We start from the raw sequence: 57,671 nt of genomic DNA, 5'->3' as shown, positions 1-57,671 counted from the left end.
GAGTTGAGAGTGGGAACGACCATCCTGGAACTTTCGGATGCCCAAGGTCCCTTCCCGCCACGGACCAACACGCTGCATCTTTTCGTGGAGGACACCGACAGCTGCTACCGCAAAGCGCTTGAGGCGGGAGCCGTCTCCCTCTACGAGCCGGGAGATATGCCCTATGGAGAGAGAAGCGCGGGCATTGAGGATCCCTTCGGGAACCACTGGTACCTGGCCACCTTTCAGCGCGGGGAAGGCAAAGGCTACTACGAGGAATAGAAAAAGAGCGGGCCGGGGGCCCGCTCTTTCGTTTCCTTTGGTTATTTTCGCTCCAAGGTTATCTTCGCTCCAATAGCCTTACCGGTTCACCCTTCCAGCAGGAGTGTCTCCGGATCTTCCAGCATCTCCTTGACGGCAACCAGGAAGCGGACCGCCTCACTGCCGTCCACGATCCGGTGATCGTAGGACAGGGCGATATACATCATCGGGCGGTTCTCCGATCTTTCCTCGTCGATGGCGACGGGGCGCAGCTGGATTTTGTGCATCCCGAGAATGCCCACCTGCGGGGTGTTCAGAATGGGGGTCGACAGCAGGGAGCCGAACACTCCGCCGTTGGTGATCGTAAAGGTCCCCCCCTGCAGGTCGGACAAGGCCAGCGTATTCGAACGCGCTTTGCCGGCCAGTTCTCCAATCTGGCGCTCGATCTCTGCGAAGCTCAGCCGGTCGGCCTCGCGAACGACGGGAACGACCAGCCCTTCCTTAGCCGAAACGGCGATGCCGATGTCGTAAAACTTTTTGACGAGGATGTCCTCGCCCTGGATCTCAGCGTTAAGCAGCGGGAATTCCTTAAGGGCGCCGACGACGGCCTTGGTGAAGAAGGACATGAACCCTAGGCCAACGTCGTGCTTCTCCTGGAAGCTTTGCTTGCGCCGCTTGCGGATATCGAGAATTTTGGTCATGTCGACCTCATTGAAGGTCGTCAGCATGGCAGCGGTGTGCTGGGCTTCAACGAGCCGCTTCGCAATCGTGGCGCGGCGGCGGCTCATCCGGCGCCGTTCCACTCCCTTCTCCTCCCCCTGCAGGGCAGGTGGAGCGGGAACAGCGGATGGAGCCGGCCGGGAAGTCTTCTGCTCGGCATAGGACGAAACGGCGTTCGGGGAAATGCGGCGGATTCCTTCCTTGGCTGCGAGCTCTTGAAGGTCGACACCTTGCTCCCGTGCTCTCTTACGGGCAGAAGGGGGAGCCACATAGTCCACCTCTCCCGCTTCGCCGGCCTCCGCTTCCAGCCGGCTGCCTTCGTTACGAACGGCCGTCGCCGGGGGAAGCGGGGCGGGAGCCTGCGGGGCCGTTGCGGCTCCGGCCGTCGGCTGCTTCTCCACCTGCGCCAGCTCGCCGGAGATGCGTTCGCTTTGGATTTCCTGTCCCGGCGCTTTCTCCCCTGCCGGCGATTGGGAAGGGGCGGCATGCTCTCCAATCCGGGCGATGACTTCTCCGATTTGGACGGTTTCCCCTTCCTGCCGCAGAATCTCCTGCAGCACTCCGCCTTCTTCGGCACTGATTTCGAGGTTAACCTTGTCCGTTTCGATCTCCGCCAGGACATCACCGCTCTTTACCGCGTCGCCCTTCGCGACCACCCAGCGGGTAATGGTTCCTTCGGTTATCGATTCTCCCATTTCTGGTACTTTAACGTCCGCCAATGATTCCGCCTCCTTCTTTTATCGCTCCCAAAGTACTTTTGTTTAGAGCAACCGACAGAATTCTCTGCTGCTCGTAATTATGAATCTCTTGAAAACCGCTTGCCGGGCTGGACCGCTTCGGCCGTCCGATAAAGCGGACCACCGCGTCCTTCGGCGCCCGCGCCTTAATGCGGGGCTCCATGTAATTCCATGCGCCCATGTTCTGGGGCTCCTCTTGGACCCAGATCACTTCCCTCAAGTTCGGGAAGCGGGCGATGATCCGTTCGATCTCCCCTTTAGGGAAAGGATACAGCTGTTCGACGCGGGCGATATGAAGCCAGCTCTTATCCTCTTCCGATTCCTCCAGGGCCGTCTCCAGATCGACGGCTACCTTGCCGCTGCAGAGCAGCAGGCGCTCCACCTTTTCCGGAACGGAACCAAGTCCCCGCTGCTCCACGACCGGCCGGAAGCCTCCGTCGCTGAATTCCTCGGGGGCGGAAGAGGCCCGGGGATTGCGGATCAGGCTTTTGGGAGCCATGATCACGAGCGGCCTGGCTTCCTCACTGTCGAGGCCGGCCGCCTGCTTCCGGAGCAGGTGAAAGTACTGCGCCGCCGATGTGAGGTTGGCCACCGTAAAATTATCCTCCGCGGCCAGCTGAAGGAAACGCTCTAGCCGGGCGCTGGAATGCTCCGGTCCCTGCCCTTCGTAACCGTGAGGCAGGAGCAGAACCAGGCTGGACTTCTGGGACCACTTGACGCGGCCCGCCGCCAGAAACTGGTCGATGATGACCTGGGCGGCATTCGCAAAATCCCCGTACTGGGCTTCCCAGAGCACCAGGGTTTCAGGTGAGAAAACATTATACCCATATTCGAAGCCGAGGACGGATGCTTCCGACAGCGGGCTGTTGTATACCCCGAATGCAGCCTTCGCTTGAGGAAGACGGTGCAACGGGCAAAAGCGGTCCCCGGTTTCGGGATCGTGAAGCACAAGATTCCGGTGGGCAAACGTGCCCCGTTCGGAATCCTGCCCGCTCAGCCGAATCGGCCGTCCATCGGCCAGAATCGCAGCGAAGGCAAGCGTCTCCGCGTGGCCCCAGTCCACCCGGCCTCCCTCTTCAAGAGCACCCGACCGGCGCTTCAGGATGCGCTCGAGCTTGGGATAAACGGCAAAACCCTCGGGCCAGGTCAAGAGCTCCCGGTTGATTGCCCGAAGGTCCTCGAGCGGAACCGCCGTCGTGTCCTCCGCCATCGGCCGGAGGCTGACCTGTTCCGTCTTGCGGGCGGCCTTCTCATTCTGCTTGACCTCATCCCAGGCCGCCTGCAGCTTGCCGAGCACCTCTTCCCGGATTCGGGCGAATTGGTCGTCGCTGCTCAATCCCTTGCTCTTCAGCCTCTCCGCATACAGCTCGCTCGGAATCGGATGATTGCGCAGCTTGCGGTACATGGCCGGCTGGGTCGTTTCGGGATCGTCCGTTTCGTTATGGCCATACCGCCTGTAGCCGATCAGGTCGATCACGAAATCCTTGCGGAACCGCTGCCGGAACTCGCAAGCCAAGCGGACGGCGGCGATGCATGCTTCCGGATCGTCGGCACTGACATGCACGATCGGGATTTCGAAGCCTTTAGCCAAATCGCTCGCATAGAAGGTGGAGCGGGAATCGCGGCTGTCGGTCGTGAAGCCCACACGGTTGTTAACGATGATATGGATCGTTCCGCCGTTCTGGTAGCCGGTCAGCGAATTGAAATTTAACGTTTCCGCCACGATTCCTTCTCCGGCGAAGGCGGCGTCTCCATGCATAAGCACAGCGCCGGCCGAACCGAAGTCCGGCTTAGGATAGCCCGGCTGGGTGCGGTCGTCCTGCGCCGCCCGGGTGAATCCTTCCACAACCGGGTTGACATATTCCAGGTGGCTCGGATTGTTCGCCAGCGTCACCCGGGTTTCCACCGTTTCCCCGGTTTTCACGGAGCGGTGGGCCCCAAGGTGATACTTGACATCCCCGGTCCATCCATAGTTGATGCCCATGGAGCCTTCCGAAGGAACCAAGTCCTTATTCGGAGCGTGGGCGAATTCCGAAAAGATTTTGCCGTACGGCTTGCCGAGGACATGGGCGAGCACATTAAGCCGCCCGCGGTGGGCCATGCCCATCAGGATATCCTTCGCCCCGTCGTGCGCCATCTCGCGGACGATTTCGTCCAGCATGGGAACGAGCATGTCCGTTCCTTCTATAGAGAACCGTTTCTGCCCGACGAAGGTGCGGTGAAGGAAAGCCTCGAATTGCTCCACCTCGACCAAACGCCGCAGCAGGGCGAGCTTCTCCTTCGTGTCGAGCGGCTTGCCGGCCAGACCCGATTCGGCCTGCCGGTTCAGCCAGATTCGTTCATCCTCTTCATGCACATGGCCGAATTCAAAGGCGATGCTGCCCGTGTAAATTTCCTTCAGGCGGACAATCGCTTCCCACCCGTTCTTAACCGATTCCGGCGCGTCTTCCCATACAAGGGAAGCCGGAAGAGCGCTTAAATCCTCGCGGGTAAGACCGAATGTGTCGGCCTCCAGAAGGCGGGTGTCCGGCTTGTCGTTTAACCCGAGCGGATCGACCCGGGCCGCCAAATGGCCGTATACCCGGATGTTCCAGGCAAGCTTGCCGGCGTCGACAAGCTTCTTCAGGGAACGGGCGTCCGGCTTGGCGGCCGGTACCGCCTGGGCCGCTGCTCTCTCTGCAGCGGGAACCGTCAAAGCCTCGGCGCCGGGAGGCTCTCCCCACCGGTCAAAAAGCTCACGGAAACCGGCTTCCACCGTTTCGGGATCCGTTGCATAACGTTCATACATTTCCTGGATATAGCCCAGATTGGGTCCTTGATACCTGGCCCAGAAAAGGCGGGCCGCTATCTCGTCTGCTGCCATTCAAGCATACCTCCGTTCGAACTTTACTGCTTTACTACCTTCCCTTGCTATTCTCTACAGGAGAAGAGTCGGAATCTCATCGGCCCGGTGAACTCACCAAAGAACCTGCTATACACATACCTGATAATCCCTTACCCTTTCGGGGGACTATTCTAACTGGAAGATACCGAAGGTCTCCCCTGAATCTTAACCAATTAACAGTCTTTTCCTTTTGCCCGCCAATTATGCAGGCGGTTCCGACGCTTCTCTCTTAAGGGTACCTCGGCTGACCGGCAGCCGTCCAATAGGAGAAAACGCTCAATTCCATCTATTTATTAGATCAGTTCTTAATTCTTTCATCTTGATGAACGATTAATCCGCGTATGGTAACGCCGGTCTTCTTCCGCCCATACCAAAACAGACAGGCGCACATATCTTACCTTATCAAAACACGAGGGGGTAAAACCATGAGCTACGCACGTTACGGTGGATTCACCAGTGTGGGAGTTATCCTTGTCCTTTTTATCCTGCTCGTCATCGTGAGCAGCGCTTGGGTGCTGTAACCGGCTAATCTAACAACAAAGAGAACCGGCTTTTCCTTAGCCGGTTCTCTTTGTTTCCTATGAAAAGGAGACTATTCCATGAAGACGACAACCGAAAAAGTACGCTGCCGTTCCCTTGCCGCAGCCGGACGGTTCGTTCAGCACTTTTATCCGGACAGCCGCATTGTTATCCTAGGCGGCAGCACCGCCAGCGGCCGGGCCTCCGCTTCATCCGATCTGGATCTGGTCATTATCGACGATACCCAAGAGACCTCACATATCGTTTATAGGCAGTGGGAGGACTTCCCTGTCGATGCGCTCGTTCTAAAAGGAACCGACCTTCCGGCAGCGCTGAGAAGGGGAATTGAAACAGGCAATCCCATTCTGCAGAGAATATGCGCCGAAGGCTGGGTCCTTCGGGATGACGGGACTGCCGGAAGCCTTATCCGGGAATGCGCGGAGGACCTTGCCTGCGGGCCCATGCCTTATGCGGAGGAGGAAATCGCCCTGATCCGCTATGAAATTCATGACTTCCTTACCGACCTTCAGAGCGGCCGCTGCCGCGAGGAGGAGCTGTTCATCGTCCACCAGCTGACAGCCCTTGTCAGCGGTCTGCTCTTACGGGGGGGCGGGCATTGGTCGGGGGACGGCAAATGGCAGTACCGCAGCCTGGAGCATGGAAATCCGGAAGCCGCGGCCGCCCTGACTTCGGCTCTGTCCGCCTTCTACGAAAACCGCGACAAAGAGCCGCTATTGAACTTCGTTCGTTCCGTCATGGAGCCGTACGGCGGGCTGGAGCTCCGGGAGGTGACCATCCGCGGGCTGTTCAGGGAGGAGGGCGGGGAGGATTGAACCGCCGCGGCGGACTCTCGGAACGAGGTTTCCGCCATCCTTCCGCTCCTCCTGTCTTCCTTTGTCCCATCTGCTGCTTTTCCTTGCCTTGCCTAGCCCCCCTATTGCCGCCTTAGGGATGAAGGCTACCTTCCAGCTGAGCCCGCGGCCGGCTGAAACCGACCGGTACCTGGATCAGGCTCGTTTGGCCCCTTCCTGGCAAAGCGTACAACCGGTCGGCCTGGGCCGAATCGTACCCCAGCAGTGGATGTCCGTTCATTCCCGAGGCGGAGGCCGACAGGAGCAGCCGCTGCAGCAGAATGCCGGCCTCCATCTGCTGAATGCGGTATCCCCGGTAACCGTACCGGCTTAAGCTGTGCCGGAGGTCACCTGACGGATGGAAGACAAGCGGTACCTGGCACAGGTTAACGTTGTCAAGGGCCATCCCCCTCTGAAGCTCGGCACGCTGGTCTCCGGAACGTATCCGGACCAGAACGTGCAGCCGGGTATCATAGCGGTAGGCCCCGTCCGGAATGCCTTCCACCCCGTACATACAGCCGTACAGATCGACAGGGGGGCGCTCTGTTTGATGGGATCGTCCCTCCGTTCCCCGGTCACCCTCCCGCGTGAACCCCTGGCAGGCCTCCCTAAGCAGAAGCGCCAGCTCGGTTGCCTTAAGCCTTCGCCTCAAGGTGAAGCCCATGCCCGGAGAATGCCGGTGACGGCAGGCCTCCTCCCAATCAAAGGAAGCCCGCCGCGCCGTCGGAAGCTCAACAAGCTCCCCTTCGGGTAAATCCGAAGCCTCTCCCATTCGATCCAGAGGAACGAAGGTTTCCATCCGGGAGGCTTCATTCATTCGGGTCAGTTCCGGGTAGCCGAGTTCCTTGCGGCAGCGATTATAAGTGACATGATTCAGGGGGGGAAGCTCCCGGCACAGTCCGGTGGCCGTTTCCCCGCGGCTCTCCCCTTCCCTTTCCCTGGAAGGCGGGGCAGGATGAGCCGATAACGGCAAGACGGCATAGACGCTCTCTTCCTCCTCCTTTATCCCGATAAGATGGTGGACCGCCCGGTCGAGATAACGGTAACGAAGCTCTGCGGCGAATCCCAGGCGTTCCGCGCCTGTCAGCAGCTGACCGAGCAGCGCTCCCGCGTCCAGCCCCTGCAGCCGGTAGGCAAAGTCATAATATTTGAAATAATTTTTCCGAAAGACCACCGAAACGAACAGCGTCCCGAAAAACCCGGGCAGCGGACTCCGGTCCCCCAGCGCTCTGCCCACGTAATCGTCGAAATCCCCTTCTCTCAGAAGAACCAGGCGGTGATGGGCGGCGTCATAGTGATAGACCCCATGAGGTATCTCTTCCAGCTTTAAATAGGCATACAGCTCACAAGGATAGAGCCCGCCTCCGGAAGGGACAAACCGGCGGATGGACCACATTCCCTCGTCTCTCTCTCCGGGGGAAGCCCCTTCCCAAACAGACTGACCGAACCTTGAAACTCCATAGCCGTACCATAGAAGGGTCCCGAGACCCTCAAGCGAGGGCGAGGGCGCCCTTAGGACCTCCCCCGCCCGGGTTCGCCGAGAAGGATAGGGAAGCGGGAAGGCGGGAAGACCCGGATACAGCTTATACTTTAACGGGGCGTCTTCCCAGTCCACTTCTTTCCCGGGCGGCCGGCAGAGATCCGGTTCGAAGTGAAGATTGTGCACAAAGGTGTCCAGGTTCATCCCTTTCCTCCTTCCATCGGCTCATGGGAAAGGATGCGGATGCGGATTCAATTCTTCCGGCTTGAGGGGCGCCTCCGCATACCCCAGTAGGGCCGGAACCCGAAGCACCCGGTCGAGCCCCGTGAGCCGGGTCAGATGATAGCCGAAGGTCATCGGCAGCATGCCCGGGATGAGAACCTTTACACAGTGCAGACCGTTTCGCGCGATCTCCGGGGAAGTCTGGTTCACCACCACCACATCCATTCCGCATCGGCGGAAAGCTTCCAGCAGCTCCTTCAAGTCGTCCGTCAAGTCGGAATGCCGGCTGCCCTCGGGGAACGCCTCCTGGAAGCTAAGGGCAGGCCCGTTGTTTTTAAGCAGGAAATCAAGCCGGTTCTCCGCATCCGGATGGCTGTACAGCATCGAATGGTCTTCCATGGTCCTTACCTGCTCGGGATCCGCCAGCATCTCGAGGATCTTCTCCCGTCTGCTTTCCGCTTTCTCATCCAAGGTCAGCATCATGGCCGCCAGCTCGTGGAGCAGCCCCTTGGCGGCCCGTACCGGATCGGGATGGGCACCGGCCGCGCAGATCAGCCGCACCCCTTCTTCCTTCGTATTCCTCGCGATCGCCCATAGACTCGGAATGCCATGCTCGAGCGTCGCGTTAAACAGATGCAGCTCGTAGCCGGCCGCCGCTTTCATCTTCTCAATCATGACCGTCAGCTCAGGGTCATTTGACGAATAAGGGTCAATCCGGGGGAGCCGCAGCCGGGCATACCAGGCAAGCAGAAAGGCATCCCGTTCCACCACCTCCAGCATGCCGTAAAAAATGGCTTCCTCCAGGCTGCCTCCCAACGCACAGCCATTGGAGGTTTCATAGACATAGCCTTCTCCGCAACCAAGGCTGTAGTAGGCAAGCCGCTCGGGAACGAGAATCGGCTTCTCCTGAAGCAGAGAATACCCCCAGACCCATTCGAGCGGCCGGTCCGGATCATGCCGTTGAAAAGGAAAGCCCGGTTCCTCGTAGCGTTCTCGGGCATGGACCCCGACCGCTGCGGGATCAAGGGCGTGCGCACTAAGGCTTCGGTAGCTGCCCCGGACAGTCGTTCGTTTCCCCCGCGGGGCCACTCCGCAAAACCGTTCAAGCCCTTCCAATAGGGCGGTCGCTCCGCTGTCGGCATAGCTGTGGGTACGGCCGGCCGTCAACTCATCTCCTTCATAAAGCGGCAGGTTGACGGTCACATCGGCAAAGGGCGATGTAAAATCGCGCACCTGCAGATTAAACAGACCGGTCCGGTGGTCGAGGTAATCTTCCGTCAAGGGCTTCCGGAGATCATCTAGGGACCGATACCGGTAGCCTTTCCCTCCCGGCTTGGGGTTCGGGGCCAGCCGGATCACGGCCCGTTCCTCCGTGTCCGGAGGAAGGTCCCCGCATGCCGGACAGGCGGCATCCGGCAGCAGAACGTGCCGGGATAGTTTCCAAGTCCCCAGGTTCAGGATGGTTACCCTGGCGCGCAATTGGCCGGGAGCCGAGAAGAAGTCCTCGGCCTCCTGAGCGGCCAGCATGGACAGCTGGCTCAGTGCGGAGGCTGAGGCCCACGGATCGGGCCGGGGCTCCTCTTCCGCCATTTTGCTCCGCAGCTCCGCCATTTCCCGCCTGTCGCGCCCCGCCATGTAAAGCCGGTAATCGGCACAGCGGGAGCAGCCGGAGACCCCGGAGCGCACCAGCGGTCCCACAATGCCTTCCCCAAAGCTGACGTATAGCGGAAGCCAGGGGAATCCCGCCTTGCCCAATGCCTGTTCAGCAGCACGGATAACAGGTGGGTCCCAGGCATCGAGCGCGACGAGACCGAGGTCGTATTCAGGCGCCAGATCGGCGGGCAGCCCCTCGTTCATCCGAGTCACCTGGCAGAGGGACGAAAGCTTCCGGGAGACCTGTTCCGCCAGCCGTCCGGAGCCGATAACGAGAATCCGTCGGCTCATCGTGCCTTCACCTCCTTCAGCTGAATGCCGTAAAGCCCCAGCGCATCCCGCCAGAAAGACTCCACAGCCAAATCCCATAGAACGGCTTGGATACCGTTATTCTGCAGCTTTTGCAGGGCTTCCCGCAGGATATCCGGCGCGGAGAGCCGACCCGGCCCGGGCAGGACGCCGCGGTGCTGCGGCGGACGATCCGCCATCCTTACGGCGGCCGGCGTCAGCCCGCGCTCGCGAACGGCCTCCGCTTCCTCCCTAGTTCCGCTGTTCTGAAGCGCGCGCCTGAGGGCCCGGCGCAGGGCGGATACGGGCTCATAATCGAGCGCCCCGTACCACACTCCCTTAGCCTCTACCCAGGCAACCGGAAAGCCCCATAAGGGCTGGCCGACGGCCATGACGGGCCCTCTTTCGTAGGCCGACAGGGCCTTGAAGGCATAGAGACATTCTTCGTCCCGAACGTCGTCCTCCTCCAGGAGATGAACGTCCTGCCGCATTTTTTCCCGGCGGGCGAGCCATTCCTTCTCCAGGCATTTCCGCAGCCCCCGAAGCACCGCGTCGGCGGCCGTCTCTCCCGCCCCTACGCCGAGGAAGCTGGGGCCGGTGCGATCGGCGCCCAGCTTACCGGCAAGCCGGGCGGCGTAGTCCTCCACTCCGGTCAAGCCCGCTTCCATCCGGGCTTCCTCATGAGTGAAGGCGCAGCACAACCTTAAAGGAAGCAGAGCTTCCGCCCCCACTTCCAGCGGGTCCGCCGCTTGGACGAAGCACTGCGCGAGGGGCAGCTGCCTCGCGTCCCGCTCCTCCCACAAGGGGAGAATTCCCGTGTGAGGGGAGGCCAGGCTCCCGAGAAAACCGAGCGTCCGGCCCCGGTCCGCTTCAGCAGGCTCTTTCGCCAGAACATGCTCGACAGCCTCCGGTTGGATGTCCCCCAACTTGTCAGCCAGCGGATGGGGGAGAATGACTTGCCAGCCCCCTTCCAGGGTAAACGGATCGAGGAGATAGAGCGTGTTTTTCCGTTCTTCCTCCAGGATCCCCGCGGCGGTTTTGAGCCCTTCGAACACGATCAGATTGGCCAGCATGGCAGCGGCGGCAGCCGAAGGCTTCTGCTTCGCCACGGGGTGCGGCGGACGCAGCCGCCTCCAAGCGGATTCCCAGTCAGCGCTTCCCTTCCCTACAACCGGACCCGCTATCCCCGCTTCGGGGGTGCAGAGACCCGGAAGGAAGACCTTGTTCTCCTCCCGGCAGAGCCGGTTAACGCGGTGAAGCTCCTCCCGGTCTTCCGCCTCCGCCAGGTACAGAACCATATCCGCGGTTGATACGGCCTGTCTTAGCCCTTCTTCGTCCAGCACTTGCAAAGTACCGGTTTCGATTCGGATATCCGGATCCTTCCGCTGGGCTTCTGAAACGATTTCCCGGATACGGTCAAGCGTTGGGCCATCCTCTCCCCGGAGAAGCACCTCCACTCTCGCCGCACCCGACTCCAGCAGGGAGGTCACGACACTGACCAAACAGCCGCCTTTTCCACAGGCCAATACTTTGGTCGTGCGATACGCTTCGAAGCGTGCCGCTCCGGAACCTCCCAGCGAATCCAAATATTCAATTTGATCCGCGTAGGACTGAAGCGTTTCCTCTGTAAGACCGTGTGGCCGGTCCCCGCCGGCGTCCTTCAGAAAGCCGTTCCTCGCGAGGCGCTCGGCCAGCTCGATAACCCGATCCCGGTAAAGAGGAGGAAGCCCCTTCGTTAGCGTCTCCAGCGAATGCTCCCCGTTGAACATGGGCAGAAGCTTCTCAACCCAGCGGTCGATCATTTCTCCTTCCATTCGGAACGTTCCCTGGTTGTTGCGGAAATACACCCTGCCCGGTGTTTCCGCCGTATAATAAGTATCCCGGTTCACCTTCGGCCTTGCCGAAGGACCCCATTGTTCCATTGGCCACCCCTCCTTGCGGCCGGGATTCGCGCCCGGCACCCAGCTGTCTTTGCCAGTTTATGTCGAGACGTCTGTCCGTCATTCCATATCCTTCGACGCTTGCGTCCCCGCCCGCTTCCTTTCCCATCGGAAAAATGGCAAAAGCCCCCGCCATTAGCGAGGGCTTGCCGTATTCCGCCTGCGGCCTCAGGCCTTTTGCTCTTAATCAGGGCAAGACAGCCAGAGCGGCGGGATTAGTGGAAGCAGCGGGCGCAGCCAGCACAGCCGCCACAGCGGAACCCGCCGCAGCCGGCACATCCGGCACAGCGGAACCCGCCGCAACCAGCACAGCCTGCGCACCCGGCGCAGCCTGCGCACCCCGCACATCCGGCGCAACCCGCGCAGCCCGCACAGCGGAAGAACCCGCCGCAGAACAGACCACAGCGGAAGAATCCGAAGCCTAAGCCTCCTAAGCCTAAGCCTACACAAAGGCGGGCTGGATCGGCCGCTTGCTGAGCCTGGGCGTCCCAGGGCGTCACTTCCCCGGTCCGATAATCCGAAACCGGCAGGTTAAGAAGCTCATTTTGAAAATCTGTCATAAGAAATACCCTCCGTTTGACTTTGGAATGTGGCCGTCAGGCATTTGCCCATCCGGCGAGATACCACACACTATGTCAGGAGGGTCCCTCGGGTTCCTTGTCTTCGATTCTTTTCACAAAAAAAACAAGCCCGAACCCTCGTTCGAACCTGTTCACACGGTTCCGCCGTATAGAAACGGCAGCCCCTTTCTACGCACGAAACAAAATATTTCCCTGCAGGGAAGCATCATCCCGGACATCAACGGCCAATCCTTCATGACGGGCCTTTTCCATCGCTTCGATGAGCCATAACGTGAAGCCCGCGACGTTCATATCCGCTATCTCCTCCACGCTGTAGAAGCCGGCCGCATCCACCTCGATTCCGTCCGGCACCGGCTCCCCGCCCAAGTCCTCCATCTCGAAGGCGATATAGACGTTATGAACGGCTCTCGGCTGGTCGCGAAGGGCAATAATGGAACGAACCGCTGCCCTAACCCCCGTTTCCTCCAGCACCTCACGGACAATCGTTTCGTGAATGGGCTCGTGCTGCTCTATGTATCCCCCAGGGTTGGTCCAGCGGCCCTTTCCGGGCTCCTGGGCGCGGCGCACGAGCAGAATTTTCCCATCCCGCTTCAGAAGAGCTCCCACCCCGACGCTGTAATGGCCCCAATGAACAAATGAACAGGCCGGGCAGGCCATTCTTACCGTTCCGTCAAAATCCCTCTCGGCCAACCCGGTGCCGCAAGAGAGGCAGTACTTGATTTCCAACGCCATTCCACCTTTGTATGATTTCTTGTCCTCTATCTCTCTACCGCCGGCAAAGGTAGGTCCTCTCTAACGAGACGGACGCCATCCCGGCATACTCCGTATGGCTCCCATGGACAGCCTTCGCAAATGACGCCTACGTCATCCGGATGAATCCGCTCTTTCAGAAGGACGGTGATTTCCCCCCAGCTTCCCCGCCAACCCGGCGCAAGTCCAAGCCGCTGCAGGACCTCGCGGTCCCGGTTCCCTACCGTTCCCCTGCAGTGGTTCGTCTTATCCTCCGGATAAGCCCGGCAAATCTCGTCCGGTCCTTCCACCAGTTCGACGGACTGCTCCGGCTGCTGACGCAGCCTCTCATAGATCGAAGTCATGTTGGCGCAAAATTCCGCGGAATAGCCCATTCCCCGGTAGCCCAGGAGACACAGCAGATGATGTCCCCGCAGCTTGACGGTCATGCCTGCTCCCTCCTCCATCCGCTATTGCTCGTAAACCGGCATCTTCGACTATACCACGAAATGGAGACGGACAGCGACCCTTCTGGGCAGCCGGCTCAGGAAGGACGCCGTCTTCTATGCTGGAACTGGGACCATTGAAAGAGCAGGAAGCATCCGATGCAGAAGCCTAGAATGGCGATGAAGGCGGCCAAGGCTACCATAGCGGAGAAGACATAAGCAGCGGTCTGCCAGCCCATCAAATAGCTGACCAGTGCGCCGGCTAGAAACAGCACGGCGAGAAGCTGATTAAACTTCTGCTGGCTTTTGTCCTCCGGTATATAGTCGGCCATCGGCCGGCGGAGGAAGAGCTTGGCTGCCCGCATCACCGGATTGAAATCGGCCGCCACCCCGAGCAGACCGGAAACGAAAGGAAGGGCAAGAATCCAGTAGAAGCCCGTTGCCCAGGTCAGAAGAACGGATAGGACGATCACCCATTGATTGACGCGCACCAGCGGACGAGGAATGGAATTCGGCATAATAACCACCTTTTTTATCGGAATATTTGTAGTTTACTTCGTCTTGCCCGTTTTGGGAAGCTGACCTACGCCTGCTGTCGATTTCTGTACCTTTTTACCTATTTTTCATCGAAGGGGTTTACTTTCTCCGTTTTAGAAGCTAGAATCTAACTAACTGAATATCGCTGAGTTTTCTTTCATTTGAAAGAAAAGCGGGGGAACCACATTTTCATGGGGTGAATCGGCAGGTATGCCGAAGGACGATCTCACCGTCCTAATCCGACAGCTAACCTCGTAAGCGTGGTGGGAAGGATAGATGACAAGCAGCACAAGGTCTAGCCTTGTGTTTTTTTGATTTCTATTTCCATCGTTCCCACAAAAGGTAAAATACGCCGTTCATTTTAACTTTAGGAGGGATCCGCGATGCTATGCAAAGAGAAACTGTTCGGTCTGCTTAACAACTTGGACGAGATGGACCAGAAGTCGGCCTACGCTTTCATGCAATCGCTTGACAAGCAAAACGAAGAGCAAAAGTCGAACGAAGTCCAGGCGGAAAAAGCGGACATGGAAGAGCCTAAACCAAACAAAGCCCAAGTGGAAATTCTCGGCAGAGGATACTTTGTCGTCGGTGACTGAGGCTGTACGCAGGACGGCGGGGAATTCCCCGCCTTTCACTTCTCTTCGAGGCCAAGCTCGGCCCGGATGATTCTGATATTCTCCCGGTGGCACTCCTCCGTAAAAGCCGATGGATAAGCATGTTCCCCCTTCATCCGCTCCATCTCCCCCTCGTCTCCTTCCAGCACGGCCCGCTTAAGCCTAGCCAGGTAATCCTGGGCAAGGGTCAGCCTTCGCCTCATTTCCGTCCGGTCTGCCGTATGCCGGCCGTGTCCCGGCACCAAATGCCGAATGGCGTGACGATTCAATAGAGCCAGAGCCTTCTCCAGTGTTTCCTCATAGGCCGATGCACTGTGCGACACGAAGGGCCGTTCAAAATCGGACAAATAATCTCCCGCCAGCAGCAGCCCAAGAGGCTCCACTACCGTGAACAAGCCGTCTTCCGTATGGCCCGGCGCCAGATAGAACGTGAGCACCGTTTCCCCCAGTACCAGCTTCTGCCCGTCTTCTTCCATTACATGGTCGAGCACCGGAAAGTCCACGGGATACCCCCTGTCTACATAATGAGCCGCATCAAACTCCCGAATGAGCAACAGCTGCTTTTCCTTCTCCGGATGATGATGAAGCCCCCTGGATCCGATAGTCCGGGCCTCCGGAAAAGCCTTCCACCCGAGAATGTGGTCGAAATCCCCATGGGTAAACAGCAAGTAGCATGGCCTGTCCCCGCGCACGGAGTCCACAAAGGACCGGATCTCCTGAACCTCCCCCGGCAGCCAGCACGGATCAGTCACCAGCACAAGCTCTCGGGTCCAAACCACCGTTGAGGTGGTCTGGTAAAGGGCGCTTTGGAAGATCGCCAAGCCCTCGTCCCGGTAATCAAGCATGTCGTCATCCTCCTTCGGTCCTAAGGCCCGCTGACCCGGAAGCCCGCCAGCGGCCTTTTCCTGCATTATAGCACGCGGCGTTCCGCACGGGGAGGGTGATAAGGATGGTGCGTTCCATCGCCCGAAAAACAAAAGCCTTCTTTAGTCCGAGACGCGGATAAAGAAGGCTTTTGTGGGGGAAAGACCTAGTTCTCTTCCAGAATGGCGCGCAGGCGGCCCGGGTAATCGGTGATGATGCCGTCCACACCGAAGGAAATGGCCTTCCGCATTATCGTTTCGTCATTCAGCGTCCAAGGGTAGACGGCATAGCCGTGGGCTTGGGCGTCGGCCGAGTGGGCGGCCTCCAGCCTTCTCATGGCTACGTGTAAAGAGAAGGACTCTACCCCGGCGGCCTCCGGAAGCTTCCAGTGGTGCTCCAGACGGTTGTCGTACAGCAGGCCGACCCGAACCGATGGCTCCAGCTTCTTAAGGGTGGCGAGCGTGATGAAATCGAAGGAGGACACCACGACCGTATCTACCCGGTTCTTACGGCGCATGAGGTCAACGAGCGCTTCTTCCATGCCGGCGCCGATGCCTCCCTTGATCTCCACATTGATCATCAGGCCGCTTGGCGCGAGGTCGAATACTTCCTCGAGCGTGGGCAGCTTCTCTCCGGCATAAGCCTCCGAGAACCACGAGCCGGCGTCATAACGGCGAAGCTCCTCCAAGGTCATGTCGGCCACGGCGCCCGTTCCGTTCGTGGTCCGGTTGATCGTGCCGTCGTGAATGACGATGATTTGTCCGTCCTTGGACAGATGCACATCCAGCTCAAAGGCGTCGCAGCCCTGCTCCAAGCCGAGCTTAAATGCCGCCAGTGTATTCTCGGGTGCCTCCCCTGCGGCCCCGCGATGGGCAATGACCAGCGGTTTGGTTTCGTTCGTTGCCATGTCTTTTCCCTCTCTCCTATGTCCATTTGTCTTCCTTTGCTGTCGGCTAACGATCCGCCAGCGGCAGCAAAAAGGAGACGAAAGAAAGCCGGGAACCTGTAAGCAATTCGACGCCGGACGGCGCCGTTTTGCCTTGTTCCTAGGTTTTCTCATCGTCTCCACCCGGTTCACGGCTTATTGGCTGATGAATGGTAAAGCATTAATTCGTGAACAAGTATGTCATGGATGATTTTGGTTGTCAAGCACAAATGCTAAGCGGATGGACTGGACATCCGGGACACGGTCTGGCTGCTGCTCCACTTGGATTCGATGGACAGCACATCTCCCGTTTTGGAGATGCCTTCCAAGGCTTTGACCATCCGGTCTCCACTTGCAAATTTCAGGCGGAAGCGCAGCTCCATCACCGGCTCCCCCTTCTCCCCCAAGACAGGCTTTTCTTCGGGGGTCATGTTTACGTTCGCGATCTGAATGCCCTGCAGCCCGAATTCCGTGGCAATGCGTCCGAGGCTACCCGGCCGGTCAAAAATTTTGATGGTGACCTCCTGGTGACGCCGGTCCCGCATCAGCACCTTCTCCCACTTGTTAAGGAGAAACAGGCTGACCAGCACCAGTAGGGTCGCGAGTCCCGCGCAATAATAGAAACCAGCTCCCACGCAGAGACCGATCGCGGCCACTACCCAGATCGAAGCGGCGGTGGTCAGACCCGATACGGTTGCGCCCGTCCTCATAATGGCCCCGGCTCCCAGGAAGCCGATGCCGCTGATCACCTGGGCGGCGAGACGGGCCGGATCCATCCGCACATTCTCTTCCGTGACGAATTGGGAGAACCCGTAAATGGACAGAAGCATGATGGCGGCCGAGCCGATGCATACGAGAATATGGGTGCGGAATCCGGCCGCATGATGATTCCACTCCCGTTCCAGTCCGATCAACCCTCCGCAGAGGGCGGCCAAGAGTAGGCGGATCGTTAAATGCCAATCCGAAATATACCAAACACCGGACATCGTGTCACGCCCTTTCTGCCGATACCGGCGTCGGCTTTGAAGCCGGTGATTTTGTTCCAGGCGCCGGAGCGGCCGGGCTTACATGGGGTTCCAGCTGCTTATCATTGGGCGGCAGCTCGTGGATGCTGCGGAACATCCGGTCAAGCTCCTTCGCCTGTTCTTCCGCTTGAGCTTCGTCCCAGCCCAATTTCTCTTTCATCAGGGAGAGAACCTCCCCGCTCAGCCTTTCGGCTTTCGGAAGCTTGAAATACGACCATCCCGTCCTCAAGCGGACAAAATCGGCCGCGCTTACCGTCATTTCTTCTTCAATGGCATACGATACAAGGGCGCTCAGCTCTCTCGTCTCCAGAGGGAGGTCCTTCTTCGCGGATGTCTTAAAGCGCTCGACAATCCCCATCGCTCCGGTACCGTACGTATCGACCCATTCCTGCATCGCCTCGCTGCTGACGCCCAGGCGGACACCGGCCGCGTGCATTTCCTTCTTCCAGTCGGCAAAGGAGCCTCTTCCTTTGTTCTCTCCCCCGCTTATGACGATTTGATCGGTGCTGCAGCCAGGCAGCTTCCGGCCATCGGCGGCGTAGATCCGTTCGCCTACCAGGTCGACCACTTTCTCCGCCATTTTGCGGAAGCCGGTCAGCTTGCCTCCGGCAATGGTGATGAGACCGGTGGGCGAATGGAAAATCTCATCCTTGCGGGAGAGCTCCGACGGCCCCTTGCCTTCTTCGTAAATAAGAGGACGAAGACCGGCCCAATGGGAGCGGACATCCCCGACCGTCAGCTTGACGGAAGGGAACATGGAGTTAATGGCACGCAGGAGATAATCCCGGTCCTCCTCCGTTGTTCTTGGGGTTTCGATTGTTTTGTCATAGGCGGTGTCCGTTGTCCCCACATACGTGCTGGAGCCCCGGGGAATGACGAAGACCATCCGTCCGTCCGGCGTATCGAAATAGGCCGCCTGCTTAACGGGAAGCTTATCGTAATCGATAACCAGGTGCACCCCCTTCGTGAGGAACAGCCGCTTGCCCTGCATGGAGCCGTCGAGCCGGCGGACATCGTCCACCCAAGGTCCCGCTGCATTAACTATATGCTTGGCATAGAGCTCATAGCTCTCTCCGCTCACCCGGTCCTTGACCTCGACACCGACCACCCTGCGGTCCTTGTACAAGAAACGCACCGCTTCCGTATGGTTGACGGCCAGCGCCCCGCGGGCCGAAGCCGTTTTCATAATTTCCAGCGTCAACCGGGCATCGTCGGTCCGGTACTCGAAGTATAAGCCTCCGCCTTTCAATCCGTCCGATTTGAGAAGAGGCTCGCTTTTCATCGTCTCTGTGCGGTTTAGCATCTTCCGCCGTTCCTTGCGTGCCACTCCGGCGAGCCAGTCATAAATGTATAAGCCGATGGAGGACATGAAATAACCGTACGTGCCTCCTTTATAGATCGGAAGCAGCATGGGAGCCGGGATCACGAGATGGGGGGCATTCTTGTAGAGAATCGTCCGCTCCCGGCCCACCTCCTGCACCAGCTTAACCTCTCCCTGCTTCAAGTAGCGCAGACCGCCATGGACCAGCTTGGTGGAACGGCTGCTGGTGCCCGATCCGAAGTCCTTCTTCTCAATAAGGCCAATGCGGAGTCCCCGTTCGGCCGCATCCAATGCGATACCCGCCCCGGTGATTCCCCCTCCGATGACAAGCAGATCGAGAGGCTCTCCTGCCATCTCTTCCAGCTTGCCCGCCCGGCTTTCCGCCGAAAATGCTGCACTCATCCAAACCCCTTCTTTCTTTGTAGAAATAAGAAAAAGCCGGCTCGAAACAGAGTCCTCCCTACGGGATATCCCTCTGTTTCCAAGCCGGCTCTCCATGGTCTCCGCCTGCTTTGAAACGATTATGCTTGTGGGCTGTGGCCCGGCCCCTCGGGACTTTCCTCTCCCGAGAGGCCCGCGGCCGGCTTCCTTACTTAGTTTCCCACAAGTCGTGAGATCCGACGGACACGGCCAAAGCTCCAGCCTCAAGCGCTTCGTCGATCTCCTGCCGGGTGCCGACCAGCCCGCCCGCAATGATGGGAAGCGGGGTCAGGTTGGTCATTTCCCGGATAATCCGGGGCATGATGCCCGGCATAACTTCGATGGCATCGGGGAGGCTTTGCTCCACCGCTTTGATTCCTTTCGTTACGGCATTCCGGTCGATCAGGAAGATGCGCTGAATGGCCATAAGGTCCATGTCCTTCGCGAACCTAATCAGGTTGCTTCTCGTGGAAATGATTCCTGTCGGGCAAACATGGCGGGCGACATAAGCCACTCCGCTTCGGTCTGCAGCAATCCCTTCAATAAATTCCATATGAAGGAAGACCTCTTTGCCGGCCGCGAGAACCTTCTGGACCAGCTCCTTGACATTAAAGATCGAACCCGTGAGAAGAAAGACGATATTCGCCTCCGCCTTCAGGGCTGCTTCCAGGTCCTCGGGCTTCTGAACGGCGCAAATCACTTGATGTTCAACTAGATCGACAATTGGGTACATGCGGCTAACCTCCATACGTTGCTGGCTTCATTATACCACGCAGCGTTTAGAGATGAACGACCTCTTTGATGCTTGGTATAATGTGATCCGGAGGATAGGCGCAGGCTGCGGCCGCCTCTCTCGTTCCGACTCCCGTAAGGACCAGGACCGACTTCATGCCCGTGTCGTGCGCCATCTTGATATCCGTCTCCAGCCGGTCGCCGATCATAAAGCAATCCTCGTAAGCAAGGCCAAGGTGCTCCACAGCGGCCGCCGCCGAGATCGGGGACGGCTTGCCGACAACCGCATCGATCGGCCGGCCGGTCGCCGATTCGAGCGCCGCGATGAACGTTCCGGTATCCGGGATTTGACCGTTCTCGAGCGGACAGGTGTAATCGGGATTGGAAGCGATGATGACCGCTCCGTTGACGGCCGCCTGGTACAGCCGGTTCAGCTTGTCGTACGTAAATTGGCGGTCCCAGGAAAGGACGACGTATTGAGGCCGAATGTCCTCTTCGTCCTGCCGCGGCGTAATGCCATGCTCCCTCAGCTCGCTGCAGATCGGCTCTTCTCCGATTACGTAGACCGTTTCGCCGGGCTTGACGATCTTCTTAAGGTAACGGGCCAGAATGAGCGACGAGTTCAAAATGTCGCCGAGCTCGGTCGGAATCCCCATTTTCGTTAATTTATGAGCGTAGGATTGCCGGGTGGCAATCGGTTTGTTGGATAGGAATACCACCTTATCCCCCCGCTCCCGCAGTGTGCGGATCGCTTCAGCGGCTCCCTCGATAAGCCGTTCTCCCAGATAGACGGTGCCGTCCAAATCAAAAATATACCCTCTCATGACCCAGTTTTCCTCCCGTCGGCAATCGGCGGAAAAACCTAAAGAGCCCTTCACCTCAGTATACGCACTCCTCCCTTTAAGGGGAAAGACGAACACGGGTAAGGGCTCTCTCTTAGGCTCCGCCAAACCGATTCTTTTTCTTTATCGTATGCAGTATAGTACGGCGTCCCTTAGGTGTCAAGGAATTCAAACCGAAATACCCGCGCGGCGTCGTATTCCCATCCGGTTATTCGCCCGGTACAACCCGTACCGGATTCGTCTTACTGTTTTTATGCGGTTACGAAGACAGCGGCTGATGCCGGAGGAGCGAGTTGTAGAGGCGCAGCAGGGTCAACCGGCTGGGGCGCACCTCATCGGCTTCCCGCAGGGCTCTCGCGACGAGCTCCGGCCCGATGCCGAGCTCCTCCGTCGTGGCGGGCCCCTGTGCGGCCGTAAGCCAAGCCTGGATCCGCTCCGGTTCCGGCAGAGCCCCGATCAGCTGGCGGATTTCCGGCCAGCGTCCTTCCGCCTGCCGGGCCGCGTGCCGCAGCTCCTCCGGCAGCGCCCCCTCGGAACCGTAGGGAAGGCCGCTGTCGGCAAGCTCCCGGTAGAGCCGGGCGATAACCGCGCAGGCGGCGCCCACCTTGGCGCCGTGAAGCAGCTGTCTCCGCCCCGTGCGGAGAAACTCCATTTCCCAATAATGGGACAAATGGTGCTCCGCGCCGGAAGCCGGGTGCGACTGGCCGAAGATCAGCATGGCCAGGCCCGATTGGATGAGGGCCTGCATGAGCACGGATACGCCTTCCTCGGTCCGGCTGCCGATGGCCTCTACCTGATCGATGCAGGAGGCTAGCGCCTGCATCGTCATGTCCGCCGACAGCTCATCATACGGAGCGCCAGTGACCATATGCTCGAACGTCCAGTCGAAAAGAGAAGTGTATTTGCCCAGCATATCCCCAAAGCCCGCCGCTACCATCGCCGCCGGGGCTTCCTTTAGAATATGGGTATCGGCGAAGATCGCGGAAGGGCCGATGGCGGGCACTGTATGCTTGTGCCCGCGAATAAGAATGGGCGCTCCTCTGGAGGTGAACCCGTCCACGGACGGAGCGGTCGGAACCGACACGAACGGGAGGCCGGACGAGAAGGCGGCGTACCGGACAATGTCGTGAATCGTTCCGGCTCCAAGGGCCACTACCGCATCCGCCCGCAGCTTCTGGATCTCGAGCAGCACTTGAACGATAGAAGCCTCATCGGCCACCACGTCCCCGACGGCATTCGGGAGGACCTCGACCAGGGAGGCTCTGCTTCCATTGGCGATCAGATCCTTCGTCAGCTCATATCGAACGGCCTTGCCAATCACCGCATCCGAGACTACCACAATGGAACGGAGGCCGGTTTCTGCCAGGTAGCCGGCGGTTTCTTTAACCGCCCCGGGTTCGAGCCGGATGACCTCCGGGAAGGGAATCCCCTCCAGGCTCCTTCCCCGGGCTGCCGCCGCTTGCCGGACGGCTTCCATAATATCCAACACTATATTCCCTCCAGTCCCATCTTTAGAATTTTGGCTTATACCTGAATAATGTCGATGCCCGATTCCCGGAATTCCTTGATCTGGATTTCGGAGGCTTCCTTCCCGGTCAGGAACCGGTGGATGGAACTGGCAGGAGCAACCGTATGAAGGGAAACCTTTCCTATCTTGGTGTCATCGGCAACCACAATAATTTCCTGGGCGGCCCGGATCATCCCCTGCTTGGTCGGGACGAGCTGGGCTTCGGGGTGAGTCAGTCCGTATTTGGCGTGGATGGCCGGTGTTCCGATAAACGCCTTCTGCACATGAAGCGTGCCCAGGACCTGGTCGGTGAACATTCCGTTCAGCATATAGGAGGAGTGATACAGCAGCCCTCCGGTAACGATCACATTGACTCCCGGGGTATCCCTCAGCTCCGCCGCCACGTTGATATCATTCGTAACGACGGTAATGTTCGTACGGTTCTGGAGCTGCCTCGCAATATGCATGGTCGTGGTACCGGAATCGAGAATGATATGATCCCCGTCCTCCACCAGATCGGCGGCGGCTTTGCCTATTCTCTCCTTCTGCTCGACCTGCTCCTGGGCCCGTTCCGGAAAAGAAGCTTCCATATTGGCCCCGCGGTCAATAACCACTCCTCCGTGGGTCCGCCGGAGCAGCCCTTCGAACTCGATCTCCGCCAAATCCCGGCGGATGGTCGCTTCATGGACTTGAAACTCCTTGGCCAATGCGGCAACGGTAGCGACACGCTTCTGCTTAACGTATTCCACTATCCGCATTTTTCTTTCGGCAGCCAGCATAGTCAACTCTCCAATTGTTTATTTTTACTCGATTTTGTTTGTTTTCGTTAGATTAAGAGTAGTTTAGGCTACCTTTTTTGTCAATGCGTTCTTTATCAATTCTTAATATGAAGAGTATGGACGGGAACCTAAAGCGGCTGCTTTGGAGCCTGTCAGCCGGAACGATCCTGGGAAGAGCTTGTCTCCCTCAAAACGAGCACATATGAAAGACAGGCAAGCATTCCCACTAGCAAACCGGCCGGCTGGTTCCCTTCCTTTTGTTGGCTGGCCCGTCCGCGCATGGTACGATAACAATGTAAGCCCTTTACTTTACCATTATCCGAAGGAGTGTTTCTGAAATGGGATTCGGTACCTTGGCTCACACAGCCGGAAATCTTCCCCTGAAAGAATTGACGGCCAAGCTTCAGAACCGGGGCATTGATTTTGTGCAGCTTGCCCTGACGAAAGCTATCGGCGATATCGACACCGGAACCGGAAAGCTTAGCCCGGGCCTGGCCAGTTACATAGCGGAGCAATTTGACCGCTGCGGTTTGCGTATTGGGGTCCTCGGCTGCTATATCAATCCCGTCCATCCGGATCCGGACATCCGCCGGCAGGAGATCGCCCGCTTCAAGGAGCATCTTCGGTATGCCCGGGACTTCGGCACCTCCATCGTGGCTACGGAAACCGGAAGCCTGGAGACGTACCGGGAGCAGGATCCGGAAAGATATGTGGAAATCGGCTGGAACGTCCTGCGCCAAACGGTGGAGGAACTGGCGGAGGAAGCCGAGCGGTGGGGCGTTACGATTGGCCTGGAGCCGGTCAGCAGCCATACCTTGTCCAGTGCCCGGAACATGGTGAGGATTATGGAGGAGGTTCCGTCGAGCACCCTGGGCGTCGTCTTCGATCCGTGCAACCTGCTCACTCCCCGCCAGTATGAGGATCAGGAGGAATTTCTCGAGGAGGCCTTCCGCTTATTCGGCCCGAGAATCGTTCTCTCCCATCTGAAAGACGTCACCTTGAACGAGGGCAAGCTCCGGGAGGTCCGCTCGGGACAAGGGGGCTTCCGCACCGCTTCTTTCCTGGAGAAGCTGCAGCAGGCCAAGCCTTTCGTCGACGTTTCGCTTGAGGCGGTCAGTAACGATACATTGGACGAGACGATCCGTTATGTACGGGAGCTCGCGGGACAGCCCGTTCGCTGAACCGGTAACCGAACGGAGTTGAGGCGTCCTTTTTTTGCAGGAAGCTGAACTTTCATCCAACCTTCATGATAAAGGGCCGGACGGCTGATATGCTGTTCCTATAACTCTTACATGAGGTGATGAAAATGACTAACCCTCCTTCCAAATTGACAACAAGCTGGGGAGCGCCCGTCGGCGACAACCAGAATTCGATAACCGCGGGTTCCCGGGGCCCTACTCTGATCCAGGATGTTCATCTGCTCGATAAACTGGCTCATTTCAACCGGGAACGGGTTCCGGAACGGGTCGTACACGCCAAGGGAGCCGGGGCTCACGGCTATTTCGAGGTTACCCGGGACGTTTCCCCTTATACGAAAGCCGCTTTCCTGTCAGAGGTCGGAAAGCGCACCCCGCTCTTCGTCCGCTTCTCCACCGTAGCGGGTGAGAACGGCTCGGCTGATACGGTCCGCGATCCCCGCGGGTTCGCGGTGAAGTTTTATACCGAAGAGGGGAATTACGACCTCGTCGGCAACAACACGCCGGTCTTCTTCATCCGCGATGCGATCAAGTTCCCGGATTTCATCCATACGCAGAAGCGCCATCCCCAAACCCATTTGAAGAACCCGACCGCGGTTTGGGATTTCTGGTCCCTGTCGCCGGAATCGCTGCACCAGGTCACCATCCTGATGTCCGACCGCGGCATCCCGGCTACCTTCCGGCATATGCACGGCTTCGGCAGCCACACCTTCAAGTGGGTTAACGCGGAAGGCAAGGGAGTGTGGGTGAAATACCACTTCAAAACCGAGCAGGGCGTAAAGAACCTCACCTCCGATGTCGCGGCACAATTGGCTGGCGAGAACCCGGATTACCACACGGAGGATCTGTTTAACTCCATCGAGGAAGGGGACTTCCCGGCCTGGACGCTCTATGTGCAGGTTATGCCCCTGGAAGACGCCGAGACGTACCGGTTCGATCCGTTCGATGTGACGAAGGTTTGGTCCCAGAAGGATTATCCCCTGATGGAGGTGGGCCGGATGGTGCTGGACCGCAACCCCTCCAATTATTTCACGGAAGTGGAACAGGCTACCTTCTCGCCGGGCACCCTGGTTCCGGGCATTGAAGTATCCCCGGATAAAATGCTCCAGGGCCGGCTGTTCGCCTACGCGGATGCCCACCGCTACCGGGTCGGGGCGAATCACCAGGCGCTGCCGATTAACCGCCCCCTAAGCGAAGTGAACCACTACCAGCGGGACGGCCAGATGCGCTTCGATTCCAACGGAGGAGGGTCGGTCTACTACGAGCCCAACAGCCTGGGCGGACCGAAGGAATCACCGGCCGACCGGCCGTCCCCTCACCCGGTCTCAGGCACAGCCGACAGCACCGCTTACGACCGGGATGATCATTACACGCAGGCGGGAGATTTGTACCGCCTGATGAGTGAGGAAGAACGGAGCCGGCTCGTCTCCACCATTGTGACGGCTATGAAGCCGGTTCCGCGGGAAGACATTCTGGCCCGGCAGATCGGCCATTTCTACAAGGCCGATCCGGAATACGGACGGCGGGTTGCCGAAGGCCTGGGCCTTCCGGTCCCGCAGGAGGAGTAAATCGTCTATATCATGAACAAAGAGGCGTCCCGTCAAGGGACGCCTCTTTTGGGCAGGCAAGGTTAACGACCGGGAAGATGCGTTCACCCGCTTGCATCCCTTGTGACCACAATGCGCAGCAGGCTCTCTTGCCAAGAAGGTTACCGGTTAGGGCACCGGCTTTAGATCAAGTACCGGAGGTAAATATAGGCGCTTGCCATCGCGGTCGAAAGCAGCATGAGCGGAAAGCCGTATTTCATGAACGTCAGGAAGCGGATCGGGTGATCCTCCTTCGCCGCGAGTCCGGCTGCGATCAGGTTGGCGCTTGCTCCAATCAGCGTTCCGTTTCCGCCGAGGCAAGCCCCTAGGGCCAGACTCCACCAGAGCGGTTCCAGGTTCTCCACCCCCATATTCCCCATCTCTTGAATCATCGGGATCATGGTCGCCACAAAGGGAATATTATCGAGAAACGCGGAAGCGAATGCACTGATCCACAAGATAAGCATGGAGGTGGCCGTCGGGTCCCCGCCTGTAAGGGCAATGGCCTTTTGCGCCAGGCTCGAAATAACCCCGGTCTCCATTAACCCGCCCACCAGGACGAAAAGACCGACAAAGAAGAAGATCGTAAGCCACTCCACCTTCGCGAAGGCCCGCTCCATGGCCTCCTCGCCTGTTAGGAGCAGGAGAACGGCCGCCCCGGCCAAAGCAACCGTAGCGCTTTCCAGATGAAGCAGCTGGTGAAGGAAAAAACCGACAATGGTAAATCCGAGAACCGTTAGGCATTTGATAAGCAAGGTCCGATTCCTCAGTTCCTCTTTTTCGTCCATCTGGAGAACGGCCTGTTTTCGCTCCGGGGTGGTCACGAGCTTCTTGCGGAAAATCCATAGAAAAATAGGCAGATGCGCTGCCAGAATCAACAGGGCTATCGGAGTCAGGTTGTTGAGAAAAGCGACAAACGTAAGTTCTTTGACCGCACTCCCGATCATGATGTTGGGGGGATCCCCGATCAGCGTAGCCGTCCCTCCAATGTTGGAGGCCAGAATCTGCGTGATCAGATAGGGGATCGGGCTTACCCCCAGCTGCCGGGTGATGCTCATCGTGACGGGAACCATCAGAAGAATAGTGGTCACGTTATCCAGAAAGGCCGAGCCGAAGGCGGTGATGAGCACAAGAGCCAGCAGAATGTGCATCGGTTCCCCCTTCGCCTGCTTGGCCGCCCAAACCGCCACGTATTTAAAAACGCCCGTATCCGCGGTAATGCTGACAATAATCATCATCCCGACCAGAAGACCGAGTGTATTGAAATCTATATGATGAATAGCCGTTTCCTGGTCCACGATCCCAAGCCCAATCATTAGCAGGCCGCCGATCATGGCCACCACGGTCCGGTGAATTTTCTCCGATACGATTAAAGCATAAACAATCAAGAATAAAGCAACCGCCCAAACGGCTTGTTGTTCCATGGTTCCTCTCCCATCCCTTTCTCTTTGTAAAGCTTCTCTTGTTCTCTTACCGTTTCTTTCGATTTCTGGAGAGCAGCCAGCCGAACGCAATCGAGCTTCCTGCCGCGGCAAGCCCGATCCCCGCCAGCAAGGCGTGTTTGACCGAAAGGTCCTCCCGGCTTTCCGCATAGACAATCCCTTCCAGCAGCAGGCCTACCCAGACCAGCAATACGATCCAAAGGACGGCTGCCTTTCCCCATTCTCCCACTCGTTTCCCTCCTCTCGAACTCGCCAATAAAAAAGGAGCCCTGTTTGTTCAGGGCTCCTTTGCGCTCAGCCTGCCCAGGCAGGACAGGCCAAAAATAAACAAGAGGAGCCCTTGTTGGCAGGCTCCTCCAGGTATGACGGTTATTTATTTGTTTGGTAAGCTATCAAAGGCTATGCGTTTCTTCTAAACCTTATCCCATCTTTTTTTCCCTGTCAAGGGGATGAGTTTCCAGCTCATCTGCTTCCTTACCGGTTATCCGGCCGCTCTCTTCTGAAGCAGCTTCTCCAGCTCCTCGCTTGGAACCGGACGCTGGAAGTAATAGCCTTGGCCCTCGTCACAGCGGTGAGCCTTCAAGAACTCCAGCTGCTCGGCGTTCTCGACGCCTTCGGCAATGACCCGAAGGTTCAAATTCCGCGCGAGGGAAATAATGGCTGCTACGATGGACGCATTGTCGTTGGCGTTCTCAGGCGTCACCTCAACCAGGAAGGAACGGTCGATCTTCAGTTTGTCGATCGGGAGCTTCTTCAAGTAGCTTAAGGAAGAATAGCCGGTTCCGAAGTCATCCATCGCAATCGGGATGCCCCGGCTCTTTAGCTTATCCAGCTTTTCCATGACCTGCTCCGTATCGAACATGGCGACACTCTCGGTAATTTCAAGCTCCAGGTATCGGGGGTCCGCATTCGTTTGTTCGATGATGCCGAGGATCGTTTCCACTAGGTCCGGCTTGTTAAATTGGCGGGGAGAGATGTTGACGGCAATCCCGATCGGCGGAAGCCCCGCTTCCCTCCACTTTCGCGCCTGCAGGCAAGCTTCTTTGATGACCCACTCTCCGATTGGAACGATAAGTCCGGTTTCCTCGGCGAGAGGAATGAATTCCCCCGGGGAGATTAGCCCCATCCGGGGATGGCTCCACCGAATCAACGCTTCCGCACCGACCATCTCGCCGGTAGCCAAATCGATCTGCGGCTGGTAGTGGAGAATAAATTCTTCTTTCAGCAAAGCCTTGTGAAGCTCTTTCTCCAGAAGCATCTTGCGCTCGCTGCGGCTGTCCCACGCCTGGTTATAGACGCGGTAAATGTTTTTGCCCTCCGCCTTCGCGCGGTGCATGGCCATATCGGCATGCATCATAAGCGACTCGAGATCTCCCCCATCGTCGGATGACACGCTGATGCCGATGCTTGTCGTGGTAAACAGTTCATGCTCGTTAACATAAAAGGGCCGCTGGAAACTGTCAAGGATCCGCTTGGCTTCCGAAACGGCCTTTTCCTCCCCGCCGTCCTGCAGAGTCACCATGAACTCGTCCCCACCTATCCGGTAAACGCGGCCGCGGTCTTCCATTAAGAAGACCAGCCTATCGGCAACAGCGGTAAGAAAAAGATCGCCGATGGAATGCCCCAGCGTATCATTTATTATTTTGAAGCGGTCAAGATCCAGAAACAGCAGCGCCACCGTACGGGATGGCGGGGAGAGCAGGCCGACCAGGTCGGTATGAAACGAGAACCGGTTGGGCAGGCCGGTCAAGGTATCATGGTAAGCGAGATGAGTGATGTTCTTCTCGAACTCTTTGCGCTCGGTAATGTCGTTCGAAACGAAGAGCCATTGCTTCGTGTTGGAAATGTCGATGGGCACGCAGGCGGTTTGGAGCCACCTTTCCTTGCCTTCGGCATCGGTAACCCGTTCTTCCCGGTTCGGCTGGCCGGCGCCGTTATCCGGCTGGTCGATCGCCTCTTGACCCGCAAGCGCCGGGCTTCCCCACAGCTCCTCCGGCGTACGGCCGATAATCTCTTCCTTCCGCCGCCCCAGCATGCGGGCCAGGGAGAGGTTGGCAAGCGTCAGTCGGCCCTCTCCGTTGCGGGCATAAATCAGATTAGGGTTCGAATCAATGACACGGGTAAGAAATTCCTTCTGCTCGAACAAAGCATGGTTCATTTCGCGAACCACACGGGAATGCATGACGCAGAAGGCGGTGAACACGGCGATGGCGAAGATCAGCACCGCAATGCTGCTCGGGTACAGCCCGCTGTTCGGAGACATGTTGACCATCCCCACGGTGTAGGCGATGATGGAGGTCACGCCGAACAGCGTCAGGAAGGACCGGGTCGGCCCGCTCGTCACCTTCCGGGAAAGATGAAGGCAGACGCCGATGGCCAGAAAGAAGAACAGAATGTGAGCCTTGAACAGCCAGCTCCAGTCTCCATAAACGGGAAAGAGGAAGCCGGCGGTTTTGTCCGACTGCACGACGATGAAGCTGCGGATGCTGCCCGAGGTCCATCCCGCCGCATAAACCGTCAGACACCACAGCCCGAAGGTCTGCAGCATGCCGCGGTTAATGAGCAGCTGCCAGCCGGCACTGAGCTTCCGCCGGTCGACATGCTCCTGGTAGATGACATAGGTTACATACAGAAGAGCCGCCGGAAGCATGATCGTACCGAACCGGAACAACCGGAACAGGAAGTCGATCGTGGCAGTCGAAACGTACCGGTTCGCAAACAGAATGGCGACATCCATCTGCCAAACGCTTATGCAGACCATGAAGACGAAGAGACTTTTGGAAAGGCGGGTATTGCCGAACAAAGTTTTGATGGCAAGTCCCAGGCCAAGCGGAACGATGGAAAATACAAGCATAAGATAGAACAAGGAACTCCCCCTTTCCGATGAAACCCGATATGTGGCAATAAGTCCTGTGAGGGATGTCTAGAAATAACGATTAATATTTGGCGAGAAGCAGACAAGTGTTGTTTCCGCCGTAACCATGCGCGGTAACCGCTACCCGGTCCACCGGCGTATAATGCGGCTCGAAGGCGATGGGAAGCTCTTCAAAGCCCTTTCCCGTCGATTTGATCGTCGGTGCAATAAAATTATATTCCATGGACAAGAGCGCGGCAATCGTTTGAAGGTTCCCGCTTGCCCCGAAGGCATGTCCGATGGAGCCTTTAATGGACGTGATGGGAATGCTTTCCCCGAACGTCCGCATGTAGGCCGTGTAATCGGAATAATCGTTCACGTGGAGACCGAGCGCCTGGCTATTGATGTAAGTGGGATGTTTATCGCCGACTGCGGCCTGGACCACCTCGGTCATCGTCCGGCCCGTCCGGTCGGAATCAAAGATGGATTCCCCGTCGTTCTTGGAGGCCATATTCTCGATAACCCCATAAATATCCGCCCCGCGGCCACGGGCGTCGTGCTCCCGCTCCAGCACCAGCACCCCGGCCCCTTCCGCCATCACAAAGCCTTCCGTCTCCTTCGAGAAGGGATTGCCCGCTTCGGCCACGTCCTTCTCCCGGGAAAGAGCGCCCAGCTTGGAGAAGCTGTAGATGCAGCCCGTGGTCAGCGGAGCGTCCGACCCGCCGGCGATGCAGATGTCGGCCTGGTTCGTCTCGAGAAGCATTTTGGCCATGAGCATGGCATCCATGCCGGCCGTGCAGCCGGTGGCGAGCGTGAGCACCAGCCCTTTGGCTCCGATATGATAGGCTACCGCCGTGGAGAGACTCTGGGGATTGCCGGCACCGGCTCCCGATAAAGGGAATTTGCGGTACTGCCGGTTGTTGCTGAGTACGGCATAGCGTTCAATTTCAAGCAGGCCTCCGATCGACGTCCCCATAACAACGGCGATTCTTGCCGGGTCGATCGAGGGAAGCCGGGACATGGTGCAGGCGGAATCCGCAGCCGCCATGGCCAGCTTGGCGACCCGGGGATACTTCCGGTAATTCTTCTCCCCTATACGGTCAAGCTCGGAGTCAACGACGCCGAGCACCAGATCGGAATCGTGAGGCCCGATTCCGCGGACCAGCTGCTGGGTACAAATCCCCTTCTCCAGTACTTCTTTAAACTGGTCCTTAGTATCTACTCCTGGAGCTTTTATCCCATATCCCGTTACCACAATTCTGGTCAATTCCATCCCCACTTCGTCGCATAGTACAACCGGATTATTTTATAGGAGATGCCTTATCCGAATCTGAGCATTCTCGACAAATTGTAACAAAAAAACGGGACGCGGTATAGATGAAAATTCAAAATATTCCAGCTCCCCTATTTCCAGGTACGGTAAAGTAAGGATTCCATTGGAAATCCGGCTCGGCATTCGGAGTAAAAACAGCTGTTCCAGCCTGGGAGCCGCTATCCGGGATAAGCTTTTGTCACCGGACCATAGACCTCTTTTTGGAGCGGGTCCAGGGGAGGAACCTTTCCGCCATCCGACGTAAGCCAGGGCGAAGCTCTCCCGGCCAAAGCGGCTGCCGCTTGCTTCTCGGGGGCATTCCCTTCCCTTGCTTCCCCTGCCTTACTTGCCTTCATTCGCCTTCCCTTGCCATAAAAAAAACCCCCGGCCGATCGGCCGGGGGATGGACGCTTATAGCAGACGAAGCTCTATCGTATGATCAAACGGGGTCAGCAGATTGAAATGCAGATACTTGCAGCCGGGCGGCCATGCATCGTTACGCAGCTCGCCCAGCCGGTGGTCGAAGACGCCTCCGCTGATTTCGAGCCGATCCGGTCCGGCCGCATAGGTCACCGACCCTTTTTTCAGGAAATACCGGTTCGCCGCAAACTCCTCTACCCCGTCCCCTTCGACGGTTCCCTCCTGGCCCAGGACAAGGGTGAGCTGGGTAAACACATCCTCCCGCTCATCCGAGAAGACGCGAAGCTGCCAGCCGCCCGTGACCGGTACCGCTTCCACCCCGAGCGCATGCTTCTGCAGATGGGTCACCGGACGGTGCTGATGCGGCAGCAGGTACCAGGGGCTCGCGCCTTCCCTTGCGGGAAGTCCTGCGAGAATCTCCGCCGGAATCGGCCCGCTGTAGCCTTTTTCCATCACCGTGCGGAACGTATACCGGTCTTCTTCCACCCGAAGCTCCTCCAAGGGGACGACGCCGGGAGGGAAGGACGACGACAGCTTGACGCCCAGAAGACGTGCCTGTCCATGGCGAAGCGCGAAGAAGGAAGGGGCCTGCGCCATCATGGTAATGCTGGTGTCTTTCTCGCGGATCCGGACGACGGGAAAGCCGAAGGCGTAATGCATGGAGCTGTGCTGGATTTTCCCGTGGTGTCCTGTTTCCTCCAAGAGACGCAGATGCTCACGGACCGGGTGGCCCAAGTTGAAAGCCTTCCGGTAGGTGTCCGGTAAGGGCTCTCGGCCCATTCCGTCCAAGCCCGAAGGAAACAAGAGCAAGCCGACCATCGGGTGGTTGTTAACCCCCTCGCGGTAGGAGGAAAGATAAGAAGCCGCCTTATCGGACAGGGACGCCATCAGCGGATCGCGGTCGTGGGCCGCCATCAGCCGGCAGACGAGAAAATAGTTGGATAAGTCGAAGGTTTGGCCCAAATCCTGCCGGCCCGAATAATCGGTCACGACGTCGCCATCCGGATGGACGAGATATATCATCATCCGAAGGTTGCGGCGGACATAGTCCAGCAGTTCGGGACGATTCATCACACGAGCCGTATGATAGAGCGAAATGTTGCTGACGGCATTGTAGATTCCGTTGCTTCTCTCCGTCCACTCGCCGTCCTCGGTTATATCGAGCCCTTCCGCGAGCCACTCTCTTGCCCGGTCGAGAAGCTCGGGAAGGGAGAAAATTTCATACAGCTGGGCAAGGGCCGCCGTTATCACCCAACGGTGGTTAGGGGTGTGGGCCCCCCCGGTCAGCAGAGCGGGAATCGTTCTTTCCAGAAAGAGCTTAACTTTCTGTGCGGCCGCCTCCGCCTCCCGCCAGCCATCCGTTCCAAGCAGGCGGTAAACCTGGGACAACCCCCCCACGACGAACGCGGTATCCGGAGGGGAGTTGTAGTTCGTTGAGCCGAGCGAGACGGTGCCATCCGCATGCTGGCGGTTCACCATGAAGCCGGCCGCTGCCTCAAACGCATCCAGCAGAAGGGGATCGCGATACCGGCGGGAATCGGGATTGCAGAAAGCCCCCGCCCAAGAAGCCATCACGGCCGGAGTATTCAGATGGTTGGGGGAAGGCACGCCCGTCTCTGCGTGAATAATGCCGCCGTCATACTTCGATTCCGGGTCCCGGACCTGCCTCGCCAATCCCGCTTCCGCCCATTCTTCATTCAGCCTGACCAAATTACGATAGATTTCGTCCATCTTACCTCTTCGCTCCTTCCTCTGGCCGTGCCACTCGTTCCGACTCGGGGGTAGCCCCCGCCGCCAGCTGCTCCTGGAGACGGATCACTTCCGCGCCGGCAAGCAGCATAATTCCGATTCCATGCGTGTCGTTCGTTACCGTCCTGAGGTCTTCCTTGTAATAATCCGGGGTAAAGGAGTAGCGGGAGCCGCTGCATACCCCGTACACATTTCCCTGCCGGTCGATCACCCGTCCGGTCAGGCCTTCCCAGGCTTTGACCGCTGCGCGGGCGAAGGCATCCGGCTCGGGAAACCAGCCGTACCGCACACCGCGGGCGAAGGCATAGGCGAACATCGCCGTACAGGACGCTTCCTCGTACGCATCCGAGTCCGTCAGGACCTGCCTCCATAAGCCGCTCTCCCCCTGCAAGGCCAGATAGCCTTCGCACAGCTCCTGAAAGAAGCCGAGGAGAAACGGCCGGTCCGCATGACCGTCCGGCAGGTTCTCCAGAACCTCCGAGAGCGAGAAGATCGTCCAGCCGTTCCCCCGGCCCCAAGGTATGCCGGTGGCGCGGCCGTATTTGAAATCGTAAACATGGGACATCACCCTGTGCTCCGGAATGTATAGATAAGACCGGAACAGACGGAATTGGCGGGCCGCTTCGTCCAGCGCCCCGGGCTGTCCCGTAAGGGCGGCATAACGGCACAGGAACGGGGTGCTCATGTACAGGTCGTCCGCCCAGATCGTATCGGCGAAATACTCCCCCTCTCCCAGGCGAAAGAAAACCCCGTCCTCCTTGCGCTCAAGCCGGTTGAGAATGAAATCGGCGATCCGCTCGGCAATTTCAGGCACATACGCATTCAGGCGGCCGGGTTGTTCCTTGGCGGCCTCCAGCATCGCTGACCCGAAGGAGCCGCAGTTGTCGAGCATTTTCATGTTAACCAGCTGCTGGTTGATGGAAGGAAACCCATACCTCTCTTTGTCCCATAGCGAGTAGGCAAACAGATCCGTGCACGCCTTCACATGTCCCTCGGCATAGGCGGTCATATCCGGCCGCCCGAGAAGACGGCCCGTCTGCAGAAGACCGTAAATGGTAACGCCAAGCGGATAGTCCCAGCGGGCGTAGTTCGTCATATTTCCCGCCGTCCATTTGTTGCTCAGCATGGCGTTCTCGTAATAGGGGCGAAGCCAGCCGTCGGGAAGATCGAGCCGCCACCCTGTCTGCCCTCCTTCGGTCCCGCTTTCGGAAGGCAGAGGAGCCAAGGCGTGGAGGGAAGCAAGCTCCTCCGGCTGCAGGACCAAGTCCTCGTCCAAGGGCCCGAGGTAGAACCAAGCCTCATCGGTACCCTGCACCCGCCGGGGTGCCTTCCATGTCATAGGCGAGCCCGCACACGCGGCTTCTAGGCGGAAGCTCCACCCGCCGGTTCCGCAGTGGATTTCGGCCATCACCTCATGGGAGCCGAAGGGGAGCTCTATTTCTTGCTCGAAGCGGCCGCCGTCCGGCCGGTCCACCAGCTTGCGGCCGCCGATCCATACCGCTGCTGGTCCCGATGATTCCCCAGCTATCCGCACAGGGACGGCTCGTGCCCCCGGCACGCGGTCCACCTCCAGGCGGGACCAGGCATAGGCCTTAGCCCCGGGACGCACGCCGAACAGCCGCTCAAGGGGCGGCTGGCTCTCCCGTCCGCCGGCCCAGGCGGTCTGCGGCAGCCAGGCCAGGCCCGTTTCCTGCTCCGTCGCCAGGCCGTCCGGAAGCGCACCCTCCGCGTACCGGTCCTCGTCCATCGGAGCCGAATAAACCCAGCCCGCTTGTCCCGACCGTTCCCGGAAGGGGGACAGAATATTAAGAATTCTTACCTTGGCTTCGTCCGCCCCCAGACGGCAGCCGAAGCCGGCGGCCGTCGCCTGCATTTTGACGAAGAGCGAATTCCACCCTTTGGTAAACGTGACGGAGATGCGGCTTCGCGCTTGCGGTATGAGCTCATCCCCCACCGAGGAGCGAAAGACGAGTTGGCCGTTATGGAACAGACGCACGGGCCCCAGGCATTCCACCGCCAGATCCAGATTCCGTTCCCCGTCGCTCCACACGAGTCCCAAGGCATAAGCCCACTGACCGGAACGGGAATCCGGGAAGCGCTGACCCAAATCCATTTCATAAAGGCCGTCCTCCGTCTGAGCGAAACCCGAACGAAAAACCGTTCGCCAGAGAAAGGGAGCCGGAGGATTGGCGCCTATATAGCGGTCCGCGAGCATGGCAAGAAGAAGCCGGTCCTCTTCCGCGAACCGGTATCTCGCCGTTTCTTGTTCCTCCAGATAGACCGTCATTCCGCTTCCTCCTTAGGCATGGTCTCCAGCTTTTTGATCAGCAGGGCATGGCTCTCGTGGATTTCCTCCGGAGCGCAGACGGCCTTCAGCTCATAGACCTTAACCTCGGCCTGGTCGATGATGGGAAGGAACAGATCGAAGCAGCGGTCTGTCCCGCTGTGCACGTAAGGGCACCAATGGTCCGAAAGCTCCAGCGTTTCATGGATGTGGACCCCGTAGACGTAAGGCTTGACGAGCTCGATCTCCGACGGGTTGTCATAAAGCCCCATCCGTTCCATCATCATGGCATGACCGATGTCGAACCACAGGCCGACCCCCGAACCGGATAGGCTGTCGCAGATGGCCTTCGCCTCCATCAAGGTCGGCATCTGGTAGCAGCGGGAACGCGTTTCGATCCCCAGCACGACCTTCCAGTTCCGCTTAGCGGCATATTCCGCCGCCGTGTGAAGGCTTTCCTCGATCCGACGCCGGTAATGGGGACTCAGCCTTTCCCTCCGTTCCAGCATGGCATCCCACAGGCTGCGGTATTCCGCCGATTCCTTGCCTTTCTCCCGGTAGATCTGTTTAAGCTCCGCATCGATATTCGTATCGAACGGAACCTCTCCGGGGTGGACCACCACCGCTTTGGCCCCGTACCGGTCCGCATACTCCATCGAACGGATCAACAGCTCCACGGCCCTCTTTCGTTTGTCCTCGTCATCGAAGCCAAGCATGACGGAGTCGGTATCGTAGTCTTTATCGGGGACATGAGGAAAGACATTGTGCACGCTCGAAACGCCGATTTCCCCCTTCTCGATCATCGGCTCTATGGTGGCGAGCAGCTCGTCGGTTACGTTGTAGTTCAGCTCCACATATTGAAAGCCCAATTCTTTGATTTCCTCCACCATGCCCCGTCCGGCCGTATGCCTGCGTATGTTCCAGCAGGTGGAAAAGGAATAGGTTCCTTTGTTCAACATGGTTTCTCTCCTCTCTATCTCATCCTTTGACCGAGCCCAGCATGATGCCCGAAACGAAATACCTTTGCAGCCACGGGTAAACGATCAGGATCGGCAGGGTAGCGAAAACGATGCTCGCCGCCTTAAGGCTTTCCGGAAGCACCTGGATGATCTGGGCTCCCTCCATCTGCATCTGGTCCGTCATCATACTGTTCATTACCATCTGATAGAGCTTCAGCTGAAGCGGATAAAGATTCGGATCGGTAATATAAAAGAGCGTATCCATAAAGCCGTTCCAGCGGTTGACCGCGTAGAACAGGCTGAGGGTGGCGATGACCGGCATGGACAGAGGCAGAATAATGCGCACGAGCGTTCCGAAATGCGAGCTGCCGTCAAGCTCCGCCGATTCCTCCAGGCTTTTGGGAATATTCTGGAAGAAGGTCATCATGATGATCATATAGAACGGGTTAACGAGCAGCGGCAGCACCAGCGACCACATGGAATTCAGCAGATGAAGCTGCTTGATGAGGATGTATTCGGGAATAATTCCCCCGCTGAAGAACATGGTGAAGACGATCAGGTACATCACGAACCGGCGGCCCTTCAGCTCTTTTTTGGTAAGCGGATAGGCGGCTAAGATGGTCATGACCATACAGAAGACGGTGAAGATGACCGTCAGGTAAGCCGAGAACCACAACGACCGGAGCATGGTCGGATCCGCCAGCACCCGGCTGTAGGCGCTGAAATTAAGCTCCATCGGAAAAATGGTGACCTGGCCGGACAGGATCGGCTTATTCGAGCTCATGGAAATGGAAACGATATGCAGAAACGGCGCAAGACACGCCACAAGACTGATAAATAACAGCACGTAAAGCACGACGTCGAACAAACGGTTACCCCGGCTGGCTGCGTTCATAAGCAAACTCCTTCCCAGGCAAGTTAAAGGATGCCTTCATCCGTTGTTTTCTTGGCAATGTAATTGGCGGTCAGAATGAAGACCAGTCCCACAACCGCCTGGAAGAAACCGACGGCCGTTGCAACGGAATATTCCCCGGTCTGGAGCCCCACTTTGTAGACGAAGGTGCTCAGAACCTCGGAGAATTCCTTGACGGTCACATTCCCGATAACGAAAGGACGCTCAAAGCCGATCTGGACCATCTCGCCGAGCTTAAGCACGAGCAGCACCACAATGGTGGATTTGATGCCGGGCAGCGTGATGTGCCACATTTTTTTGAACCGCCCCGCTCCGTCTACCTCCGCCGCCTCATACAGTTCTTTGTTGATAGCGGTCAACGCCGCGAGATAGATGATCGTTCCCCACCCGGCACTCTGCCAAACCCCGGTTCCGAGGTAGGTGAAGATCCAGTAATATTTATCCGACAGGAAAGGAATGGGTGCGACTCCGATCTTGCCGAGCAAGGTGTTGACGATGCCCGAGCTGGTGCTGAACGCCTGGTAGACGATCCCCCCGATGATGACCCAAGAGATGAAGTGAGGGAGATAAAGGATGGTTTGGGATATCTTCTTGTAGAGAACCGAACGAATCTCGTTAAGCATTAGAGCAAGCAGGATAGGCGCCGGAAAAGAAAAGACCAGATCAAGAAAATTCAGCATAAACGTGTTTCGTAAAGCCAGATAGAAAGCATCCATCTTAAAAATCTGCTTGAAAACGTCGAAGCCTACCCAAGGACTTTGGCTCACTCCCTGGAACAGGTTGAAATCTTTAAAAGCGATCGTTACCCCGTACATAGGACCGTAACGGAAGACAACGAAATAAGCTACAGGCAGAACCAGCATGGCGTAGAGCTGCCAGTAACGGTGCAGATAGACGTTGATGTTTCTCATTCACTCCTGCCTCCCCGTTTGGGTGTGAAGCCTTCATGCCCGGGAATAACCCGGGCATGAAGCGTTAGCACACACGGACTCTTTATTTTTTAATGCGGGCGTATGCTTCCTTGCGTTCCTTCTGGATCTCTTCTCCGCCGCTCGACATGAAGTCCTTAATGCCGGCATCGTAAACCTTATCGAAATCGGCCGGCTTCGCCATGATGGATTTCACGAGCAGCTCCTGGTATTTGTCGATCAACGCCTTGCCGTATTTGGCTTCGGATTCCAGAGGGCGGTCAAACCGGACCGGTGCCATTCCGTCGGTAAGTCCGTTGGCGTAGGCTTTGGCCGCATCCTCGCGCTGGTTCTTAGGGAAGCCCAAGGTCATGGACTTCACATTCTTGTCCAGCGATCCGAAATCGATTCCGCTGTTGGACATCAACCGGTAATCCCCGGAATTGTACAGCAGGTCCTTCGTTGCCTGATCGTCCTTTACAACCGGAAGGCCATCCTCCAGCGTATAGTTCGTACCCTCCACGCCATTGGTAAGCCGGTTAAGAACATCCTTTTGGGCCATCCAATCCAAGTATTTAATGGCCGCTTCGGCGTTTTTGCTCGATTTCGGAATCATGACATACATGCCGACCGGATTATAGCCCGGCTTGGTGTGCTTGCCTTCCTCGTTCGTATAGGGATCGAGCGGGAGCAGCTTGGCGCCGGCCACGTTAGACCCCAGCACCTTGATAATATCCGGAGTCGACCCGTAGCTTGTGGCGGCATCTTCCGCGTACATGCCCACTTTCCCGGTCATGACATCCTGCTGCAATTTCTTCTTGTCTTTGTCGAGCGCGAAATCCGGGCTCATCAAGCCTTCGTTAAACAGCTTGTTAAGGAATTTCACGCCGTCCTTGTGACCCGGCATGAGCAAGGGAAACTCGCCTGATCCGAGCTGCTGCATGAGGGTATATCTCTCCTCTTCCGAGGTCTTCTTCAGGAAGGACCAGATGATCGGCTCGTAAGAGGCGGCAGCGAGAGAGAATCCAAGCGGAATGGATGCCAGATTCTTCTCTTTAAACGCTTTCAATGTGTTGTAGACTTCATCGGTCGTCTTAGGAGCGGGAAGTCCGGCTTTGTCCAGCAGATCCTGGCGGATCATGGAGGAGTATTTCCCCAAATACATGCGCTTGGCCGGAACGGCGTACTGCTTGCCTTCGAATTGGGCCAGCTTCAGCGTGTCCGCTCCTACGTAGCTTTTGATGTTGGAGCCGTATTGGTCCACCAGCTTGCCCAGGTCGGTGAGTCCGCCCTGCTGCACATATTTATAAACGAGGTTCTGATCGTAAGTGAAGACAATATCCGGAGCGTCTCCACTCGCCATGAGCACGTTCAGCTTCTCCACTTCCTGGGCACGAGGCACCGGAACGAATTCCACGTTGATGTTGTTCGGCTTTCCGAAGGCTTCTTGAATGTATTTCGTTTGACCGTTATTGGTTACCGTCATTCCGGCAGGAGAGTTGCCCCGGTCGAAGACCTCGACCTTTAAAGTAACCGCTTTGGAAGATCCGGCCGCCGGACTCCCAGTCGGGGTAGAAGCGGAAGCGTCTCCTCCGCTTTTAGCAGAACAGCCTGCCAGCAGGCCGATGGCCGTTAAGCCGCTTAAAAGAGGAACCGTTTTTTGGTAAAGCGTTTTCTTATTCAAAGAAACCCACTCCTTCTATTCATTTCGACTCCGCTGCCGTAAGGGCAGGCGGGATAGGTCCGTTATACCCGGTTACGGAAGCCCGGGTCAATCTGCATGATTCCGTCCGGCTAACCTTTTGTCAGAATGCCGGTGCGGAGGCGGCACCAACTATTTTCAGAGGACTAACTTTTCTCCGTTTTCCTTAACAAACCCGCTTCCCACAAGGGTTCAGGCCGCCAGCCGCCCATTGCCAAACCAAAATGCCGTCCTTTAGGACGGCATGGTGGCACTCGGCATGGAGGCACTTGGCCCGGGGGCGTCCAGAAGGAGAACAGGCCGGGCAGACAAATCAGCTGTCGGATGAAGCCGGCATGTACTTGCGGAAATCCCCGGGGGTGACCCCCACCATTTTCTTGAATGTCCGCCCGAAGGAGATCGGGTGGGTGTACCCCACTTTGCCCGATATTTCCTGAAGGGACAGATCTGTCTCCAGCAAAAGGCGTTTGGCCTGCTCCATCCGCAAATTCACGAGGAAATCGACGAACTTCATGCCGAATTCTTCTTTGAAGAGCTGACTGAAATATTTGCCGTTTACCGAGAAGGTGTCACTGATTAGGTTAAGGGACAGATCGGGATTCTCATAGTTTTCCTCGATATAAGTGCGGATATCCGACATGAGCTGATGGTTGGACTTCGATTCCCGGGCCTCCAGGTATTGCCGATGAAGCTGCTTGAGGGAACGGATTAGAACGGGAAGAATCTCGCTTATCGTTTCCGCTTTCGTCAAACCGTTCTTCATAGCGGGCAGTACCGTTTCACGCCCGTATCGGGCGGATTCCTCCGGAAGGCCGTCCACCAGCCGTTTAAGCAGGCGGGTTAAATAACTAAGCAGAAGCTCCACGTCCTCCGTCCGCAGCAGATCCTGGGAGAGCTGGTGGGCCAAGCGGTCCACCTGGCTTTCCCAAGAGGAATCGGCTACCCGGAAATCCTTCTCCAGAGCGTCCATGATTCCGATATAAGGATGCGTTTCTCCCGGTTTCTCGGCGGCAAGCTCTTCATATAGGATGACCTGTCCGCCTCCAAGAGACATTTTGAAACGGAGGGCTTCCAAAGCTTCCCGGTACGACTGCGAAGCCGAAGGATAGTCCTCTGCCGGCCCCCCGAGGCCGATCGTCACCGAAAGCTTAAGATTGACCGCGAGCCACGTTCGGAACCGGTCCAGTTCTGCGCTTAGAAGGGACACGTCCCCCTCTTCCCCCGTGTGAGTCATGATCAGCACCGCGAGCCGTTTCTCCCCCACCCATTCGGGCCAGGCGGTCCGGTGCTTTCCTCCGATCAGCTCATTAAGAACATTGGTTAAGGCAAATTTCAGCAGCTGCTGATCCCGCCGGCTGTACGTCTCCAGAAACTCGGAATACCCGTCGATCTCGATGACGGCCGCCGCCATATCCCGGGAATCGCTTCTCATCTGGAAACGCCCCATCATGGCCAGCCATTCCTCTCTCGTTATGACATGCCCGCCTTCCACCAGCTCTTGGAAGAACTGTCGGCGTCGGACGACCAAATCCTCCTTGTATTGCTTCTCATAGGCGGTCGTCTCGTCAATGAGGGTCCCTAGAACCTTCTCAATGTAGGACAGCTCATCGCTTCCCTTCACGGCGCTGCGGTTCTGGTACGCTTGAATCTGCTGCATGATCGTCTCGATCGGCTTGTAATTGCGGCGGGTGATATAGAAGAAATAGCCGATGCTGAGCAGAATGGTGACCGCCCCGACCACAATCCACAAGTGGGAAATGACGGGAACCCAGCCGAACCAGTTGCCTCCCTTGATCCCGCTTACAAAATCCCAACCGATATAATCCGAATGGATCCGGTTGATTTCCTTGCCTTGGGCTCCGGCCGAAACCGGCCCTGCCTTTCCGGCTTGTTCAAGCGGATAGATCCGTTCCTGGCCGTTACCCCAAATATCCAGGAAGGAAAGCTTCGAATTGACGGTTTCGTCGGCTATCCGGACAAGATCCGCTACCCGGACATTGACCACGACGATGCCGTGATCCCCGAAGGGAAGCAGGGCCCTCTTCGTCATAGAGATGACCCTCTCCGGAGGCTGCAGGCTTAAATCCGAGTATAGCCGGGGCGCCGACCACCGGTTGACGTCAGGCTGGCCGTACGCCGCCTTTACGAAAGCTTTGTCCTGGAAATTATCGAGCTTCTCGATCATATTCTTGGTCAGCACCGTCTGGTCCTTGGCCCGGTACAGGTAGATGGACTGGATAAGCGGATTGTCACTCATGATGCCGAGCATCGCACGGGAGGTTTCGTAGTTCAGCATGCCGGGATTGTCCGTATCCTTGTTCTCAAAAAATTGATAAAACGCCGTATTGTTGCCGATTTCCTCCAGAACGATCCGCTCTACCCCCTTCAGGGAGGTGTGCATGGAATCGATCACATACTTCGTATTGATTCCGTTCGCTTTTTCCGTTTCCTTGATGGAAATCTCGCTCATGATGGAAATCGAAACAAAGATAAGGATGCCGATGGTCAGGAAAAGAACGGGCATATAGGACAACAGAAGCCGGTTGTACCAGGTTTTCTTCATGGTTATGCCTCTCTTCCCAGGATGTAAGGAGGTTAAGCGGTTAACCTAACAAGTCGACCGCTTACCCGTAGTACTGTGATTATACTCTTTACCTGTAAACGCTATCAAGCCCTAACGGCGTTCCCGCCCCTGCGGGAGCCTTCCTTCTTATGGAAGACTTCCTCCCCTTCGGCTTATAGAACCATCTAAATCGGGTTCAAGACTCGTTAGGCCGAACGTCCAATAAGAAACAGGCCGGGAACTCCCGGCCTGTTCTTGTTGTTCTCACGCTATTCTGTTAATCGAGGGAAATCATCCGCCCGGTGGCTTCCGATTCGAAGGCGGCCAGAATCACTTTGAGCGAACGAAGGCCCTCCTCGCCGGAAATGGACGGGGCCGTGTTCGTGCGGATGCACTCCACGAAGCTGTCGATGACGCCGCTTGGAACCTGCTTCTCGTTAGTGGCCATAGCCCCTACCTTGTAGATCTCCTTGGAGCCGTCCGTCAGTTCAACCGTCACCTCATCTCCCGATTCCGTTCCGATCTTCACCACCCCGTTCTGGCACCAGAGCACCGTGCTGTTGTCCCCGCCTTTGTACTGGGTCCAGCTCGCCGTCAGAGTTCCAATGGCTCCGCCTTTCATACGGAGAACGCAAACGGCATTATCGTCGACATCCGTCCCCTTCTTGTCGATGGTGCCGATGAAGCTGCCCACCTCCGCCACTTCATCGCTCAGCAGATGACGGATGAAATCGGACTTGTGGACGCCGAGGTCTCCCATCGCGCCCATGGCCGCTTCCTCCTTGCGGAAGAACCAGCTTTCCCGTCCGTCCACGCTCCAGCCCTCCGGCCCCGGATGGCCGAACGAAGTACGGAATGTCAGCACCTTCCCCAGGCGCCCGGAATCGATGATTTCCTTCGCCTTCACGTGAGGAGGCATCAGGCGCTGGTTATGGCCGACCATCAGGTAGACTCCGTTCCGGCGGGCCGCCTCGATCATCTGCTCCGCTTCCTCCGCCGTGGAAGCCATCGGCTTCTCGACCAGCACGTGGGCTTTGGCATCCGCCGCGGCGATGGCCACGGGAGCGTGCAAATAATTCGGCGTACAGACGCTCACCGCATCCACCTTCTCGTTCGCGAGAAGCTCGTCCACGCTGCTGTATGCTTTTCCGCCGTAGGTCTCGGCCATTTCCTCGGCACGGGAAAGCACCGGGTCGGCGTAAGCGACCAGCTCAACATGAGGATTGGAAGCATATTCCGGAATGTGACGGCGCTGGGCGATGGCCCCGCATCCAATAACCGCTACTCTAATGGGGTTCATGTATGATATCTCCTTTTGGGCAAGTGGAAATGCCGGATTTGGTTCCATGGTAACCGAAAATAGGCTAAGATGAAATAACCGATCTCCCACAAACCTGAACTATTTGGTCAAAATCTTAAGCAATGGAGGCAATTGTTCCTTGAATACCGCCTTGTTGATCTGCGGCTATTCCTATCATTCCCAACCCTTTGGAAATAGCCACAAAAACGGGTTAAAAAGCTATCTTTTCCGTCTGCAGACGGAAGGCCGAAGCAAAGTAAGATGCCGCGATAAGGAATATCCTCTTCAGGCCGGGGATCTCGTTCTCCTTCAGCCGGGCGACGACTACGATCTCGTGGTGGAAGAGGAAGACGGCCGGGTGGCGAGCGGAGATTACTACCTGCTCTGCGAAGGACCCTGGATCGAGGAGTGGTGGAGCCGTTCAGAGCGCCCTCCCGTCACACGAATCGTCCCGGATGATCAGCTTCTCGGCCTCTGGAGAAGCCTTGTGCAGGAAAAAAACCGCAGCGGCGAAGAGAACACGGAGCTGGCGGATTGTTTGCTGCGGGCTCTATGTCTTTTCCTTGACCGGGCGGTTTCGGAAACGCTGGAGGCCGACGGAGCTTCCTTCGTCATCCGCAGGCTGAAGAGGTTCATCGAGGAGAACGCCACCTCCTCCTTCAAGGTGGAGCAGGCCGCTCACTATGCCGGCATCAGCGTCTCCCGGGCCGTCCATTTGTTCAAGGCCTTATACGGGAAGACGATGATTCAATACGCCATCGAAATCCGTCTTCACGCGGCGGTCGAGCGGATGAAATACAGCACGATGACCTTGGAGAAAATAGCGGAGACGTGCGGCTTCGCCAGCTATTCGTATTTTCACCGGGTCTTCCGCTCCCATTTCGGCCTTTCCCCGGCCGCTTATCGGGCCAGGGGCGGCGGAACGTTCGCCGCGGCCTCCGAAGGAAGAGCCCTCCGTTAATTGGTCTTTCACGGCCCATCCTACTATAATAGAAACAACCATTATCGAAACCAGAAAGGAAGCTGCCCCATGACCAAACTATTGGCTTACATCGGGTCCTATGCCGAAGCCTCCGCTCCCGGCGTCTATGCCTGCTTGTTCGATCCGGACAAAGGCGAGCTTGAACTAACGGATCAAGTTACCGGCTTGCTTAATCCGACCTTCCTTGCCCTTGCTCCCGAACTCCACACGCTTTATGCCATCGGGGAAAGCCGGCTGGAGTCGGGAGAGCGCATCGGAGAAGCGGCGGCTTACCGCCTGGATCCCGAATCGGGCTCGCTCCGTCTTCTCAACCGGCAGCCTACGGTGGCCGCTCCGACGTGCCATATCTCTATCGACAAGACGGGACAAGCCCTCTTTACATCGAGCTATCACGGCGGATTGATCGGGGTGTCGGCTCTCGAAGAGGGCGGCCGGGTAGGCCCGCTTCGGCAATCCATCGCCCATTCCGGCTCGAGCGTTCTGCCGGTGCAGAGCCAAGCCCGCGTTCACTCGCTTCTCCCGGACCGCTCCAACCGATTTGCGGTCGTCTGCGACCTCGGCCTGGACAAGGTCATCGTATACCGCATTGATCCGGAAGGTCCAACGCTCACGAAGGCCAGCGAGACGGCAACGGCGGCCGGTGCCGGTCCGCGTCATTTTGCCTTTCACCCGTCCCGGCCTAACGGTTACGTCATCAACGAGCTGAATTCGACCATTACGGTCTTTTCCTGGGACGAGGAGAACGGAACGCTGACGGAAATCGAGACGGTCTCCACCCTGCCCGCTTCCTATGACGGGGAAAACGCGACGGCGGACATTCATCTTTCCCCGGACGGCCGCTTCCTGTACGGCTCTAACCGCGGGCACGACAGCCTGGCGGTATTCGCCGTGGACGAAGAAACCGGGAAGCTCCGTCCGGTGGAGCACACGCCTACCGGCGGAGGGCATCCCCGCAACTTCGCGCTGACTCCGGACGGCCGCTTCCTGCTCGCCGCTAACCGGGATGGAGACAACATCGTCATCTTCCGGCGGGATGCCGAAACCGGAAGGCTGACGCCAAACGGGAAGGAACTCCGCCTCTCCAAGCCGGTTTGTGTGAAGTTTATGGAGCGTTAGCCTTCAATCCCTCCTGAATTGGGTAAGAAAAGAGTAGTGCTGCGCTCTTTACCGCTGCCGTCCAGGAGGGATTTAATGGTTACAGACCGTTTCTTGAGAATTTGTCTGCGCATTATAGCCGTTATGCTCATAGTCTATTTGCTGCACCTTATCGCTTTCGTCTTTCACCCGATCGGAGTAATCATCGGTCTCGTGATCGCCCCGTTTGTCATCTCGGGGTTCTTTTATTACCTCCTCCGCCCGGTTATCCGTTACATGGACAACCGGAACATGAACCGGACGGTGTCCGTTCTGCTCATCTATTTTGCCATTGCCGTCGTCCTGGCCATCCTGTCCATGGTCGTCTGGCCGACCCTGCGCCAACAGGTGCTGGATTTCGTCGCGAATGGTCCGGAGTTGATAAAAGGAATCAAAAGCCAGCTCTCGCAGTGGGGAAAGGACAGCTTCATGTCCGAGCTGTTCCCCGACAGCGGCGGTTTGACGGGACGGATCTCCGCCTACCTATCCCGCGCGGTCTCCTGGGTTACCGACTATTCCAACCGGCTTTTCTCCTTCGTGACCGGCTTCTTCATCATCATCGGAACCTGCCCGCTCATCCTTTATTACATGCTGAAGGAAGGCGAGAAGCTGACCGAGAAAATTCTTCTCGTGCTGCCGGTCCGGTTCCGCGGGGAAGCGGGAGACATGATGGAAGAGATCGATACCGCCCTGAGCGGGTATATCGCCGGCCGGATGCTGAGCACCCTGTTCCTCGCGATCATCACCTTTGTCGGGTTTCTGCTGGTCGGCCTGCCCTACTCCCTTCTGCTGGCCATTCTGGCTTCCGTGTTCACCTTCATTCCGTACGTGGGGGTTGTAATCGGCGCCATCCCGCCGCTCATTGTGGCATGGATCGATTCCCCGCATATGGTGCTGTGGGTGCTGCTGGTTCTGCTGATCGCCCAGCAAATCCAGGACCATCTGCTTGCTCCTCTCATTTTCGGAAAAAAGCTGGAAATTCATCCGCTCACCACGATCTTCCTGCTGTTGGTAGCCGGGGATTTCGGAGGGATTATCGGCATGTTTCTCGCCATCCCGCTCTACATGGTGGCCAAAATCGTGACCATCCGCATCTACCGGCTGTTCTTTGCGGAAAAGGTGCAGGAGATTCAGGAAGAAACCTAGCCTGTCAAAAATAGGCCGGGTTCGGCGGGCAACGTACCCGAAAAACCTACAATCAGGAACAGATGGCACCGGTCCCCCGGTTAGCTCGTCTGTTCCTTTTTCGTTATGCTTATGGAATATCTGGTAAATGATCTACAGGAGGAGCAGAAGAAAGCCGCTTACCAAGCCGATCCTTTGACCCACGATATAGAAAGCATACTTCCGTACCGGAGCCGGTATATGGGAGATGCCAGCAATCTGATCAACCTGTTTCAAGCCCTTCCGCTCCAGCAGGCATCGCCCACCTTCGAGCTGAAGCCCGACACCTTCACGGCAGAGGTAAGTTATCGCGTCTCAGCAGGCTCCCTGGTAAAAGAACAGACCGCCCGGGCTCTGCTTTATAACGCAACGGCAGCCTTCGCCCTTATTGATAATCTAAAGGTGCTTGAATTCCAGCTGGAGAATTCCCCGGCCTATCGAATCGAACGTGCCGAGCTGGAGCATTGGTACGGGAAAGACTGGCAGGGCTTGCTGGACGCCGGCCATTGGAAGGATCACGTTCAAGCGAAGCTCGCCGATCCCTCCTATGTTTCCCGCTTTGAGGGGAAGGTTTTATCCCCTATAGCCGCATGAGCGCGGCGGAAGCGTTTTTCTCTGTGCCTAAAGCCATCCATAAAAAAACCTTTCCACCCGCCAACCGGCTGATGGAAAGGTTTGATTATTTTTGTAAGCCTCTTCTTAAGGAGCGGCAGGATCCTTCATGCTGAAGGTGTCCCCTCCATCGACGGTTCCATTCTGAAAGCCTTTGTACAGCCAGGCCATCCGCTGCTCGGAGGTACCGTGGGTGAAGCTTTCCGGCACGACATAGCCCTGGCTTTTCTGCTGGATGCTGTCGTCTCCGACCGCGCTGGCCGCTTTCAGTGCTTCCTCCAGGTCTCCCTTTTCCAGAAGATTTTTGCCTTGCGCATGATTGGCCCAGACGCCGGCGAAATAGTCGGCCTGAAGCTCGAAGCGGACCAGGTAGCGGTTGAACTCCTCTTCGCTCATTTTCTTCTGAAGGGGCATGATTTTATCCGTTACGCCAAGCAGCGTCTGCACGTGATGGCCCACCTCATGAGCGATAACATAGGCCATGGCGAAATCGCCGGGCGCCTGAAATTTGTTTTGCAGCTCGTCATAGAAACTCAGATCGATATACAGCTTTTGGTCCCCGGGGCAATAAAACGGCCCGACAGCTGAGCCGGCCTGTCCGCATGCGGATTGTACGCTTCCGTTATAGAGGACAAGCGTAGGATTCTTGTAGGTGATGCCCTTTTGCTTGAGCACCTCCGTCCAGACATCCTCCGTGTCGGCCAGTACCACCGAAACGAATTGCGACAGCTCCTTTTCCTGCGCCGTTTCCTGATAAGGCTGCGAAGAGCCGGATTCCGTCGTACCGTTGATCATATCTCCCGGATTCCCGCCCAGCAGGGTATAGAGCAGCAGAATGATAATGCCGCCGATTCCTCCCCCGATGACCGTTTTGCCTCCCATGCCTCTGCGGTCCTCCACATTGCTGCTTCCTCTTCTTCCCTGCCACTGCATGGCGGATCCCCCCTAGGTCGAATGTGCTTGTTATAAGGGATATACCCGTTTTTACAGGGGGTTAACACTTTTGGGCCGCTTACAAAATGTTCTAGTGCCGCATGTTCACGATAAATCTGCCCGATATTCAACGGAGAGGCGGTACGGTATAATAGCCGTATGATCGAAAAAAGCATTATACCAAGAAAGAAGGTCGGATGTAGATGACATCGACTCCCTCTTCCTCTTCCTCTTCCTGCTGCGGAGTCAGCCGGGGCTCCGGCGGTCCCTCGGCAGAATCGCCCTTGACTCCCTCGGGGGGTACCGTTCCTTCGCTGGACGGCATGCTTCTCTTGCCCGGCGGCCCCTTTCTAATGGGCACGGACGATCAAGAAGGCTTTCCGGCTGACGGGGAAGGCCCGGTAAGGGAAGTAACCCTGCGGCCGTTCCGCATCGATCCCTGCACCGTAACCAATGAACAGTTTCAGACGTTCGTCAAGGAAACCGGCTACAAGACGGAATCGGAAACGTTCGGCTGGTCCTTCGTCTTTCATCTGCTCGTAGCGGAAGCGGATAAGCCGGGAGTGTCCAGCGCCGCCCAGCAAACGCCGTGGTGGTGGGCGGTGGAAGGAGCGGACTGGCAGCATCCCTTTGGTCCAAGCTCCGATTTGGCCGGCCTGATGGAGCATCCGGTCACCCACGTCTCGTGGACCGACGCCAACGCCTACTGCAGGTGGGCGGGAAAACGGCTTCCGACCGAAGCCGAATGGGAATATGCCGCAAGGGGCGGTCTGGTGCAGAAAAGATACCCTTGGGGCGATCTGCTGAAGCCGGACGGCCAGCACCGGTGCAACATCTGGCAGGGCAAATTCCCGGAGAAGAATAATCTGTCCGACGGCTATCTCGGTACGGCCCCCGCTCAATCCTTTCCACCCAATGGCTACGGGCTCTATAACATGTCCGGCAACGTATGGGAATGGTGCTCGGACTGGTTCAGCCCCGACTGGCACCGAAAAGGTCCCCGACGCGATCCGAAAGGACCCGACCGGGGAGACAAAAGGGTGATGCGGGGAGGTTCGTTCCTCTGCCACAAATCCTACTGCAACCGGTATCGGGTCGGTGCCCGAAGCTCCAACACCCCCGACAGCGCCTCAAGCAACATCGGCTTCCGCTGTGCGGCGGACGCTTGAGGAGAGCTGGTTGCTTCCTATGGTGAAGAACACGTGAAGGCAAGGAAGATCCGGTGCATAACCAAACGAAGCAGGCGACCCCTAAATGAGGCCGCCTGCTTCGTTTATTTCGCTATGGATTCAAACAGGAACGATTGGACGTTGCGGTAAAACCGGGGGTCGTAGACCCCCAGCTCTTTGCCGTTGTCTACGATGACAACGAATGGAGACCATTCGTAAAGCGTTCTTGCCTTAGGATTGCCTTCGAAGAGGCGGTCCAAATCCGCGTCCTCCGCACTCTGCAGCCGGGCTGCCGGCTTCAGGCCCCCCCACAGGCTTCCTTTGGCCAGCTCCACCACGCCGCCCTTTTTGCCGATGACCGTAAACACCCCGGGTACAAAATCCGCCGACAACGCCGTTTGCTCATAGTTCCCCTTCACCTTCTGGTAAAGAGCAGCCCCCTGCAGCGATTGCAAGGCGGTATAGAGGGCGATCAGCAGCCAAACCGCACGGTACACCCGGGGCTTCGCAGGGGACCGGTCAGGCGGCTGGCCGGACCGCTTGCGGAAACGAAGCTTTCCGTTGGCGTAAAGAGCCCCCGCTCCCATCAACAGCCAATAAACGGGATCTACGATCGGGATGGTCCCAAAAGTAATCCTCATGGAGGAGAAGGGCTCCAAGTAGCCCGTGCCCCAGGCATTAAACAGATCGCTCGTGTCGTGAATCCAGACGGCAAGGGCCGCGAGTCCGAACCAGCGCCACCCGCTGACCTTCCCGACGAGCCGGACGGCGGCGGTAAGTAGGGCCGCCCACACGGGCACGAGGAACACGGAGTGCGTAATCCCCCGATGCCACATCTGGTAGCGTCCCCCCGTGTCCCACCAGGCGGAAATGACGTCGATATCGGGAATCTGCGAGCCGGCTACAGCCGTGAAGAGCAGGGCCCTCTTCTCCCGCTTCGTCATGGCCGATTTGTCAACGGTGCCGTATAAGGTAAGACCGAATAAAGTATGGGTGATCGTATCCATCAGGCATTCCTTTCGTCATAAGCAGCTTGTTTATAGCTTACCCGCTCTTAGAACGGAAGGAAAGCGGAAAACAGGACGGAATCCGAAACTTTGCGGCTCTCCCGCTTCTAACCGACTTCCTCCACGGGCTCGTCCAGAACGGCCAGCTGCAGCTTCCTTAGCTCCTGTTTCAAGACTGGAACCACATGTGCATAAGCCGGCTCCCCATATACATTCCTCATCTCATAAGGGTCGCTCTCCAGATCAAACAGCTCCCATTCCGGAGGTCTTTTCTCCTCCAGGGAACCCGAGGTGCCAAGCGCTTCCGCATAATAATAGATCAGCTTGTAGCGCTGCGTCCGGAGGCCGTAATGGGAATACACGAGGTGATTCTCGTCCAGATGCATCCAGTACCGGTAGTACATCGAGGTTCTCCAGTCGGAAGGGAGGCTTCCCTCCAGGATCGGCCGCAGGCTGTATCCCTGCATCTCCTCCGGGATGGTGAGTCCCGCATAATCGAGAAAAGTAGCCGGAAAATCAATGTTAAGCGCCATGGCTTCGGTTTCCGTCCCCGGCTCGACGGCCCGGGGATACCGGACGAGAAACGGCATCCGGAGCGATTCCTCGTACATGAACCGCTTGTCGTACCAGCCGTGGTCCCCCAGAAAGAAGCCCTGATCCGAGGTATAGACGACAAGGGTATCCTCGGCCAGCCCTTCCCGGTCCAAATAATCAAGCAGCCTTCCCACGTTCTCGTCAATCGAAGCGACGCATCGCAAGTAATCCTTGATGTACCTCTGGTATCTCCATTTCTTCTCTTCCTGCTTCGAGAGACCGGCGGGCGGGGAGCCCTTCAGATCCACCTCATCCACCAGGTCCCGGTCCACCCGCATCGCGGCTTCCGAGGCCGCCTGGGCACGATGGGAATAATCATCATCGAACGTTTCCGGCTCCGGGATGTCCATTCCCTCATACAGGGAGGCATATTTAGCCGGCGGCTCCCAAGGGCGATGAGGCGCCTTGTGGTGGCACATGAGCATAAAGGGGCGGTCCTTATCCCGCCGGTCCAGCCAGTCCAGACAGAAATCCGCTGTCAGGTCCGTCACATAGCCGGGAAAGGTCTTCTCCACCCCCATCTCGATAAAAATGGGATCATGATAGCGGCCTTGATCCGGTACGACGGTCCAATAGTCGAATCCGGTCGGGTCCGCGTTTCCGCCGTGCCCCAGATGCCACTTGCCGACCATCGCGGTCTGGTACCCGGCTTCCTGCAGAAGCTTCGGAAAGGTCATCTGCCGGCCGTCGAGCGAATCACATATGGATTTGACGCCATTCAGATGATTATACTTTCCCGTCAGAATGGCCGCACGGCTCGGAGAACAGATGGAATTCGTGCAGAAGCAGTTGTCGAAGCGGATTCCCCCTTCTGCAATGCGGTCGATGTTGGGGGTCTGGTTAATGCGGCTTCCATATGCGCTTATCGCGTGGGAAGCGTGGTCGTCCGACATGATGAACAGGATATTGGGCCTTTGTCCAGCCTGCATAGAGCTTCACCTCCCATCCATTATAGAAGGAACGGGTTTACAAAGACCATGTACAAAGTTACGATCTTAGGTAGAATCACACATTCCAATTTAGGAGGAGTCCTGGCCTTGCTTACCGTGAAAAGTGTCAATTTCGACGATCATATTCCCCATTGGCACAATCGGATGAAACAGGTACAATCTAATGTTTTAATTCTTGTAACGGAAGGGAAGGTTCAGTACCGTTGGCCGACCGGCTCACGGATGGCCCGGCAGGGCGATCTCGTTTATATCCCGGCGGGAACAATTAGGGAAGCCCGCAACACCGAAGAGGGCACCCATCAGAAATATACGGTGCTCTTTACCTATTCGCCGGACCTTTTTCTCCCTTTGCTTCAGGTTAACGAACCGGTTGGCATTCCCACCCGCCGCTTCAGCTATTACAAAGACCGGATGGAATCCCTGTACCGGCATACCCAGGAAAGCAAGGAATTCTATTCCGTCATCCAGGCTGGAATTCTTCTGGAGCTGCTCGGAACCGCCTGCCGGGACTGGACCGCTCCCCGGCTCCCTTTGAGCAAGGAAGCGCGGGTGGACAAGATCGAGAAGCATCTTCTGGCCCATTACCGGAAGACCGTCCGTCTCGAAGAGCTCGCCTCCCTAATCGGCCGCTCCCCTAATTATACGTTGACCCTGTTCAAGCAGGCGGTCGGCCAATCCCCCCTTGCCTATCAACACCGGTTACGGATGGCCTCGGCCATGGACCTGCTGCGCAGCACCCCTTTATCCGTGACCTATATAGCGGAGCATTTGGGCTACTACGACACCTCTTCCTTCTATAAAATGTTCCATAAATTCACCGGCCTATCGCCTACCGCCTATGCGGAACGGGAACGAGGGCTGCAGGATGCTCAGAACGTGGAGTCATCCGGAGCTGCCGACCCGCGCCAACTATCCAGGCTGTGAGGCACGAGGCGGCAGCCCGTTATCCAATGTCATCTAGTTCGGGGTTAACGCAAAAAGGAGCCCGCAGGCTCCTTTGGCGTTTCGTTTTGTTGCGGCTTACTGAAGAATAGCGTCGATTCGCTTCAGCTCTTCCTCCCCGAAGGTAAGATTATTCAGGGCGGCCACGTTCTCCTCAATTTGCGAAACCCGGCTTGCTCCGATCAGCGCCGAAGTCACCCGGCCTCCCCGCAGCACCCAGGCAAGGGCCATCTGGGCGAGAGACTGGCCCCGCTCGGCGGCAAGCTCGTTCAGCTCCATGATTTTGGCCAGCTTCTCTTCGGTTACATCCTTCTCTTTCAAGGCTCCGGACGCCCGGCTGGCACGGGAGCCCTCCGGAATGCCGGTCAAATACTTGGTGGTGAGCAGGCCCTGGGCAAGCGGGCAAAAAGCAATGCTTCCGGCTCCGTACTCGTCCAGCACCTCCTGCAGGCCATCCTCGATCCAGCGGTTAAGCATGGAATAGCTCGGCTGGTGAATAAGCAGAGGAGTACCCAGCTCCTTGAGGATACGGGCAGCTTTCTCCGTCTGCTCGGGCGGATAGCTGGAAATGCCCGCATAAAGCGCCTTTCCCTGCCGGACGGCTTGATCAAGGGCCATCATCGTTTCTTCAAGCGGGGTTTCCGGGTCAAACCGGTGGGAATAGAAAATATCGACGTATTCCAGTCCCATCCTCTTCAAGCTCTGGTCCAGGCTGGCCGTCAAGTATTTCTTCGATCCCCACTCCCCATAAGGTCCGGGCCACATGCGATAACCCGCTTTCGTGGAGATGATCAGCTCGTCCCGGTAGGGATGCAGGTCCGTCTTCAGCATGCGGCCGAACATTTCCTCCGCGCTGCCGGGAGGCGGCCCGTAATTGTTCGCCAGATCGAAGTGGGTGATCCCCAGGTCGAATGCCCGGCGGACCATCGCCCGTCCATTCTCTTCGGTGTCCACTCCGCCAAAATTATGCCAAAGGCCAAGGGAAATCGCGGGAAGCTTAAGTCCGGAGCGGCCGCACCGGTTATAAGTCATGCTGGTGTAGCGGGATGAATCGGCTGAATAGGTCATGAGTTTCATTGCCTCCTTCCGATATTGGGATGCCCGCTTCTCATTATAGTGGACATCCCTCCCGGCCGGAAGAACGGAAAAACAGGTGACTTACTTACTTGAAGGTAAGTGCCGCTGCCTCCTCGATGGCCGCTTGGGCGGCGGCAATCCGGGCCATCGGAACCCGGTACGGGGAACAGCTGACATAATCCAGCCCGGTCCGGTGGCAGAAGCCGATCGATTCCTTATTGCCTCCGTGTTCTCCGCAGATGCCGGTTTTGAGCGAGGACTTGCGGGCTCGCCCTCTCTCCACGGCGAGCTCGATCAGCTGGCCGACCCCTTCCGAATCCAGCACCTCAAAAGGATTGCGGGCCAGCATCTTCTTGTCCAGGTAATGGGACAGGAACTTTCCTTCCGCGTCGTCCCGGCTGTAGCCGAAGGTCATCTGGGTCAGGTCGTTCGTGCCGAAGGAGAAGAAATCCGCATGCTCGGCGATAGAGCCCGCCGTCAGAGCGGCACGGGGGACTTCAATCATGGTTCCCACCCGGTAAGGGCAATGCGCCCTCATGTCGGGACTTAGAACCTGTTCGGCAGCCTGCTCCACCAGCCCCCGCAAAACCTTCAATTCGCTTACGTCGCCGACCAGCGGAATCATAATGTCCGGCTGGACCTTGATACCTTCCTCGATACACCGTGCCGCCGCCTTGAAGATGGCCTCCACCTGCATGTCATAAATTTCGGGATGCACGATCCCGAGCCGGCAGCCCCGGTGCCCGAGCATCGGATTCACTTCGTGTAAGGACTCCGCCTTGCGGATCATGCGCTTAAGTCTTTCCCGCTCCTCCGGGGAACCGGACTCGTCCAGCCGCCGCTCGAGCTCTTCCCTTTGGGGAAGAAATTCATGGAGAGGCGGATCAAGAAGGCGAATCGTCACCGGCAGCCCGTCCATCGCGCGAAAGATTCCTTCGAAATCATGCTGCTGCATGGGAAGAAGCTGGTCTAGTGCCGCCCGCCGTTCCTCTTCGGATTCCGCCAGGATCATGCTGCGCATGACCTCAAGCCTGGCCGGAGTGAAGAACATGTGCTCCGTCCGGCACAGGCCGATTCCCTCGGCTCCGAACCGGCGGGCCGTTTCGGCGTCTTCGGGATTGTCCGCGTTGGCGAACACGCGGAGCCGGCGAATGTCGTCCGCCCACTGCAGAAGGGTAAGCAGTTCCCTGGTAGCGGATGCTTCCTTAAGCGGGATGCGCCCCGGGAAGACCCTGCCGCTCGCGCCGTCCAGTGTGATCCAGTCTCCTTCGCGGAGCACCTTGCCGCCGGCCTTCAGCTCCCCCCGCTCCAGGTCGACGGCCATCGCCTCGCATCCACAGACGCACGGCTTGCCCATCCCTCTTGCCACGACGGCCGCATGGCTGGTCATCCCGCCCCGGGTCGTCAGCACCCCCTCGGCCGCCACCACCCCATGGATATCCTCCGGGGTGGTTTCGGGGCGCACGAGAACCGACGGCTTGCCTTCCCGGCGCCATGCCTCGGCGGTATCGGCCTCGAAGGCGATTCTTCCGACCGCCGCACCCGGGGAAGCGGGAAGCCCCTTTACCCAAACCTCGGGAACCGCCGCCTCGTCGATGCCCCTGTGCAGAAGCTGCTCCAGATGCGAGACCTCGATGCGCTGAACCGCCTCCTCCCGGGTGATCAGCCCTTCCTCCACGAGGTCGACCGCCAGCTTCAGGGCGGCCTGCGCCGTTCTTTTGCCGTTTCGGGTCTGAAGGAGATACAGCTTTCCCTTTTCGATCGTAAACTCGATATCCTGCATATCCCGGCCCGTTCGTTCCAGCTGCCGGGCTGCTTGTTCCAGCTCCCGGTAAATCTCCGGCATCCGGCTCTTGAGGAGGGAAACCGGCTCGGGTGTACGGACCCCGGCCACGACATCCTCGCCTTGGGCATTAAGGAGATACTCCCCGAAAAGAACCTTCTCCCCGGTGGATGGATGACGGGTAAACACCACACCGGTTCCCCCATCGTTCCCCCGGTTGCCGAACACCATCGCCTGAATGGTAACCGCTGTGCCCTGATCGTCGGGGATGCCGTTAATTTTGCGGTAGACTTGAGCCCGCCGGTTGTTCCAGGATTGGAAGACCGCTTCGACGGCCAGCTTAAGCTGCTCGTATACGCTCTCGGGAAACGCTCGGCCGGTATGCCGGAGCAGCCCCTCCTTGTATTCCCTCACGAGCCGGCGCCACGCGTCGCCGTTCAGATCTTGATCGCTCTCCACCCCTTCCTGCTTCTTCAGCCGCCGTAGCATGGTTTCGAAGTGGATCGATTCCATTCCAAACACCACTTGTCCGAACATTTGAATCAGCCTTCGGTAGCAGTCGTAGGCAAAACGCTCACTGCCGGTTAAGGAGGCTAACCCCTCCGCCGTTTTATCGTTAAGGCCAAGATTAAGAATCGTATCCATCATGCCGGGCATGGAGGTGACGGCCCCCGAGCGAACCGAGACCAGAAGCGGGTTATCCGGGTCTCCGAACCTCTGGTTTCTCTCCTTCTCCAACCGCTCCAAGGCACTCTGGATTTGCTGCTCTACAGCGTAAGGCAGCCGCCGGCCCGCCTCGAAAAAAGCATGGCAGCCGCTTGTTGTGACGGTAAAGCCGGGGGGGACCGGCAGCCCGTTTCGGTTCATCTCCGCCAGATTGGCCCCTTTGCCTCCGAGAAGAGACTTCATGGCTGCGTTTCCTTCTCCAAAATCATAAACCAGCTTCAAGGTCATTCCTCCTCCCCCTCCATTCCCGCCGATTCTTTGGCACAATTCTCACGGCTGCATATCCCGTAGAACCGTTTTACTCCATCCGTAGGCAAAGTAAACAAGACATCCAGGCAGTTTTTACAGATGACTGTTCCGAGCTCCATTCCCGTCTGTTCCTCTTGAGTCACGCGATTAGGATTATACATAATAAGCCTCCTTCGGTTAATAACAACCTTATTTAGGATGATTTCATTATAATAATACGTCTTTTATATTTCAATATGTCGTATTAATTATTTTTTCTCTTCTCTATGGCAACAAGAAAAAGACCGTCTCCGGACAAGACGGCC

The 57,671-nt window shown here is 57.6% G+C and carries 47 protein-coding genes, 1 pseudogene and 1 riboswitch (1 of these 49 running past the window's edge); of the genes and pseudogenes, 12 read left to right on the top strand and 36 right to left on the bottom strand.

The window, feature by feature from the left end:
* On the top strand, positions 1-261 hold the 3' portion of the coding sequence (locus MJA45_RS10080) for a VOC family protein (RefSeq protein WP_315607130.1). It extends 153 nt beyond the left edge of the window; only the last 261 of its 414 coding nucleotides appear in the window; its start codon lies off the left edge, out of view; the stop codon is at positions 259-261.
* Between the two features lie 86 nt (positions 262-347).
* On the opposite strand, the gene odhB is transcribed toward MJA45_RS10080, so the two are convergent.
* Positions 348-1,679: a 2-oxoglutarate dehydrogenase complex dihydrolipoyllysine-residue succinyltransferase gene (odhB, locus tag MJA45_RS10075; RefSeq protein ID WP_315607129.1), complete on the bottom strand. Its 1,332-nt coding sequence runs from the start codon at positions 1,677-1,679 to the stop codon at positions 348-350.
* The gene (locus MJA45_RS10070) at positions 1,666-4,560 is read right to left on the bottom strand and encodes a 2-oxoglutarate dehydrogenase E1 component (RefSeq protein WP_315607128.1); all 2,895 of its coding nucleotides are present in this window, start codon (positions 4,558-4,560) and stop codon (positions 1,666-1,668) included. Before MJA45_RS10070 ends, odhB begins: the two co-directional genes overlap by 14 nt.
* 446 nt (positions 4,561-5,006) lie before the next feature.
* Between MJA45_RS10070 and MJA45_RS10065 the strand changes: the two genes are divergently transcribed.
* Positions 5,007-5,102, top strand: a complete 96-nt coding sequence (locus MJA45_RS10065) for a YjcZ family sporulation protein (protein ID WP_315607127.1) — start codon at positions 5,007-5,009, stop codon at positions 5,100-5,102.
* A 78-nt stretch (positions 5,103-5,180) separates the two neighbouring features.
* The gene (locus tag MJA45_RS10060) at positions 5,181-5,933 is read left to right on the top strand and encodes a nucleotidyltransferase domain-containing protein (protein ID WP_315607126.1); all 753 of its coding nucleotides are present in this window, start codon (positions 5,181-5,183) and stop codon (positions 5,931-5,933) included.
* 112 nt (positions 5,934-6,045) lie between these two features.
* Here the strand turns inward: MJA45_RS10060 and MJA45_RS10055 are convergent, their stop codons facing one another.
* The 8 genes and pseudogenes from MJA45_RS10055 to MJA45_RS10025 all read right to left on the bottom strand — a co-directional run bounded on the left by MJA45_RS10055 (position 6,046) and on the right by MJA45_RS10025 (position 13,808).
* The gene (locus MJA45_RS10055; protein ID WP_315607125.1) at positions 6,046-7,635 is read right to left on the bottom strand and encodes a SagB/ThcOx family dehydrogenase; all 1,590 of its coding nucleotides are present in this window, start codon (positions 7,633-7,635) and stop codon (positions 6,046-6,048) included.
* Positions 7,636-7,656: 21 nt separating this feature from the next.
* Complete coding sequence (locus MJA45_RS10050; protein WP_315607124.1) at positions 7,657-9,597, bottom strand: TOMM precursor leader peptide-binding protein; 1,941 nt, start codon at positions 9,595-9,597, stop codon at positions 7,657-7,659.
* A complete protein-coding gene (locus MJA45_RS10045) occupies positions 9,594-11,516 on the bottom strand; it encodes a bacteriocin maturation protein (protein ID WP_315607123.1) in 1,923 nt (640 codons plus the stop codon). The genes MJA45_RS10050 and MJA45_RS10045 overlap by 4 nt, the downstream gene beginning before the upstream one ends.
* Positions 11,517-11,721: 205 nt before the next feature.
* On the bottom strand, positions 11,722-11,880 hold the full coding sequence (locus tag MJA45_RS28635; protein ID WP_407083180.1) for a hypothetical protein: 159 nt from the start codon (positions 11,878-11,880) through the stop codon (positions 11,722-11,724).
* A 22-nt stretch (positions 11,881-11,902) separates the two neighbouring features.
* Positions 11,903-12,094: pseudogene (locus MJA45_RS28630) on the bottom strand (heterocycloanthracin/sonorensin family bacteriocin); the annotation flags it as partial.
* A 189-nt stretch (positions 12,095-12,283) separates the two neighbouring features.
* Positions 12,284-12,847: an NUDIX domain-containing protein gene (locus tag MJA45_RS10035; RefSeq protein WP_407083119.1), complete on the bottom strand. Its 564-nt coding sequence runs from the start codon at positions 12,845-12,847 to the stop codon at positions 12,284-12,286.
* A 26-nt stretch (positions 12,848-12,873) separates the two neighbouring features.
* Positions 12,874-13,293, bottom strand: a complete 420-nt coding sequence (locus MJA45_RS10030; protein ID WP_315607121.1) for a DUF1284 domain-containing protein — start codon at positions 13,291-13,293, stop codon at positions 12,874-12,876.
* Between the two features lie 95 nt (positions 13,294-13,388).
* Complete coding sequence (locus MJA45_RS10025) at positions 13,389-13,808, bottom strand: DUF4395 domain-containing protein (RefSeq protein ID WP_315607120.1); 420 nt, start codon at positions 13,806-13,808, stop codon at positions 13,389-13,391.
* A 152-nt stretch (positions 13,809-13,960) separates the two neighbouring features.
* Positions 13,961-14,103, top strand: a riboswitch (cyclic di-AMP (ydaO/yuaA leader).
* Positions 14,104-14,210: 107 nt separating this feature from the next.
* Here MJA45_RS10025 and MJA45_RS10020 point away from each other — a divergent pair.
* Complete coding sequence (locus MJA45_RS10020) at positions 14,211-14,423, top strand: hypothetical protein (RefSeq protein WP_315607119.1); 213 nt, start codon at positions 14,211-14,213, stop codon at positions 14,421-14,423.
* A gap of 35 nt (positions 14,424-14,458) precedes the next feature.
* Here the strand turns inward: MJA45_RS10020 and MJA45_RS10015 are convergent, their stop codons facing one another.
* From MJA45_RS10015 to MJA45_RS09980, 8 genes are all read right to left on the bottom strand, one after another.
* Positions 14,459-15,286, bottom strand: coding sequence for an MBL fold metallo-hydrolase (locus MJA45_RS10015; RefSeq protein ID WP_315607118.1), 828 nt, complete (start codon positions 15,284-15,286; stop codon positions 14,459-14,461).
* A 185-nt stretch (positions 15,287-15,471) separates the two neighbouring features.
* Positions 15,472-16,212 (bottom strand): glycerophosphodiester phosphodiesterase, encoded by a 741-nt coding sequence (locus MJA45_RS10010; protein ID WP_315607117.1) that lies wholly within the window; start codon positions 16,210-16,212, stop codon positions 15,472-15,474.
* A gap of 251 nt (positions 16,213-16,463) precedes the next feature.
* The gene (locus tag MJA45_RS10005; RefSeq protein ID WP_315607116.1) at positions 16,464-17,216 is read right to left on the bottom strand and encodes an MgtC/SapB family protein; all 753 of its coding nucleotides are present in this window, start codon (positions 17,214-17,216) and stop codon (positions 16,464-16,466) included.
* A 4-nt stretch (positions 17,217-17,220) separates the two neighbouring features.
* Positions 17,221-18,978, bottom strand: coding sequence for a glycerol-3-phosphate dehydrogenase/oxidase (locus tag MJA45_RS10000; RefSeq protein WP_315607115.1), 1,758 nt, complete (start codon positions 18,976-18,978; stop codon positions 17,221-17,223).
* Positions 18,979-19,165: 187 nt separating this feature from the next.
* Positions 19,166-19,729 carry a glycerol-3-phosphate responsive antiterminator gene (locus MJA45_RS09995; protein ID WP_315607114.1) on the bottom strand — a complete coding sequence of 188 codons (564 nt, stop codon included), beginning with the start codon at positions 19,727-19,729 and terminating at the stop codon, positions 19,166-19,168.
* 46 nt (positions 19,730-19,775) lie between these two features.
* Complete coding sequence (locus MJA45_RS09990) at positions 19,776-20,552, bottom strand: HAD-IIA family hydrolase (protein ID WP_315607113.1); 777 nt, start codon at positions 20,550-20,552, stop codon at positions 19,776-19,778.
* A gap of 277 nt (positions 20,553-20,829) precedes the next feature.
* Positions 20,830-22,059 (bottom strand): sn-glycerol-1-phosphate dehydrogenase, encoded by a 1,230-nt coding sequence (locus tag MJA45_RS09985; protein ID WP_315607112.1) that lies wholly within the window; start codon positions 22,057-22,059, stop codon positions 20,830-20,832.
* A gap of 35 nt (positions 22,060-22,094) precedes the next feature.
* Positions 22,095-22,856 carry a DeoR/GlpR family DNA-binding transcription regulator gene (locus MJA45_RS09980; protein WP_315607111.1) on the bottom strand — a complete coding sequence of 254 codons (762 nt, stop codon included), beginning with the start codon at positions 22,854-22,856 and terminating at the stop codon, positions 22,095-22,097.
* Positions 22,857-23,194: 338 nt separating this feature from the next.
* Between MJA45_RS09980 and MJA45_RS09975 the strand changes: the two genes are divergently transcribed.
* Entirely contained in the window at positions 23,195-24,037 is an 843-nt protein-coding gene (locus MJA45_RS09975; RefSeq protein WP_315607110.1) for a sugar phosphate isomerase/epimerase family protein, read from the top strand.
* Positions 24,038-24,162: 125 nt separating this feature from the next.
* Positions 24,163-25,620, top strand: a complete 1,458-nt coding sequence (gene katA / locus MJA45_RS09970) for a catalase KatA (protein ID WP_315607109.1) — start codon at positions 24,163-24,165, stop codon at positions 25,618-25,620.
* 161 nt (positions 25,621-25,781) lie between these two features.
* Here the strand turns inward: katA and MJA45_RS09965 are convergent, their stop codons facing one another.
* The 12 genes from MJA45_RS09965 to MJA45_RS09910 form a co-directional block, all read right to left on the bottom strand.
* Positions 25,782-27,062, bottom strand: coding sequence for an ArsB/NhaD family transporter (locus MJA45_RS09965; RefSeq protein ID WP_315607108.1), 1,281 nt, complete (start codon positions 27,060-27,062; stop codon positions 25,782-25,784).
* 46 nt (positions 27,063-27,108) lie between these two features.
* The gene (locus tag MJA45_RS09960; protein WP_315607107.1) at positions 27,109-27,309 is read right to left on the bottom strand and encodes a hypothetical protein; all 201 of its coding nucleotides are present in this window, start codon (positions 27,307-27,309) and stop codon (positions 27,109-27,111) included.
* A gap of 252 nt (positions 27,310-27,561) precedes the next feature.
* On the bottom strand, positions 27,562-29,934 hold the full coding sequence (locus MJA45_RS09955; RefSeq protein WP_315607106.1) for an EAL domain-containing protein: 2,373 nt from the start codon (positions 29,932-29,934) through the stop codon (positions 27,562-27,564).
* Between the two features lie 82 nt (positions 29,935-30,016).
* Entirely contained in the window at positions 30,017-31,201 is a 1,185-nt protein-coding gene (locus MJA45_RS09950; RefSeq protein ID WP_315607105.1) for a beta-ketoacyl-[acyl-carrier-protein] synthase family protein, read from the bottom strand.
* 456 nt (positions 31,202-31,657) lie between these two features.
* Positions 31,658-33,397 carry a hypothetical protein gene (locus MJA45_RS09945; RefSeq protein ID WP_315607104.1) on the bottom strand — a complete coding sequence of 580 codons (1,740 nt, stop codon included), beginning with the start codon at positions 33,395-33,397 and terminating at the stop codon, positions 31,658-31,660.
* Position 33,398: 1 nt separating this feature from the next.
* Entirely contained in the window at positions 33,399-35,702 is a 2,304-nt protein-coding gene (locus tag MJA45_RS09940) for a glycoside hydrolase family 88/105 protein (RefSeq protein ID WP_315607103.1), read from the bottom strand.
* Positions 35,699-36,658, bottom strand: a complete 960-nt coding sequence (locus MJA45_RS09935) for a sugar phosphate isomerase/epimerase family protein (RefSeq protein ID WP_315607102.1) — start codon at positions 36,656-36,658, stop codon at positions 35,699-35,701. The genes MJA45_RS09940 and MJA45_RS09935 overlap by 4 nt, the downstream gene beginning before the upstream one ends.
* A 19-nt stretch (positions 36,659-36,677) precedes the next feature.
* On the bottom strand, positions 36,678-37,553 hold the full coding sequence (locus tag MJA45_RS09930) for a carbohydrate ABC transporter permease (RefSeq protein ID WP_315607101.1): 876 nt from the start codon (positions 37,551-37,553) through the stop codon (positions 36,678-36,680).
* Between the two features lie 23 nt (positions 37,554-37,576).
* Positions 37,577-38,482: an ABC transporter permease gene (locus tag MJA45_RS09925; RefSeq protein WP_315607100.1), complete on the bottom strand. Its 906-nt coding sequence runs from the start codon at positions 38,480-38,482 to the stop codon at positions 37,577-37,579.
* Between the two features lie 82 nt (positions 38,483-38,564).
* Positions 38,565-40,163: an extracellular solute-binding protein gene (locus MJA45_RS09920; protein ID WP_315607099.1), complete on the bottom strand. Its 1,599-nt coding sequence runs from the start codon at positions 40,161-40,163 to the stop codon at positions 38,565-38,567.
* 331 nt (positions 40,164-40,494) lie between these two features.
* On the bottom strand, positions 40,495-42,744 hold the full coding sequence (locus MJA45_RS09915; protein WP_315607098.1) for a helix-turn-helix domain-containing protein: 2,250 nt from the start codon (positions 42,742-42,744) through the stop codon (positions 40,495-40,497).
* A 277-nt stretch (positions 42,745-43,021) separates the two neighbouring features.
* The gene (locus MJA45_RS09910; RefSeq protein ID WP_315607097.1) at positions 43,022-44,044 is read right to left on the bottom strand and encodes a Gfo/Idh/MocA family protein; all 1,023 of its coding nucleotides are present in this window, start codon (positions 44,042-44,044) and stop codon (positions 43,022-43,024) included.
* Between the two features lie 139 nt (positions 44,045-44,183).
* On the opposite strand from MJA45_RS09910, the gene MJA45_RS09905 reads away from it, so the two are divergent.
* The 4 genes from MJA45_RS09905 to MJA45_RS09890 all read left to right on the top strand — a co-directional run bounded on the left by MJA45_RS09905 (position 44,184) and on the right by MJA45_RS09890 (position 47,918).
* Entirely contained in the window at positions 44,184-45,005 is an 822-nt protein-coding gene (locus tag MJA45_RS09905; protein WP_315607096.1) for a helix-turn-helix domain-containing protein, read from the top strand.
* Positions 45,006-45,074: 69 nt separating this feature from the next.
* Positions 45,075-46,142, top strand: coding sequence for a lactonase family protein (locus MJA45_RS09900; RefSeq protein ID WP_315607095.1), 1,068 nt, complete (start codon positions 45,075-45,077; stop codon positions 46,140-46,142).
* Between the two features lie 75 nt (positions 46,143-46,217).
* A complete protein-coding gene (locus MJA45_RS09895) occupies positions 46,218-47,306 on the top strand; it encodes an AI-2E family transporter (protein ID WP_315607094.1) in 1,089 nt (362 codons plus the stop codon).
* Between the two features lie 111 nt (positions 47,307-47,417).
* Complete coding sequence (locus MJA45_RS09890) at positions 47,418-47,918, top strand: DUF4825 domain-containing protein (RefSeq protein ID WP_315607093.1); 501 nt, start codon at positions 47,418-47,420, stop codon at positions 47,916-47,918.
* Between the two features lie 105 nt (positions 47,919-48,023).
* Here the strand turns inward: MJA45_RS09890 and ypfJ are convergent, their stop codons facing one another.
* Positions 48,024-48,869: a KPN_02809 family neutral zinc metallopeptidase gene (gene ypfJ / locus MJA45_RS09885; protein WP_315607092.1), complete on the bottom strand. Its 846-nt coding sequence runs from the start codon at positions 48,867-48,869 to the stop codon at positions 48,024-48,026.
* Between the two features lie 203 nt (positions 48,870-49,072).
* Between ypfJ and MJA45_RS09875 the strand changes: the two genes are divergently transcribed.
* Positions 49,073-50,038, top strand: a complete 966-nt coding sequence (locus tag MJA45_RS09875) for a formylglycine-generating enzyme family protein (RefSeq protein ID WP_407083118.1) — start codon at positions 49,073-49,075, stop codon at positions 50,036-50,038.
* 104 nt (positions 50,039-50,142) lie between these two features.
* Here the strand turns inward: MJA45_RS09875 and MJA45_RS09870 are convergent, their stop codons facing one another.
* Complete coding sequence (locus tag MJA45_RS09870) at positions 50,143-51,045, bottom strand: metal-dependent hydrolase (protein WP_315607091.1); 903 nt, start codon at positions 51,043-51,045, stop codon at positions 50,143-50,145.
* Positions 51,046-51,152: 107 nt separating this feature from the next.
* Complete coding sequence (locus tag MJA45_RS09865; RefSeq protein ID WP_315607090.1) at positions 51,153-52,568, bottom strand: sulfatase family protein; 1,416 nt, start codon at positions 52,566-52,568, stop codon at positions 51,153-51,155.
* Positions 52,569-52,685: 117 nt separating this feature from the next.
* On the opposite strand from MJA45_RS09865, the gene MJA45_RS09860 reads away from it, so the two are divergent.
* Positions 52,686-53,513, top strand: coding sequence for a helix-turn-helix domain-containing protein (locus MJA45_RS09860; protein WP_315607977.1), 828 nt, complete (start codon positions 52,686-52,688; stop codon positions 53,511-53,513).
* A gap of 96 nt (positions 53,514-53,609) precedes the next feature.
* On the opposite strand, the gene mgrA is transcribed toward MJA45_RS09860, so the two are convergent.
* The 3 genes from mgrA to MJA45_RS09845 all read right to left on the bottom strand — a co-directional run bounded on the left by mgrA (position 53,610) and on the right by MJA45_RS09845 (position 57,527).
* A complete protein-coding gene (gene mgrA / locus MJA45_RS09855; RefSeq protein WP_315607089.1) occupies positions 53,610-54,599 on the bottom strand; it encodes an L-glyceraldehyde 3-phosphate reductase in 990 nt (329 codons plus the stop codon).
* A gap of 94 nt (positions 54,600-54,693) precedes the next feature.
* Complete coding sequence (gene ppdK, locus MJA45_RS09850; protein ID WP_315607088.1) at positions 54,694-57,345, bottom strand: pyruvate, phosphate dikinase; 2,652 nt, start codon at positions 57,343-57,345, stop codon at positions 54,694-54,696.
* Positions 57,342-57,527 (bottom strand): GapA-binding peptide SR1P, encoded by a 186-nt coding sequence (locus MJA45_RS09845; protein ID WP_315607087.1) that lies wholly within the window; start codon positions 57,525-57,527, stop codon positions 57,342-57,344. The genes ppdK and MJA45_RS09845 overlap by 4 nt, the downstream gene beginning before the upstream one ends.
* Positions 57,528-57,671: the final 144 nt, after the last annotated feature.

The organism is Paenibacillus aurantius (assembly GCF_032268605.1).
GTDB lineage: Bacteria > Bacillota > Bacilli > Paenibacillales > NBRC-103111 > Paenibacillus_AO > Paenibacillus_AO aurantius.
This window is presented reverse-complemented; position numbering and strand designations above follow the sequence as displayed.

Excerpts from the sequence above, each read along its gene's own strand:
- MJA45_RS10070 (WP_315607128.1), bottom strand. The coding sequence starts at position 4,560 with ATGGCAGCAGACGAGATAGCGGCCCGCCTTTTCTGGGCCAGGTATCAA.
- MJA45_RS10065 (WP_315607127.1), top strand. The coding sequence starts at position 5,007 with ATGAGCTACGCACGTTACGGTGGATTCACCAGTGTGGGAGTTATCCTT.
- MJA45_RS10060 (WP_315607126.1), top strand. The coding sequence starts at position 5,181 with ATGAAGACGACAACCGAAAAAGTACGCTGCCGTTCCCTTGCCGCAGCC.
- MJA45_RS10055 (WP_315607125.1), bottom strand. The coding sequence starts at position 7,635 with ATGAACCTGGACACCTTTGTGCACAATCTTCACTTCGAACCGGATCTC.
- MJA45_RS10050 (WP_315607124.1), bottom strand. The coding sequence starts at position 9,597 with ATGAGCCGACGGATTCTCGTTATCGGCTCCGGACGGCTGGCGGAACAG.
- MJA45_RS10045 (WP_315607123.1), bottom strand. The coding sequence starts at position 11,516 with ATGGAACAATGGGGTCCTTCGGCAAGGCCGAAGGTGAACCGGGATACT.
- MJA45_RS10035 (WP_407083119.1), bottom strand. The coding sequence starts at position 12,847 with ATGGCGTTGGAAATCAAGTACTGCCTCTCTTGCGGCACCGGGTTGGCC.
- MJA45_RS10030 (WP_315607121.1), bottom strand. The coding sequence starts at position 13,293 with ATGACCGTCAAGCTGCGGGGACATCATCTGCTGTGTCTCCTGGGCTAC.
- MJA45_RS10025 (WP_315607120.1), bottom strand. The coding sequence starts at position 13,808 with ATGCCGAATTCCATTCCTCGTCCGCTGGTGCGCGTCAATCAATGGGTG.
- MJA45_RS10020 (WP_315607119.1), top strand. The coding sequence starts at position 14,211 with ATGCTATGCAAAGAGAAACTGTTCGGTCTGCTTAACAACTTGGACGAG.
- MJA45_RS10015 (WP_315607118.1), bottom strand. The coding sequence starts at position 15,286 with ATGCTTGATTACCGGGACGAGGGCTTGGCGATCTTCCAAAGCGCCCTT.
- MJA45_RS10010 (WP_315607117.1), bottom strand. The coding sequence starts at position 16,212 with ATGGCAACGAACGAAACCAAACCGCTGGTCATTGCCCATCGCGGGGCC.
- MJA45_RS10005 (WP_315607116.1), bottom strand. The coding sequence starts at position 17,216 with ATGTCCGGTGTTTGGTATATTTCGGATTGGCATTTAACGATCCGCCTA.
- MJA45_RS10000 (WP_315607115.1), bottom strand. The coding sequence starts at position 18,978 with ATGAGTGCAGCATTTTCGGCGGAAAGCCGGGCGGGCAAGCTGGAAGAG.
- MJA45_RS09995 (WP_315607114.1), bottom strand. The coding sequence starts at position 19,729 with ATGTACCCAATTGTCGATCTAGTTGAACATCAAGTGATTTGCGCCGTT.
- MJA45_RS09990 (WP_315607113.1), bottom strand. The coding sequence starts at position 20,552 with ATGAGAGGGTATATTTTTGATTTGGACGGCACCGTCTATCTGGGAGAA.
- MJA45_RS09980 (WP_315607111.1), bottom strand. The coding sequence starts at position 22,856 with ATGCTGGCTGCCGAAAGAAAAATGCGGATAGTGGAATACGTTAAGCAG.
- MJA45_RS09975 (WP_315607110.1), top strand. The coding sequence starts at position 23,195 with ATGGGATTCGGTACCTTGGCTCACACAGCCGGAAATCTTCCCCTGAAA.
- katA (WP_315607109.1), top strand. The coding sequence starts at position 24,163 with ATGACTAACCCTCCTTCCAAATTGACAACAAGCTGGGGAGCGCCCGTC.
- MJA45_RS09965 (WP_315607108.1), bottom strand. The coding sequence starts at position 27,062 with ATGGAACAACAAGCCGTTTGGGCGGTTGCTTTATTCTTGATTGTTTAT.
- MJA45_RS09955 (WP_315607106.1), bottom strand. The coding sequence starts at position 29,934 with ATGCTTGTATTTTCCATCGTTCCGCTTGGCCTGGGACTTGCCATCAAA.
- MJA45_RS09945 (WP_315607104.1), bottom strand. The coding sequence starts at position 33,397 with ATGGACGAAATCTATCGTAATTTGGTCAGGCTGAATGAAGAATGGGCG.
- MJA45_RS09940 (WP_315607103.1), bottom strand. The coding sequence starts at position 35,702 with ATGACGGTCTATCTGGAGGAACAAGAAACGGCGAGATACCGGTTCGCG.
- MJA45_RS09935 (WP_315607102.1), bottom strand. The coding sequence starts at position 36,658 with ATGTTGAACAAAGGAACCTATTCCTTTTCCACCTGCTGGAACATACGC.
- MJA45_RS09930 (WP_315607101.1), bottom strand. The coding sequence starts at position 37,553 with ATGAACGCAGCCAGCCGGGGTAACCGTTTGTTCGACGTCGTGCTTTAC.
- MJA45_RS09925 (WP_315607100.1), bottom strand. The coding sequence starts at position 38,482 with ATGAGAAACATCAACGTCTATCTGCACCGTTACTGGCAGCTCTACGCC.
- MJA45_RS09915 (WP_315607098.1), bottom strand. The coding sequence starts at position 42,744 with ATGAAGAAAACCTGGTACAACCGGCTTCTGTTGTCCTATATGCCCGTT.
- MJA45_RS09910 (WP_315607097.1), bottom strand. The coding sequence starts at position 44,044 with ATGAACCCCATTAGAGTAGCGGTTATTGGATGCGGGGCCATCGCCCAG.
- MJA45_RS09900 (WP_315607095.1), top strand. The coding sequence starts at position 45,075 with ATGACCAAACTATTGGCTTACATCGGGTCCTATGCCGAAGCCTCCGCT.
- MJA45_RS09895 (WP_315607094.1), top strand. The coding sequence starts at position 46,218 with ATGGTTACAGACCGTTTCTTGAGAATTTGTCTGCGCATTATAGCCGTT.
- MJA45_RS09890 (WP_315607093.1), top strand. The coding sequence starts at position 47,418 with ATGGAATATCTGGTAAATGATCTACAGGAGGAGCAGAAGAAAGCCGCT.
- ypfJ (WP_315607092.1), bottom strand. The coding sequence starts at position 48,869 with ATGCAGTGGCAGGGAAGAAGAGGAAGCAGCAATGTGGAGGACCGCAGA.
- MJA45_RS09875 (WP_407083118.1), top strand. The coding sequence starts at position 49,073 with ATGACATCGACTCCCTCTTCCTCTTCCTCTTCCTGCTGCGGAGTCAGC.
- MJA45_RS09870 (WP_315607091.1), bottom strand. The coding sequence starts at position 51,045 with ATGGATACGATCACCCATACTTTATTCGGTCTTACCTTATACGGCACC.
- MJA45_RS09865 (WP_315607090.1), bottom strand. The coding sequence starts at position 52,568 with ATGCAGGCTGGACAAAGGCCCAATATCCTGTTCATCATGTCGGACGAC.
- mgrA (WP_315607089.1), bottom strand. The coding sequence starts at position 54,599 with ATGACCTATTCAGCCGATTCATCCCGCTACACCAGCATGACTTATAAC.
- ppdK (WP_315607088.1), bottom strand. The coding sequence starts at position 57,345 with ATGACCTTGAAGCTGGTTTATGATTTTGGAGAAGGAAACGCAGCCATG.
- MJA45_RS09845 (WP_315607087.1), bottom strand. The coding sequence starts at position 57,527 with ATGTATAATCCTAATCGCGTGACTCAAGAGGAACAGACGGGAATGGAG.